58 protein-coding genes and 2 pseudogenes (2 of these 60 cut by a window edge) are annotated in these 54,853 nt (G+C 60.6%); 23 read left to right on the plus strand and 37 right to left on the minus strand.

Going from position 1 to position 54,853, the window contains the following annotated elements:
* The 7 genes in view from flgA to K3555_RS20845 are tightly spaced (at most 22 nt apart) and all read right to left on the minus strand, a layout consistent with a single transcriptional unit that may run on beyond the window.
* A protein-coding gene (gene flgA / locus K3555_RS20815) for a flagellar basal body P-ring formation chaperone FlgA (protein WP_129372534.1) crosses the window boundary here: on the minus strand, window positions 1-257 show its 5' portion. 166 nt of this gene lie to the left of the window's left edge; the window shows 257 of its 423 coding nt (coding positions 1-257); it begins with the start codon at window positions 255-257; its stop codon lies beyond the left edge, outside the window.
* The gene (flgG, locus tag K3555_RS20820; RefSeq protein WP_259988827.1) at window positions 257-1,042 is read right to left on the minus strand and encodes a flagellar basal-body rod protein FlgG; all 786 of its coding nucleotides are present in this window, start codon (window positions 1,040-1,042) and stop codon (window positions 257-259) included. Before flgG ends, flgA begins: the two co-directional genes overlap by 1 nt.
* Before the next feature lie 10 nt (window positions 1,043-1,052).
* Complete coding sequence (locus K3555_RS20825) at window positions 1,053-1,769, minus strand: flagellar hook-basal body complex protein (RefSeq protein ID WP_129372533.1); 717 nt, start codon at window positions 1,767-1,769, stop codon at window positions 1,053-1,055.
* The gene (locus tag K3555_RS20830; RefSeq protein ID WP_027257092.1) at window positions 1,769-2,041 is read right to left on the minus strand and encodes a flagellar biosynthetic protein FliQ; all 273 of its coding nucleotides are present in this window, start codon (window positions 2,039-2,041) and stop codon (window positions 1,769-1,771) included. The genes K3555_RS20825 and K3555_RS20830 overlap by 1 nt, the downstream gene beginning before the upstream one ends.
* Before the next feature lie 3 nt (window positions 2,042-2,044).
* On the minus strand, window positions 2,045-2,341 hold the full coding sequence (gene fliE, locus K3555_RS20835; protein ID WP_259995575.1) for a flagellar hook-basal body complex protein FliE: 297 nt from the start codon (window positions 2,339-2,341) through the stop codon (window positions 2,045-2,047).
* A 22-nt stretch (window positions 2,342-2,363) separates the two neighbouring features.
* Window positions 2,364-2,756, minus strand: coding sequence for a flagellar basal body rod protein FlgC (flgC, locus tag K3555_RS20840; protein ID WP_024092263.1), 393 nt, complete (start codon window positions 2,754-2,756; stop codon window positions 2,364-2,366).
* 13 nt (window positions 2,757-2,769) lie between these two features.
* Entirely contained in the window at window positions 2,770-3,159 is a 390-nt protein-coding gene (locus K3555_RS20845; protein WP_259992714.1) for a FlgB family protein, read from the minus strand.
* An 88-nt stretch (window positions 3,160-3,247) separates the two neighbouring features.
* Between K3555_RS20845 and K3555_RS20850 the strand changes: the two genes are divergently transcribed.
* Both K3555_RS20850 and K3555_RS20855 read left to right on the plus strand, forming a co-directional pair.
* Entirely contained in the window at window positions 3,248-4,576 is a 1,329-nt protein-coding gene (locus K3555_RS20850) for a FliI/YscN family ATPase (protein WP_260006892.1), read from the plus strand.
* A 265-nt stretch (window positions 4,577-4,841) separates the two neighbouring features.
* Window positions 4,842-5,441, plus strand: a pseudogene (locus K3555_RS20855) (TRAP transporter large permease subunit); the annotation flags it as partial.
* Window positions 5,442-6,161: 720 nt separating this feature from the next.
* On the opposite strand, the gene flbT reads toward K3555_RS20855, so the two are convergent.
* From flbT to K3555_RS20880, 5 genes are all read right to left on the minus strand, one after another.
* The gene (gene flbT / locus K3555_RS20860) at window positions 6,162-6,566 is read right to left on the minus strand and encodes a flagellar biosynthesis repressor FlbT (RefSeq protein WP_260006893.1); all 405 of its coding nucleotides are present in this window, start codon (window positions 6,564-6,566) and stop codon (window positions 6,162-6,164) included.
* A 2-nt stretch (window positions 6,567-6,568) separates the two neighbouring features.
* Entirely contained in the window at window positions 6,569-6,940 is a 372-nt protein-coding gene (gene flaF, locus K3555_RS20865) for a flagellar biosynthesis regulator FlaF (RefSeq protein ID WP_260006895.1), read from the minus strand.
* A 77-nt stretch (window positions 6,941-7,017) separates the two neighbouring features.
* Window positions 7,018-7,854: a flagellin gene (locus tag K3555_RS20870; protein WP_260006897.1), complete on the minus strand. Its 837-nt coding sequence runs from the start codon at window positions 7,852-7,854 to the stop codon at window positions 7,018-7,020.
* 203 nt (window positions 7,855-8,057) lie between these two features.
* Window positions 8,058-8,417: a flagellar protein FlgN gene (locus tag K3555_RS20875; protein WP_260006899.1), complete on the minus strand. Its 360-nt coding sequence runs from the start codon at window positions 8,415-8,417 to the stop codon at window positions 8,058-8,060.
* Window positions 8,410-8,682, minus strand: coding sequence for a rod-binding protein (locus K3555_RS20880; protein ID WP_260008574.1), 273 nt, complete (start codon window positions 8,680-8,682; stop codon window positions 8,410-8,412). The genes K3555_RS20875 and K3555_RS20880 overlap by 8 nt, the downstream gene beginning before the upstream one ends.
* A gap of 149 nt (window positions 8,683-8,831) precedes the next feature.
* Between K3555_RS20880 and K3555_RS20885 the strand changes: the two genes are divergently transcribed.
* From K3555_RS20885 to K3555_RS20895, 3 genes are all read left to right on the plus strand, one after another.
* Complete coding sequence (locus K3555_RS20885) at window positions 8,832-10,955, plus strand: flagellar hook-length control protein FliK (protein WP_260006900.1); 2,124 nt, start codon at window positions 8,832-8,834, stop codon at window positions 10,953-10,955.
* A 4-nt stretch (window positions 10,956-10,959) separates the two neighbouring features.
* Entirely contained in the window at window positions 10,960-11,637 is a 678-nt protein-coding gene (locus K3555_RS20890) for a flagellar hook capping FlgD N-terminal domain-containing protein (RefSeq protein WP_260006901.1), read from the plus strand.
* A 193-nt stretch (window positions 11,638-11,830) separates the two neighbouring features.
* Window positions 11,831-12,562: a phosphotransferase gene (locus K3555_RS20895; RefSeq protein WP_409201222.1), complete on the plus strand. Its 732-nt coding sequence runs from the start codon at window positions 11,831-11,833 to the stop codon at window positions 12,560-12,562.
* Here K3555_RS20895 and K3555_RS20900 read toward each other — a convergent pair.
* The 5 genes from K3555_RS20900 to K3555_RS20920 all read right to left on the minus strand — a co-directional run bounded on the left by K3555_RS20900 (window position 12,535) and on the right by K3555_RS20920 (window position 17,880).
* On the minus strand, window positions 12,535-13,854 hold the full coding sequence (locus K3555_RS20900) for an FAD-binding oxidoreductase (protein WP_260006902.1): 1,320 nt from the start codon (window positions 13,852-13,854) through the stop codon (window positions 12,535-12,537). The two genes, K3555_RS20895 and K3555_RS20900, sit on opposite strands and share 28 nt — an antisense overlap.
* Window positions 13,854-14,669 carry an ABC transporter permease gene (locus tag K3555_RS20905; RefSeq protein ID WP_260006903.1) on the minus strand — a complete coding sequence of 272 codons (816 nt, stop codon included), beginning with the start codon at window positions 14,667-14,669 and terminating at the stop codon, window positions 13,854-13,856. Before K3555_RS20905 ends, K3555_RS20900 begins: the two co-directional genes overlap by 1 nt.
* Entirely contained in the window at window positions 14,666-15,547 is an 882-nt protein-coding gene (locus K3555_RS20910; RefSeq protein WP_259995531.1) for an ABC transporter permease subunit, read from the minus strand. The genes K3555_RS20905 and K3555_RS20910 overlap by 4 nt, the downstream gene beginning before the upstream one ends.
* Window positions 15,547-16,674 (minus strand): ABC transporter ATP-binding protein, encoded by a 1,128-nt coding sequence (locus tag K3555_RS20915; protein ID WP_259988856.1) that lies wholly within the window; start codon window positions 16,672-16,674, stop codon window positions 15,547-15,549. The genes K3555_RS20910 and K3555_RS20915 overlap by 1 nt, the downstream gene beginning before the upstream one ends.
* A gap of 117 nt (window positions 16,675-16,791) precedes the next feature.
* Entirely contained in the window at window positions 16,792-17,880 is a 1,089-nt protein-coding gene (locus tag K3555_RS20920) for a polyamine ABC transporter substrate-binding protein (RefSeq protein ID WP_259988858.1), read from the minus strand.
* Between the two features lie 142 nt (window positions 17,881-18,022).
* Here K3555_RS20920 and K3555_RS20925 point away from each other — a divergent pair, with 142 nt between their 5' ends.
* The 6 genes and pseudogenes from K3555_RS20925 to K3555_RS20950 all read left to right on the plus strand — a co-directional run.
* Window positions 18,023-18,709: a GntR family transcriptional regulator gene (locus K3555_RS20925; RefSeq protein WP_260006904.1), complete on the plus strand. Its 687-nt coding sequence runs from the start codon at window positions 18,023-18,025 to the stop codon at window positions 18,707-18,709.
* A gap of 66 nt (window positions 18,710-18,775) precedes the next feature.
* Window positions 18,776-20,170 carry an aspartate aminotransferase family protein gene (locus tag K3555_RS20930; RefSeq protein WP_260006905.1) on the plus strand — a complete coding sequence of 465 codons (1,395 nt, stop codon included), beginning with the start codon at window positions 18,776-18,778 and terminating at the stop codon, window positions 20,168-20,170.
* A 367-nt stretch (window positions 20,171-20,537) separates the two neighbouring features.
* Window positions 20,538-21,638: an ABC transporter ATP-binding protein gene (locus tag K3555_RS20935; RefSeq protein ID WP_259988863.1), complete on the plus strand. Its 1,101-nt coding sequence runs from the start codon at window positions 20,538-20,540 to the stop codon at window positions 21,636-21,638.
* A gap of 79 nt (window positions 21,639-21,717) precedes the next feature.
* Window positions 21,718-22,818 carry an extracellular solute-binding protein gene (locus tag K3555_RS20940; protein WP_259988865.1) on the plus strand — a complete coding sequence of 367 codons (1,101 nt, stop codon included), beginning with the start codon at window positions 21,718-21,720 and terminating at the stop codon, window positions 22,816-22,818.
* 84 nt (window positions 22,819-22,902) lie between these two features.
* A complete protein-coding gene (locus tag K3555_RS20945) occupies window positions 22,903-24,174 on the plus strand; it encodes an ABC transporter permease (protein ID WP_259995524.1) in 1,272 nt (423 codons plus the stop codon).
* Window positions 24,175-24,188: 14 nt separating this feature from the next.
* Window positions 24,189-25,034, plus strand: a pseudogene (locus K3555_RS20950) (ABC transporter permease); the annotation flags it as partial.
* A gap of 125 nt (window positions 25,035-25,159) precedes the next feature.
* Here the strand turns inward: K3555_RS20950 and K3555_RS20955 are convergent.
* Complete coding sequence (locus K3555_RS20955; protein WP_260006906.1) at window positions 25,160-26,485, minus strand: lytic murein transglycosylase; 1,326 nt, start codon at window positions 26,483-26,485, stop codon at window positions 25,160-25,162.
* A gap of 61 nt (window positions 26,486-26,546) precedes the next feature.
* Entirely contained in the window at window positions 26,547-27,263 is a 717-nt protein-coding gene (locus tag K3555_RS20960; RefSeq protein ID WP_259988871.1) for a YafY family protein, read from the minus strand.
* Window positions 27,264-27,347: 84 nt separating this feature from the next.
* Here K3555_RS20960 and K3555_RS20965 point away from each other — a divergent pair, with 84 nt between their 5' ends.
* Together K3555_RS20965 and K3555_RS20970 are read left to right on the plus strand one after the other, a co-directional pair.
* Entirely contained in the window at window positions 27,348-28,046 is a 699-nt protein-coding gene (locus tag K3555_RS20965; protein WP_260006907.1) for a glutathione S-transferase family protein, read from the plus strand.
* Window positions 28,043-28,465 (plus strand): DUF1801 domain-containing protein, encoded by a 423-nt coding sequence (locus K3555_RS20970; protein ID WP_260006909.1) that lies wholly within the window; start codon window positions 28,043-28,045, stop codon window positions 28,463-28,465. The genes K3555_RS20965 and K3555_RS20970 overlap by 4 nt, the downstream gene beginning before the upstream one ends.
* A gap of 34 nt (window positions 28,466-28,499) precedes the next feature.
* On the opposite strand, the gene rnr is transcribed toward K3555_RS20970, so the two are convergent.
* Genes rnr through dapE form a run of 4 tightly spaced genes read right to left on the minus strand, consistent with a single transcriptional unit; the run spans window position 28,500 to window position 32,966 of the window.
* On the minus strand, window positions 28,500-30,779 hold the full coding sequence (rnr, locus tag K3555_RS20975) for a ribonuclease R (protein ID WP_260006911.1): 2,280 nt from the start codon (window positions 30,777-30,779) through the stop codon (window positions 28,500-28,502).
* 50 nt (window positions 30,780-30,829) lie between these two features.
* On the minus strand, window positions 30,830-31,402 hold the full coding sequence (locus K3555_RS20980; protein ID WP_260006912.1) for a TIGR04282 family arsenosugar biosynthesis glycosyltransferase: 573 nt from the start codon (window positions 31,400-31,402) through the stop codon (window positions 30,830-30,832).
* Window positions 31,399-31,824: a GNAT family N-acetyltransferase gene (locus K3555_RS20985; protein ID WP_259988881.1), complete on the minus strand. Its 426-nt coding sequence runs from the start codon at window positions 31,822-31,824 to the stop codon at window positions 31,399-31,401. Before K3555_RS20985 ends, K3555_RS20980 begins: the two co-directional genes overlap by 4 nt.
* Window positions 31,821-32,966, minus strand: coding sequence for a succinyl-diaminopimelate desuccinylase (gene dapE / locus K3555_RS20990; RefSeq protein ID WP_260006913.1), 1,146 nt, complete (start codon window positions 32,964-32,966; stop codon window positions 31,821-31,823). Before dapE ends, K3555_RS20985 begins: the two co-directional genes overlap by 4 nt.
* Window positions 32,967-33,282: 316 nt before the next feature.
* On the opposite strand from dapE, the gene K3555_RS20995 reads away from it, so the two are divergent.
* The 3 genes from K3555_RS20995 to K3555_RS21005 all read left to right on the plus strand — a co-directional run bounded on the left by K3555_RS20995 (window position 33,283) and on the right by K3555_RS21005 (window position 37,100).
* Window positions 33,283-34,854 (plus strand): Hint domain-containing protein, encoded by a 1,572-nt coding sequence (locus tag K3555_RS20995; RefSeq protein WP_260006914.1) that lies wholly within the window; start codon window positions 33,283-33,285, stop codon window positions 34,852-34,854.
* 5 nt (window positions 34,855-34,859) lie between these two features.
* Window positions 34,860-35,936, plus strand: coding sequence for a Hint domain-containing protein (locus tag K3555_RS21000; protein ID WP_260006915.1), 1,077 nt, complete (start codon window positions 34,860-34,862; stop codon window positions 35,934-35,936).
* 108 nt (window positions 35,937-36,044) lie between these two features.
* A complete protein-coding gene (locus tag K3555_RS21005; protein WP_260006916.1) occupies window positions 36,045-37,100 on the plus strand; it encodes a transporter substrate-binding domain-containing protein in 1,056 nt (351 codons plus the stop codon).
* Window positions 37,101-37,109: 9 nt separating this feature from the next.
* Here the strand turns inward: K3555_RS21005 and K3555_RS21010 are convergent, their stop codons facing one another.
* Window positions 37,110-37,457 (minus strand): hypothetical protein, encoded by a 348-nt coding sequence (locus tag K3555_RS21010; protein ID WP_024092300.1) that lies wholly within the window; start codon window positions 37,455-37,457, stop codon window positions 37,110-37,112.
* Between the two features lie 141 nt (window positions 37,458-37,598).
* Here K3555_RS21010 and K3555_RS21015 point away from each other — a divergent pair, with 141 nt between their 5' ends.
* Window positions 37,599-38,132: a HutD family protein gene (locus tag K3555_RS21015; RefSeq protein WP_260006917.1), complete on the plus strand. Its 534-nt coding sequence runs from the start codon at window positions 37,599-37,601 to the stop codon at window positions 38,130-38,132.
* Here the strand turns inward: K3555_RS21015 and K3555_RS21020 are convergent.
* The 4 genes from K3555_RS21020 to K3555_RS21035 all read right to left on the minus strand — a co-directional run bounded on the left by K3555_RS21020 (window position 38,129) and on the right by K3555_RS21035 (window position 42,235).
* Window positions 38,129-39,496, minus strand: coding sequence for a formimidoylglutamate deiminase (locus K3555_RS21020; RefSeq protein WP_260006918.1), 1,368 nt, complete (start codon window positions 39,494-39,496; stop codon window positions 38,129-38,131). The genes K3555_RS21015 and K3555_RS21020 overlap by 4 nt on opposite strands.
* Window positions 39,497-39,738: 242 nt before the next feature.
* The gene (gene dapD / locus K3555_RS21025; RefSeq protein ID WP_260006919.1) at window positions 39,739-40,566 is read right to left on the minus strand and encodes a 2,3,4,5-tetrahydropyridine-2,6-dicarboxylate N-succinyltransferase; all 828 of its coding nucleotides are present in this window, start codon (window positions 40,564-40,566) and stop codon (window positions 39,739-39,741) included.
* Between the two features lie 110 nt (window positions 40,567-40,676).
* Entirely contained in the window at window positions 40,677-41,276 is a 600-nt protein-coding gene (locus tag K3555_RS21030; RefSeq protein WP_260006920.1) for a GntR family transcriptional regulator, read from the minus strand.
* A gap of 38 nt (window positions 41,277-41,314) precedes the next feature.
* Entirely contained in the window at window positions 41,315-42,235 is a 921-nt protein-coding gene (locus tag K3555_RS21035; RefSeq protein WP_260006921.1) for a threonine/serine dehydratase, read from the minus strand.
* Between the two features lie 147 nt (window positions 42,236-42,382).
* Between K3555_RS21035 and K3555_RS21040 the strand changes: the two genes are divergently transcribed.
* A complete protein-coding gene (locus tag K3555_RS21040) occupies window positions 42,383-43,231 on the plus strand; it encodes a TIGR00730 family Rossman fold protein (RefSeq protein ID WP_259995473.1) in 849 nt (282 codons plus the stop codon).
* 31 nt (window positions 43,232-43,262) lie between these two features.
* On the opposite strand, the gene K3555_RS21045 is transcribed toward K3555_RS21040, so the two are convergent.
* Complete coding sequence (locus K3555_RS21045) at window positions 43,263-43,463, minus strand: hypothetical protein (RefSeq protein ID WP_409201190.1); 201 nt, start codon at window positions 43,461-43,463, stop codon at window positions 43,263-43,265.
* A 340-nt stretch (window positions 43,464-43,803) separates the two neighbouring features.
* Between K3555_RS21045 and K3555_RS21050 the strand changes: the two genes are divergently transcribed.
* Window positions 43,804-45,045 carry a reprolysin-like metallopeptidase gene (locus K3555_RS21050; RefSeq protein ID WP_260006922.1) on the plus strand — a complete coding sequence of 414 codons (1,242 nt, stop codon included), beginning with the start codon at window positions 43,804-43,806 and terminating at the stop codon, window positions 45,043-45,045.
* A 42-nt stretch (window positions 45,046-45,087) separates the two neighbouring features.
* Here K3555_RS21050 and rlmN read toward each other — a convergent pair whose 3' ends face one another.
* The 3 genes from rlmN to K3555_RS21065 form a co-directional block, all read right to left on the minus strand.
* The gene (gene rlmN, locus K3555_RS21055; protein ID WP_260006923.1) at window positions 45,088-46,275 is read right to left on the minus strand and encodes a 23S rRNA (adenine(2503)-C(2))-methyltransferase RlmN; all 1,188 of its coding nucleotides are present in this window, start codon (window positions 46,273-46,275) and stop codon (window positions 45,088-45,090) included.
* 109 nt (window positions 46,276-46,384) lie between these two features.
* Window positions 46,385-46,660, minus strand: coding sequence for a lysozyme inhibitor LprI family protein (locus K3555_RS21060; protein ID WP_260006924.1), 276 nt, complete (start codon window positions 46,658-46,660; stop codon window positions 46,385-46,387).
* A 222-nt stretch (window positions 46,661-46,882) separates the two neighbouring features.
* On the minus strand, window positions 46,883-47,413 hold the full coding sequence (locus K3555_RS21065; RefSeq protein WP_259988911.1) for an invasion associated locus B family protein: 531 nt from the start codon (window positions 47,411-47,413) through the stop codon (window positions 46,883-46,885).
* 193 nt (window positions 47,414-47,606) lie between these two features.
* Between K3555_RS21065 and K3555_RS21070 the strand changes: the two genes are divergently transcribed.
* Entirely contained in the window at window positions 47,607-48,605 is a 999-nt protein-coding gene (locus K3555_RS21070; protein ID WP_260006925.1) for an asparaginase, read from the plus strand.
* A gap of 36 nt (window positions 48,606-48,641) precedes the next feature.
* Here K3555_RS21070 and K3555_RS21075 read toward each other — a convergent pair whose 3' ends face one another.
* The 5 genes from K3555_RS21075 to serB form a co-directional block, all read right to left on the minus strand.
* Window positions 48,642-48,962 (minus strand): YciI family protein, encoded by a 321-nt coding sequence (locus K3555_RS21075; protein ID WP_259988916.1) that lies wholly within the window; start codon window positions 48,960-48,962, stop codon window positions 48,642-48,644.
* A gap of 32 nt (window positions 48,963-48,994) precedes the next feature.
* A complete protein-coding gene (locus K3555_RS21080) occupies window positions 48,995-49,432 on the minus strand; it encodes an SRPBCC domain-containing protein (protein ID WP_260006926.1) in 438 nt (145 codons plus the stop codon).
* Between the two features lie 13 nt (window positions 49,433-49,445).
* Entirely contained in the window at window positions 49,446-49,766 is a 321-nt protein-coding gene (locus tag K3555_RS21085; RefSeq protein ID WP_260006928.1) for a helix-turn-helix transcriptional regulator, read from the minus strand.
* A gap of 136 nt (window positions 49,767-49,902) precedes the next feature.
* Window positions 49,903-50,661 carry a TSUP family transporter gene (locus K3555_RS21090; protein ID WP_259995456.1) on the minus strand — a complete coding sequence of 253 codons (759 nt, stop codon included), beginning with the start codon at window positions 50,659-50,661 and terminating at the stop codon, window positions 49,903-49,905.
* Between the two features lie 8 nt (window positions 50,662-50,669).
* The gene (serB, locus tag K3555_RS21095) at window positions 50,670-51,545 is read right to left on the minus strand and encodes a phosphoserine phosphatase SerB (protein ID WP_260008575.1); all 876 of its coding nucleotides are present in this window, start codon (window positions 51,543-51,545) and stop codon (window positions 50,670-50,672) included.
* A 279-nt stretch (window positions 51,546-51,824) separates the two neighbouring features.
* On the opposite strand from serB, the gene K3555_RS21100 reads away from it, so the two are divergent.
* The 3 genes from K3555_RS21100 to K3555_RS21110 all read left to right on the plus strand — a co-directional run.
* Window positions 51,825-52,979 carry a phosphoserine transaminase gene (locus tag K3555_RS21100; RefSeq protein ID WP_260006930.1) on the plus strand — a complete coding sequence of 385 codons (1,155 nt, stop codon included), beginning with the start codon at window positions 51,825-51,827 and terminating at the stop codon, window positions 52,977-52,979.
* A 98-nt stretch (window positions 52,980-53,077) separates the two neighbouring features.
* On the plus strand, window positions 53,078-54,673 hold the full coding sequence (serA, locus tag K3555_RS21105; protein ID WP_260006932.1) for a phosphoglycerate dehydrogenase: 1,596 nt from the start codon (window positions 53,078-53,080) through the stop codon (window positions 54,671-54,673).
* A 93-nt stretch (window positions 54,674-54,766) separates the two neighbouring features.
* Window positions 54,767-54,853, plus strand: the 5' portion of a protein-coding gene (locus K3555_RS21110) for a metallophosphoesterase family protein (protein ID WP_260006933.1). Its footprint extends 642 nt past the window's final position; the window shows 87 of its 729 coding nt (coding positions 1-87); its start codon is at window positions 54,767-54,769; its stop codon lies off the right edge, out of view.

Genomic DNA, 54,853 nt, shown 5'->3' on the forward strand with positions numbered 1-54,853 from the left:
TTGCGTTCAATGATGGCCGGCGGGCCGATATCGCCAGCCCGCAACGGCCGACCTGCGTACAAGGCGACGCGCGCCTCCTGACCGACAACCGCAGCCGGGTCCGACAGTGCACCAAGGATCTCGCCTTTTTTCAGGGCCAGGTCCTCGGCATTGACGATCGCCTTTGCGCGTATCGTGCGCAGCGGGATCAGATATTCCGCCCAGGCGGGCGGCGCGCAAAGCGCCGCGGCGGTCAGACAGGCAAGAGCAAGTTTCATCAGCGCACCTGTGTTGTTGCACCCATCATCTGGTCGACAGCCGAGATGACCTTGGCATTCATTTCATAGCCCCGCTGGGCTTCGATCAGCTCGGTGACTTCGCGCACCGCATCCACGGAACTGGCCTCCAGATATCCCTGGCGCAGGGTGCCAAGCCCGTCTTCGCCGGCCGTAGACACAGTGGCAGCACCAGAGGCTTCTGTTTCGGTGAACAGGTTGCTGCCGATCGCCTCAAGCCCTTTGGGGTTGGTGAAACCCGCCAGAGTAAACTGGCCCAACAGCTGGCCTGCAGAGGTTTCATCAAAGTACCCGTAGACTTCGCCCTCAGCGTTTATCGAGATACTGACAGCATCATCAGGAATGGTGACTTCGGGAGAAACTGCAAAACCGTCCGACGTCACGATCAGCCCCTCGGCTGAGCGTTTCAAAGCGCCGTCGCGGGTATAGGCGGACTGGCCGGAGGGCAGTGTGACCTCAAGGTAGCCCTTGCCGTCGATGGCGAGATCCAGATCATTGTTGGTCTGCTGCAGCGCGCCTTGCGATAAATGCACCGAGACGGCGGCCGGGCGCACACCCAGGCCAACCTGCACACCGGTCGGCAGCACCGTGCCATCCGATGCGTTGACACTGCCGGCCCGCGAGATCTGCTGATAGTGCAGATCGGCAAACTCGGCGCGCCGGGCGTTGTAGGCTGTGGTGTTCATATTGGCGAGGTTGTTGGAGATAGTCTCCACCCGCAATTGCTGAGCGCTCATGCCGGTCGCTGCGATTTTCAAGGCACGCATCTGGATTCTCCTAGGTCTTGATCAGGTTTTTGATGGCATTGCGGATGCGTTCGTCTTCCGCCTGCAGAAAGCTTTGGCCCATTTCATAGGCGCGCTGGACTTCGATCATCCGGGTCACTTCGGAAATCGCATTCACGTTGGAACCTTCGAGAAAGCCTTGCAGTACCTTCGCATCAAAACTGTCCTCAATCTCGCCGTCGACGCGGAACATCACTCCGTCCTCGCGCACCAGCGTGTGCTGCTCCATCGGCTTGAACAGGCCAAGCTGCCCCAGCAGCCGCCCGTTTGCACTGAGCGAACCATCCGCCCCGACTTCGATCTTGCCGGCATCCGGCGGAACAAAGACCGGCGCGCGGCCGGCATCCAGCACCCGGTATCCATCCATGGTCACCAGATCGCCATCGGCATTGGGGGAGAATGCACCCGAACGGGTCAGCCTTTCGCCTTGCGGCGTTTCCACCATAAAGAAGGCGTCGCCCTCGATTGCAAAGTCAAAGGAGCCGCCGGTTTTGGTCAGCTGACCCTGCTCCATCGAGGTATTGAAGATATTCGCGCGCGACATTGACAGCGACTGCTGACCGGGCGAGGACTGCACAAATTCCGAGAAGATCAGGCCCTCCTGGCGGTAGCCAGTTGTGGCCGAGTTCGCGATATTGTTGGCAATAACGCGCATTTCCCGCATCAGGCCCGTTTGGCGTGAAAGGGTTGCGTAGCCTGCATTTTCCATTACGAACCTCCGGCAATCATCGGGACAACGTGGCCATGGAAGAAGGCCACCAGCGTTTGTGTCATGAAGCCCATTGTCATCCAGAACACGACCAGGATCGCTGTCAGTTTGGGCACGAAGGTCAGGGTCATTTCCTGCACCGACGTCAGAGCCTGAAACAGGCCGATGGCCAGACCGACAACCAGTGCAACAACCAGGATCGGCGTCGACATGGTGACGGCGGCCCACAGCGCTTGGCGCAGCGTGTCATAGAAGAGGCTTTCGCTCATCATGGCTTAAACCGGCATCCTCAGGATTTCCTGGTAAGCTTCGACGACTTTGTTGCGCACGGTAACCGCAGTTTCGACTGCCAGTTCGGTCTGCGCCAGGGCCTGCACCAGAGCGTGGGGGTCTGCGCCTGAGGTCATCGCCTGCATTGAGACCTGTTCACTTTGCTGCAGAGTCGCCGCGAAGTTCTCAAAGCTCTCTTTCAGGCGGGGGCCTGCGCCAGTGCCCGCATATTCGGGATCGGCTTTGGTGGCGGGACGGGCAGCGGCATAGCCGGTTGCGGCGGAAAGACTGCGAATATCCATTCTGGATCTCCAAATGTGTTGATTAACGTCTCAATAGGTCCATGAGTGATGCCGACATCGTGCGTGTCTGCTCGAACATTTTCAGGTTGGCTTCATAGCTGCGCTGGGCTTCACGGGCGTCGGCGATCTCGATCATCAGATCGACATTAGAGCCGTCGTAATGCCCGCTTTCATCAGCCATTGGATGCGAAGGGTCGTACACTTCTTCCAGATCGCTGCGGTCCAGCGTGACCCGGCCGGTGCGCACATGCTCCACATCGGTTTGCAGTTCGCGCACCGCTTCAAACGGCACCGTTTTGCGCCGGTAGCCCGGAGTATCAGCGTTGGAGATGTTTTCCGACACGTGGCGCAAACGCGAGGCTTGCGCCTTGAGGCCGCTGGCAGTGACGGAAAGGGCTCTGGAAAATTCACTCATCTCTCATCCTCCCTTAGGTTTTGCCAAGGCTTGCGCGCAGGATATTCATCGAGGATTTGTAGATGGCCAAGGCCCGCTTGTGCTGCCGGGAAACTTCAACGCCTTTCAGAAGTTCGGTTTCGACAGACACTGAGTTGTCATTGGGATCGCTGCCGTCCTCGCTTGAAGTAACGGCCCAGTCCATGCCGTTGCCGGCGGTGCCGTTCAGATGGCTGCCGCGGGTTGCGATCATGCTGCTCGGGCGGGCTCCGGCTGCAAAGACTTCCTTGAATGGCTTGATGTCCTTGGCGTGGTAACCAGGCGTATCGGCGTTGGCGATATTCTGGGATACCAATGCCTGGCGCGTCCCGGCATGAACTGCCATGGCGTGAGAAATTTTGAATACGTTCAGTTCTGTGAACACCAGGGCTTCTCCCTTGATCGATTTCAATCAAGGCTTAACCCCGATTCCTTTAGAAATTGTTTTCAGGACATCAATGGAGGCCGCTGCAATGAAAGCAGAGCTGCAAGCACTGACCCGTCAAATAGCCGGAAAACGCCTGGCAACACAGATGGGCAGGGTTACCGCGATCTCTGGCGGGGAAATCGAAGTCAGCGGGTTGGCTGCTGCCGCGCGGATCGGTGACCGGCTGGTGCTGCGGCGCAGCCCGCAGGACGAGTTGCATGGCGAAGTTCTGAAAATTAATGGAAATAATATCAGTATGTTGCCTGATAGGGCGCCTGATGGCGCCGCTGTCGGTGACCCGGTGGTGCTGCACCCCTCGCCTGAGTTTTTGCCCAGCGATCACTGGATTGGCAGGGTGATTGATCCCTTTGGGGAGCCGCTGGATGGCCGCCCCTTGTTGCCGGGATCCGCGCCGCGGGATCTGATGGCGTCCCCGCCCAAAGCCGCCGGCAGGCGGCCGATGGGGGAGCGTTTGGCGACCGGGCAGGCGGTATTGAACACGATTCTCCCAATTGTGCGCGGCCAAAGGGTTGGTCTTTTTGCGGGCTCCGGCGTCGGAAAATCGTCGCTGTTGGCAAAACTGGCCAAATGCATGGAAGCGGATGTGGTGGTCATGGCGTTGATCGGGGAACGTGGCCGGGAAGTGAATCACTTTGTCGAACAGGTTCTGGGACCCGATGGCATGCGCCGGGCGGTTGTGGTGGCTGCCACGTCCGATCAGTCCGCGCTGGTCCGGCGCCGCTGCGCCTGGGCCGCCATGACAGTTGCCGAGCACTTTCGCGATCAGGGTAAGAATGTACTGTTCCTTGCCGACTCGGTTACCCGTTTCGCCGAGGCGCACCGGGAGATTTCAGCCGCTTCGGGCGAAGCACCTGCCTTGCGCGGATACCCGCCATCGGTAACACCGCTGATCACCGGCCTGTGCGAGCGGGCTGGACCTGGCGCAGACGGGCAGGGTGATATCACCGCCATATTCAGCGTCCTGGTGGCCGGTTCCGACATGGATGAGCCGATTGCAGATATTCTTCGCGGTGTTCTGGACGGTCATATTGTATTGAACCGGGAAATCGCCGAACGCGGCAGGTTCCCGGCGATTGACGTCTCACGCTCAGTCTCCCGCAGTCTGCCTGCTGCGGCCACTGCCGACGAAAACACGGCAATCCAGGATGTGCGCAAATTCTTGGGCGCTTATGAACAATCGGAAGTGATGATCAGGGCCGGTCTCTATGCTGAGGGGAATGATGCGGTGCTGGACAAGGCAGTGAAACTGTGGCCGGAACTGGACGGTTTTTTCGGCCGCGAAGATCCGGAAGGAATCACCAGCAGTTTCAATCGGTTGCTTCTGTTGCTGCGCCGGGCCAAGGCGGGACGGTAAGCGGCGCGTTGGCTTCACCTGCCGTCTGATCATTTGACCGGCGAGTAACTGCGGCGATGGAATTTCTCACAGGGATGCTCCAAGGATGCCCTTACTGAGGTATTTACATACTTCTGTGTTGTAACGGGTCCGCGCGGACATCTGCGTTGGCCTGATAATCTGAAGGCGCTGGTTGTTTCTGAGACACTGGAACCTGAAGCGACCGTAAGTAGCGTGCCTTGGTAAAAAAACATGCGTCCAATCATTTGCCGGCCTAGCGTCGGATGGCGCACTGGGGGCCTTTGCGGTGTTCTGCATGGACGTCCTGAAGGGCATGAAATGGGCCGAGCTGAAATCGGCACTCCTGGAGACAGCCAAGCTGACGGTGATGATCTTCACCATCATCTGGGGCGTGCTGATCTATGTGCGCTTCCTGGGGTTTGCCGATCTGCCAGGGGCGTTCTCCGACTGGATCACCGCGCTGGAAATGCCGCCGATAGTGATCCTGATCTGCATCCTGCTAGCCTATGCGGTTCTGGGCATGTTCATGGATGCAATCGGGATGCTGCTGCTGACGCTGCCGGTGGTCTACCCGGCGGTGATGGCGCTGAACGGTGGCGAGAGCGTGGCGGCCGCAGACAGCGCCTTTGGCATGAGCGGCACCATGTGCGCGATCTGGTTCGGCATCCTGGTGGTAAAGATGGCCGAATTCTGCCTGATCACCCCGCCGATTGGCCTCAATTGCTTTGTGGTGGCCGGCGTACGCGATGATCTGAGCGTGCAGGATGTGTTCAAGGGCGCGAACCCGTTTTTCATCGCCGACGCCGTGACAATTGCGCTGCTGGTCGCCTTCCTAGGAATTGTGCCCTACCTGCCGACCGAGGCGGTGGAGGCCAGCTCCATTGTCAGAAAATTCTCGGATAACCTGCCGCATTATCGGCAGGTGCCTATTCTATGCACGACTGGGCGTCGAACTGGGCTGCACCATGTTGGCGGCATGGGTGGGCAGGGGCACAGTTACGGGCGGCACCGCGTGCGGCGGCTGATGCGGATCATGTGTCTTGTGCCGATCTGCAAGGCGCCAAAGACCAGCCGGAAACACCCGGAACACAAGATTCACCCATGTTTGCTCAAAGGCTTGGCGATCACCCGCCCCAATCAGGCCTGGTGCACTGATGCAACCTGCATTCCCATGCGCCGGGGGCCTTTTTTCGGCCGCAGCCATGGGCTGGCACAGCCGGAAAGTGCTGATCTGGGGGCTATCCGGCACGAGGAACACCGGGTTCTGCATCGAGGCCTTGAAGAAAGCGCTGGCCCGGCGCTGCCCGACCGGGATATTCAACTCTGATCAGGGTCCACGTCTTGAACCTTCGTGATCTGAATTGTTGGCGGCGGCCAGCGCGCCAGTCCTCGTGTGCAGGGACTGCACTGCCTGCTCGTCAACATTCTCTGCGTCGCCTGCAAGTATCAGATGCACGCTATTTCCGACGGCCAATTTTAAGACTGTGCACCGATCCTGTACATTGCTGAAAGCTGCTTTCCAGGTTCAGCCGAATGGGAGTTCCAGCCCGCAATTCTTGTAGCAGGCTGGAGGAGCTGGAAGCTATCAGGATGGTCTGACAGCAAACAGCCGGTCTTCGCGCGGCAGAAGGGTGCGCAGCGCCTTGAGGCAGCGGTAGTGGTTGTTGCCGATCACTGCTTCTGTTGCCTCGGCAATGGATGCGCGGCTGTCAGGATCGGTGAAGACTTGGCTCAGCTCTTCGATCCGGCGGAGCATTGGCAGGCGCTCTTCCTCGGGGTCGGCATCACCGGACAGGATCAACTGCGCCGCATAGCATACCCGGCGCACCGGCGTATTGGCTTCTTCCGGATGAATCGCATCGCGCAGGCGCAGGATGTGGGCATCAGGGGTGACAATGGACAGGCGGCTTCGGCGGTCGCCGTTTTCGATAACGGCACCATTTACAAGAACGCGCTCTTTTGGCGCAAGTTTAAGAACCAATCCGCTCATATTCAGGATGCTCCGCTGCGAAGGCCACGCAAAATGGCCGTGTTGATTTCCACCAGTGGGCGAACGGTCTCTTTTCGGGACATCACTTTGCTGGTGTGTTCCTTTGTGAATGCGGCTAGGTAGACCAAATTCTCTTTCAAGCCCGCAGGCAGCTGATTTTCATCGCGCAGAACATCAGCTTCAAAAAGTGACCACATTCTGCGATTGTCATGTAAAACTTCTGCAAGTTCAGCAAAGCCCCCGCGTCCCTTGTTTGCCGCTGCAATCATCCGGCGCGTGATCCGGGCGATCACGTCATATTCCAGATTCTTGGACGTCCGCGTAGGGGTTGATGCGGAGGAATAGGCACTTTTTGCCTTCAGAAGGGCATTCACGTGTTTTCCTAACGTATTATTTCTTCAGATTCTCCGAGAGAATGTCCGGGGCGCCCAAGGCGCCCCGGATTAGGCTGTTAGCGGAACAGCTGCTGCAGGGTCTGCGGTGCTGAGTTCGCGATGGAGAGTGCCTGAACACCCAGCTGCTGCTGAGTTTGCAGTGCCTTCAGCCGTGCAGATGCAGCTTCCATGTCGGTGTCGACCATTGCGCCGATGCCGGACTTCAAACTGTCGCTTAGCTTGCCAACGAACTCTTTCTGGTCCGAAATACGCGCGGAACCAGCACCTAGAGCTGCTGCGCCGTTGATAGCGGTTTCAATGTGGGCTTCGATGAGTGCGAGGGAAGTGTCAGCTTGGGCTGAATCACTCACATCAATGTCCGATAGGTCCAAATTTGTTACAAAGTCAACAGAAGCGACAGTGATGTTGGAGGCAGTAACAGTGGTTCCCGAACGGTCCAAGGAGGAAAGCACAGTAATGTCAGTTGCACCGTTACCGTCCACGTCATCCGACAGAAGGTTTGCCCCGTTGAATTGCGACGCACCGATGATCTGGTTCACCTGTGCGGTCAGCTGGGTGATTTCAGCACCGATTTTGGTGTGGTCAACGTTCTCGCCGGTTGCTGCAACCACCCTTTCCTTGATGTCTTTCAGGATTTCGGTGATCTGCTCAGCGCCGGCCATCGCCACTTGAACAGTGGATTCACCGAGAGCCAGACCGTCCTCAATCGCGTTGAAACCGGCAACGTCCGATTCCATCACTTTGGAGATTGCCCAAATAGCAGAGTTGTCCTTGGCGGAGGCAATCTCTTTACCAGTCGAAATCTGGTTCTGAGTATCGGTCAGGTTGTTATTGATCGACTGCAGAGTCTGCAGAGCAACCATTGCGCCATTGTTGGTCAGAATGCTGGTCATAGCCTTTTCCTTTATTTGTGGGGCGCTTTAGCCCCAATTTTACTTGCCCCGAGGGGCGCTGTGTGACGTCTTTCTGACTGTGCGTTCCGCCGTCCGGCTTCCGCGCCACCCTTCATAAGGTGCAAGGCGACATTGGCGCAGGAGTTGCTAAGGGAGTGCTAATGCCGGGATTTGGTATCTCTAGAATTTTCTCAAAATTGTGTTCAGGCCCGTTTCTCAAGCTTGCCGCCGCCTCGGGTGCCATAACGGGCCCGCTTGCCGGCCTGGTCATAGACATCCAATCCCTTGCGGATTCGGCGCGTCTCGGCCATTCGTTCGGCGACGGCGCGTATTCCGTCCTTGGCGCTGTTCAGAAGCTGCTGGTTTCGCGAGACTTTGGTTTGGACTTGCGCCAGAGACTCGCGTTCAAGCTCTGACACGGAATTCAGCTTGCCGATGACTTTCTCTTTCTTGGTCACAAGATCTTCCAGCTTGCCAAGATCGCCGGCCATCAGCGCCTTGCGCTCGCGGTCCAGGATCTGATCAAGTTCATCAATGAGCTGCTGAGGTTTCGGGTCACTCATCTTGGGTCTCCTTTAGTGCGTGATAAAGTGATTCAGCCAAACCGATCCCGCCAGAGCGGGCGATCTGAGTGGCCTGTTCGCGAATAAGAAAGCTGGAGAACTGCTCTTCTCCAGCGCCGCCGCCGAAGCCTTCGCTGGCTTCACCGAGCCCTGCGGATTTCAGCATTTCTGCAAGGAAGGAGGCTTCGAGTTCAATTGCGGCCTCGCGAAGTGGATCGCTGACCGCTGGACGCACCGGGGTGGTTGAAGGTGCGGCCTGAAGCATGTTTGGCAATAGATCTGACATGTCCGGTTCTCCGGTTGAAAGTCGAATTTCATCGATTTTTCTAAGACTGCGCAGGAACCGGTTAAAATTGCCGTAACCGCTTTGGGGTATGTCTGTCCGGGTCGAGATAGAATGTCTGGAAAACGATCATGAATATGAATTCGATCCTTGGCTTGGAAGCCGGTCCTGCTGGTAAGTCACCGTCCGGTTCTCCGGATGGTTCAAAAAAATCAAACACTTCCAGAGACTTTTCAGATGTTTTGTCTGCTCAGTCCGGCCCTGGCGAGGCGGCGGCCGAACAACAATCAGCTACGGGCGAATCGGTCGAGGCCGAATCTGAACACAGGATGCAGGAGAGTACGGACAAGGGCAGCAAGGAAGGCCAAGGCACACGCATTGCGACAGGGCAGGACGTACCCGAGGGCGGACCGGTTCAGGCAAGCCAAGGCACGCGCGTTGCGACAGGGCAGGACGTACCTGAGGGCGTACCGGTTCAGGCAAGCCAAGGCACGCGCGTTGCGACAGGGCAGGACGTACCTGAGGGCGTACCGGTTCAGGCAAGCCGAGGAACACGCATTGCGACAGGGCAGGACGTACCCGAGGACGTACCGGTTCAGGCAAGCCGAAGCACACTTTTTGAGGTGGAGCGGCAAACACCGGCAAGGAAACCCTTTGGGGTAGAACCAGTACTTTCCGATGCGGAAATGGCTTCAGGGTTGCAAAGTAGTGGAACTTCCTCCGCTGAAGAGGCCGCTGCCGCAGAGACTAAGGTTAAATCCCCGCACGGCGTCATTACAGCAACTGGAGAAAGAGTTGAGTCACGGGCCGCTGAGCAGCGAAGCGGACTGCCTATTGTGAAGGACCCAGGGGCCGGCACCGGTATTAAGCCCGAAGAAGGTGCACCTGTCGGTGAAAATGATCAGCCAGGCGCCATGCCCAAAGCAGCCTCCAGCGCAAGTCCCACTGATCAGGGTGCGGGCGTTAAAGCAAGGGCAGTGATTCATCACGGTTCGTCCGTTGAGGGCAATGTGCAACCTGCTGAGAAGGCAGGGGAAGTTGGAAACACAGAGAAAACGCAGCCTTCAGTGCGCTCAGCAACACAGGCAGCAGCAAAAACGCCCGCAGCTGCGCCAGAGAACTCAGCCACAAAGCTACAAGGGGATAGTACTGAACCCGCTGCCCGCAAGGTTGATGCCAGAGAAACTGGAAATCGCCCGGAAAACACTGCCCGCGTTTCGCCTGAGACTGCTGCTCAAACAGCTGTCCCAGCCAATGAACGGGCTCTGGCGGAAAGGGCACAAGTTACCGATGGCACGGGGCAAAGCAAAAACGGAAATGCAATCAGTGCGGCACAGTCGAAATCCCTCGAGACTGGTTCAAGTTCAAGTACCCATACGGTGCCTCAGTCGATGGGTGAAAAGTCTGATAGCATAGCGAAGGCGGGCAATCCGGCTGCGCAAGGAGAAAATCCGGGCATTGCGGTCAACCAGGTTGCTGTGAAGGGGCCGGGTCAGAGGCGTGATCTAACTTCCAAACCTGTTTCGAACGGAAATGGAGCGCAGATTAAAGCGGAACCAGCCGGAATTGAGAGTCCGTTAGCCGATCCGGTTAAAGGCAGTGATGTCCGGACGGCTACAGTGCCTGCAGCGCCGCAAATCATTCAGTCGGCAGCTTCTCAGCTGCAGCCTTTGCTTGCTGGCGGGATGACTGCTGGAAAAACATCGGCAGAGCTGTTGTCCAGAACTGATGAGGCGCTGGCCGGATCACTGGCCGGAACACTGGGGTTATCCAGCGAAGCGCCCGGATTGACGCAGCTGCTGACGGAAGCCTCAATTGGCTCACATGGGGCGCATCGCCCGGAAGCGCCGCGCATGATTGCGGCTCAGATGGCTGAAGCATTTGCTGCCAAAGGCGAGCAAAAGGTTGAGGTGAGTTTGAACCCTCAGGAGTTGGGCCATGTGAAAATGCGCGTGATGGCCAGCGAAACAGGAATCACCATGATCATTCAGACGGAACGTCCGGAAACCGGCGATTTGATGCGCCGGCACATCCATGAACTGGCCGAGGAATTCCGCCGCATGGGATATGAAGATATCTCATTTGAATTCAGCGGCGGACAGGCCGGCACCGGTCACCCGGGCGATGACGCGGACGGCGGTTCCGGCCTGCCCGGCGGCACAGCAGAGACACGCGGCGCCGATGCAAAGGACGCCGGCGAAGCAGCAACACAAAACCTCCGGCTCGGAACAGCCGGTGTGGACATGAGGGTTTGAACACATGACAACACCAGTTACTTCTACGGGATTCAACTCAGGGCAAGCCAATTCGTCGAAGCCGTCGTCGCAGCAGGCTTCCGGTCTGACCTCGGATTTTGATACTTTTGTGAAAATGCTGACCGCGCAGGCGAAAAACCAGGATCCTTTGGAACCGATGGATTCGACTGAATATGCCGCGCAGCTGGCGCAGTTCTCGATGGTCGAGCAACAGACCAAGAGCAACAACCTGCTGGAAGGGCTGCAATCACAGCTTGGCCTGGCTAATATGGCGGCACTTTCAGGCTGGGTCGGGATGGAAGCACGGGCCGTGGCTCCGGGCTACTTTGATGGCAGCAATGAAATCACTATTGCGCCTAACCCGGCGGCTGCCGCGGATTCGGTGACACTGGTCGTACAGGACAAAAACGGCACCGAAGTGCAGCGCGTCGCCCTGCCGGTCTCGGCTGAGCCTTTCCAGTGGAACGGTCTGGATGATGACGGCAACCCGCTAGAGGCGGGGGAATACGCCTTTGTGATCGAAAGCAGCAAAGGCGACGAGTTGCTGCTGCAGGAATATGCCGAGATTTATTTCAAGGTGAACGAAACCCGGATGCAGGGCGGCGAAGTGGGGTTGATCACCGAAGGGGGGTCCGTGGTCCTGGCCTCGTCGGTGAACGCGCTGCGTGATCCTGAGGCTTGATCCAACTGTATGCGACGACGGGAAAACTGTCTAAGAACAGGGCGGCATAACATCGGAGACCGCCCTGCAACCGCTTCCTGACCAGTTCGAACCCCGCTTTTTTGCGCATTTGTCTGCATTGGGTCTTCATGTGCCCGCTCCTAGACGGCTGGCAGGAGGGCGGTCCAATCATGTCTGGCGGGCCGGTGCGCTGGTGATCAAGCTTTATGCAGCCGAAGGCGCCAACCCGCTGTTTGCCAATGATCCGGCCCGCGAGGTTGCTGTGCTGACGGCACTGTCAGGCACCGGCATGGTGCCGCCGCTGGTCCAGACCGGTGAATTTGAAAGCAGGAAGTGGCTGGGCTATGCGCATGTCAACGGCAGTCCCTGGCAGCAGGACACTGGCCATGTGGCACAGCTATTGGGGCGTTTGCACGACCTGGCGCCGCCGCCGGGCTTGCCTTGCGGCGTGAATGGCAGCGCGGCGCTGGAACAGCAAACCGTTGAAATTCTGAGCAGCTGCCGCAATCGCGATCAGCTGGCGGCGCTTCGCCCGTTGGGCCGGGTTCCGCCGTTGTCCCAGCTGGTGCTGATTCATGGCGACCCGGTGCCTGGCAACCTGCTGGCACATGATGGCACGCTGACGCTGATTGACTGGCAATGCCCGCAAATCGGCGACCCGGCAGAGGACCTGGCGTTGTTCCTGTCGCCTGCGATGCAGCTGATGTACCGGGGGGCGCCGCTGTCCAAGGATGAAGAAGACGCCTTTTTGCGCGCCTATCCTGATCCGCGGATTGCCGGGCGGGCCTTGGCGCTGAAGCCTTGGTTCCACTGGCGCATGGCAGCCTATTGCCAGTGGCGGGCCGAACGCGGGGGCGCGCAGGACTTGCAGGCCTCGGGACTGGAGCGCGCGGCGCTTCAGTCCATCAGGCCCAGAACCGCATAGGCCGGAGGCATCAGCATCCGGCGGGCGCGGCCAAACGGAAAGCGTGCCATTTTCTGCACTATGGGTGAGTAGGGCAGTTTGGGCGCGTGCCCCTGTACCAGATCACTCAGCAGCCGTCCGGCATAGCTGCCCATCGCCACGCCATTGCCATGATAGCACAGCCCGGCAAACATGCCGGGGCGCTCCGGCACAGGGCCAATGAAGGGAACTAGGTTGCGCGACAGGCAAACCATGCCTGACCAGAAATGCGTGGATTCCACTTCACGCCATGCCGGGAACATCGCCTCAAAATCCTGCCGCAGGTTCCGGCGTATCCCCGCTTCAGCCCGGGGGGAAGCCAGCAGCCCGCCGCGCATTCCAAACAGGAACCGGTTGTCCGGCATCAGCCGGAAGTAATGCAGCAGATTGCGGGTGTCGTAGGCCATTTGATGCGAGAACCAGCCCTGCGCGTCCAGTTCCGCCCGGGTCAGCGGCCGGGTCACCATGACGGTGGATTGTGCAGGCATGTAACGCCCGGCGAGCCAGCCGGGCAGGTCCTCCGAAGAATACCCATTGGTTGCGATGATGACCTTGGATGCCCTCAGGCCCCCTTGTGCAGTCTCTATAAAATAGCCCCTGCCTGCCTGTTGTACCGACTGCGCTGCGCTGCGTTGGTACAATTGGGCACCGGCATCCTGCGCGGCCTTGGATAGGCCGAACAGGTATTTACGCGGATTGAGCGCAAAACCCACCGGTGTTGTCAGCGCCGCATGGAAGCTGCCATTCAGTCCTTTGTCCGCGAGCTGGCCGCGGGTCAGAAATTCCGGTTCCTCTCCCGCCTGACGCAGTGCATCCGCTTCTGCTTGCAGGCGGCGCACTGCCTTTTCGTTGTGCGCCAGCTGGGTTTCGCCATGTGAATGAGTGTCGGCATCGATGCCATGGGTCTGCAGCAGGCCGCGAACCAGATGCACCGCGGCTTCCTCGCCGGCGTAATACGTATCAGCCGCAGATGTGCCAAAAACCCGCCTCATCGTGCTGCCTGAAAGCTTTGATCCGCCCAAACAGCAGAAACCGCCATTGCGCCCTGATGCGCCCCAACCCGGCGTCTCGGCCTCTAGTACCGCAACGGACACGCCGCTTTCTGCCAGATGCAGAGCGGCTGACATGCCGGTGAACCCGCCGCCGATGACGGCCACATCGGCGGAGACTTCGCCCTGCAGCACCGGCCAGTCCGGTGCTGCAATGGTTTCATCCCACCAGCAGTTTGTGCGGGGGCCGGGACCGTAGGCGTAAGCGGAAAATATCCGGCGCATCAGACGCGCTCCGCGGCCTGTTCCTCCCGTTTCTGGCGGGTCATCTGATGTTTGGTCACCAGCGAGGCAGTGATGACTCCAACGGTCACAATGCTGATCATGATCGTCGACAGCGCGTTGATCTCGGGGCTGACGCCCAGGCGCACGGCGGAGAAGATCTTGATCGGCAAGGTGGTGGCCGAGGGGCCGGAGGTGAAGGAGGCGATCACCAGATCATCCAGCGACAGGGTAAAGGCCAAGAGCCAGCCGGATATCACCGCGGGTGCGATGATCGGCAGGGTCACCAGCCGGAACGCCTCTGCCGGGGAGCAGCCCAGATCCAGCGCGGCTTCTTCCAGCGACTGGTCGAAGGTCACCAGCCGCGAGGACACCACAACCGAGACATAGCACATGGAGAACGTGGTATGCGCCAGGACGATGGTCAGCACCCCGCGGTCCAGTCCGATGCCGATAAACAAAAGGAGCAGCGACAGGCCGGTGATTACTTCGGGCATCACCAGCGGCGCATAGATCATGCCGGAAAACAGCGTCCGCCCCATGAACCGCCCGCCGCGCACCATCACATAGGCGGCGATAGTGCCCAGCACGGTGGCGATAGTAGAGGAGAACACGGCGACCTTGATGGTCACCCAGGCGGCATTCAGGAACGCCTCGTTCTGCATCAGCTCGCCGTACCACTTGGTCGAAAACCCGGCCCAGACTGTTACCAGCTTGCTTTCGTTGAAACTGAAGATGATCAGAATCACCATTGGGATGTAAAGGAATGCAAAGCCAAGGGTCAGCGATACGGCATTAAACCAGCTCATACGGTTCATTGCTCTGCCTCCTGCTGTTTCTGCTGGTTGCGCTGGAACAGCACAATCGGGATGACGAGAAGGAGCAGCAGAACCACCGCCACCGCGGATGCCACCGGCCAGTCGCGATTGGAGAAAAACTCCTCCCACAGCACCTTGCCGATCATCAGCGTGTCTGATCCGCCCAGCAGTGAGGGAATGACAAATTCACCCAGCACCGGGATGAAGACCAGGAAACTGCCGGCAATGATGCCGGTTTTCGACAAGGGAATTGTCACCAGCCAGAACGCAGACAGACGCGAGCAGCCCAGATCTTCGGCGGCTTCTATCAACGATCCGTCCAGCCGTTCCAGTGCCGAATAGACCGGCAGGATCATGAACGGCAGATAGGTGTAGACGATGCCGATGTAGACCGCGGTATTTGTGTTGAGGATGGTAAGCGGCTCGGCAATTATCCCGGTCCACAGCAGGAATTGGTTGAGGAAGCCTTCGTTCGACAGGATCCCCATCCACGCATAAACGCGGATCAGGAACGATGTCCAGAACGGCAGAATCACCAGCATCATCAAGGTGGGCCGCCACTCTGCTGGCGCGCGTGCCATGGCGTAGGCGATCGGATAACCTGCCAGCAGGGTGAAGAAAGTTGAGATTACCGCGATCTTCAGCGAGCTGAGGTAAGCCTTCCAGTACAGGTCATCTTCGGTCAGCCAGATGAAGTTTTCAAAGTCCAGCGCGTCGATCAGTGCTTTGATACCGGTTTCCGGATCAAATTGCGGCACATAGGGCGGGATCGAAATCGCGTAATCCGACAGCGAAATTTTCAGGACGATGGCAAAGGGCACCAGGAACAGCGCCAACAGCCAGGCATAGGGGATGGCAATCAGGACAAAGCGGCGCATCAGTCTGCCAAAAGAACGCCTGCCGTGGCGGTCCATGACAGCCAGACAGTGTCTTCCCAAGTAAAGGCGCGGCGGGCGATGCGGCGGGTGTTTGCGGTCTGCGCCTTGATCACCGCGCCGGTTGGCAGTTCCACGTGGTAGGTAGAGATATTGCCCAGATAAGCGATATCCAGTATCCGGCCTTGAACAGTATTGTCCGCCTTTTCTGGTTTTTCGGCGCTGATCGATACCTTTTCCGGCCGAATTGCCAGCTGACAATTTTGCCCGTCGGAAAGCGGATTCGGGGACTGCACGGTCAGCGGCGCGTGGCCCTCGTGCCAGGACATTGCATAGGTGTCGCTGCCATTGGGTTTTGCAGTGCCTGCAATCAGGTTCACATCGCCAATGAAATCAGCCACATAGACTGAGTTCGGGCTTTCATAGATCCGGTCCGGCGTGGCCACTTGGATGATTTTGCCGTGATCCATCACTGCCACGCGGGAAGCCACAGTCATTGCCTCTTCCTGGTCGTGGGTCACGATCACAAATGTGGTGCCGGTCTTCTCCTGAATATCCATCAGTTCAAACTGGGTTTCCTGGCGCAGCTTCTTGTCGAGCGCGCCCAGCGGCTCATCCAGCAGCAGAAGTTTCGGATGTTTCGCCAGCGACCGTGCCAGGGCGACCCGCTGCCGCTGACCGCCGGAAATCTGATGCGGTTTGCGGCGGGCGAATTGCTCCAGCCGGGTCAGCCGCAGCATCTCGTCGACCCGGTCGTTGATGTCGTGCTTGGGCATCTTTTCGCGCTTCAGGCCAAAGGCGATGTTTTCCCAGACCGACAAATGCGGGAACAGCGCGTAGGACTGGAACATCATGTTCACGGCGCGTTTGTTCGGCGGCACCGGCGCAATATCCTGCCCGGCCAGCCGGATGGTGCCCTCAGACGGGGTTTCAAACCCGGCCAGCATCCGCATCAGCGTGGTCTTGCCGCAACCCGAAGGGCCCAGCAGCGCATAGAACTCTTTTTCGTAGATGCCGATGGTCAAATCGTCGATGGCGGTGAACTCGCCATAGCGTTTGGTGACGTTCTGAAAGTGGATCAAGGGCTTTGCCTCAGGATCATTCCAGGGTTCAAATACGGAAGCAGTCAAGCCGGGCCTCTTCTGCGAAGTGTCGCGCGAATGTCTCGGATGGCCGCGCGTGGGGCAACCCAGGCGCGTCAGGAAATGCGGGGCGGCGGATGCGCCCCGCGGGTCAGGTACGGCTGATCAGGTGCCGGATTTGACCTTGGTCCACATGCGGGTGGCCTTGCGCTGCACTTTCGGCGGATACCCTTCCTTGATGTACAGGTTTTTGACGGTCTCGGGGCCAGGATAGATCGCCGGATCGCCGATCACATCCTGTTCCAGGAACTCCTGGCTCGCCTTGTTGCCGTTGGCGTAATAGACATAGTTGGACGCCGCCGCCATGTTATGCGCGTCCATGATGAAATTCAGGAACTTATGGGCACCTTCGGGGTTCGGGGCGTCGACCGGAATTGCCATCTGGTCGAACCACATCAGCGCGCCTTCCTTGGGGGCGTTGAACGCGATCTCGACACCATTTTCCGCCTCGGCTGCGCGGTCGCGCGCCTGCAGAATGTCGCCGGACCAGCCGAAGGCCACGCAGATATCGCCGTTGGCCAGTGCGTTGATGTATTCAGAGCTATGGAACTTGGTGATGTAAGGGCGGATCGCCTGCAGCACCGGTTCCGCCTTGGCGACCACATCGGCGTCCATGCTGTTGGGGTCTTCACCAATGTATTTCAGCGCCGCCGGGATCATCTCATCCGGGGCGTCCAGGAAATGCACGCCGCAGCCGGCCAGCTTTTCCATGTTGGCCGGGTTGAACACCAGCTCCAGCGAGTCGATCGGGGCATCTTCGCCCAGGGCTTCCTTGACCTTGGCGATGTTCACGCCGATGCCGGTGGTGCCCCACATATAGTTGATGGAATACTCATTGCCGGGATCATAGAGGGCCGTGCGTTCTTCGATCGCGTCCCACATGTTGCCGGCATTGGCCAGTTTCGACGGGTCCAGCTTCTGAAAGGCGCCGGCCTGGATCTGGCGCGCCATGAACGATCCGGTCGGCACAACAACGTCATAGCCCGATCCGCCGGCCAGCATCTTGGTTTCCAGAACCTCGTTGCTGTCAAAGACATCATAGATCAGGTCAATGCCGGTATCGGCTTCGAATTTTTTCAGCAGGCTTTCGTCAATATAGTCCGACCAATTGTAGACGCGTACCTCTTCCGCAGTAGCAGCGGCGGCCGTGCCAAGGGCAACGACGGCGGTCATGGTCATCGTTTTCAGTGTCATGAATTTCTCCCTGTGCATGCCGGCTTCCGGGTCCGGCTGTGAAAGGATTTGATCAAGTTTTGTCGCGTTCGGCAATACTCTTTATGTTTTCACTTGGCTCCGGATGGTGCAAGCTGGCCAAAACCGAGGAGGAAAACCCCAGGTGACCGAGACCACTTCACCACCCGTTGCGGCACAGGAAAGCCCTGCAAAACCGCCCGCGCATGAGATCGTCTATCATACACTCAGGTCGCAGATTCTATTCGGCGAACTGGTGCCCGGCCAAGCGGTGACAATCCAGGGGCTGGTGGAGACGCTGGGAGCCGGCATGACACCGGTCCGAGAGGCGATCCGGCGGCTGATATCGGATGGGGCGCTGGTGTTCCAGGGCAACCGCCGCGTATCGGTGCCCTTGTTGGGGCCCGGTGACCTTGAGGAGCTTATTTTTGCCAGAAAAACAATAGAATGCGAACTTGCGCGCCGGGCAACGCTGCGCATTGCCGCAGCGAGTATAGCGCAGCTGGTGGCCATCGATACTGCGTTGGACAAGGCCATATCGACAGGCGATGTGGCGGGGTACCTGGTGCAAAACTACAGCTTTCATACGGCGCTTTATTCCCATGCGGATGCACCTATTCTCAGTGACATTGCCGACCGGCTGTGGCTGCGCTTCGGCCCCTCGCTGCGGGTGGTCAGCGGGCGGCTCGGCACGCAAAGCTTCCCGGACCGTCACAAGGACATACTGGAGGCGCTGCAGCGGCAGGACCCGGAAATGGCCGCATTGGCGATGGAGCGGGACGTCTACGAGGGTATGGAGCATGTGGTTCAGGGGCTGCAGGCTGCAAACTGATTCGATTGACACCTGGGAATTTGATCATATTCTGGTGCCAATCAGTCATTCTCAGGAGCGAGTCCCATGACCGTTATCACCAACCATATGCCGACGGCCGAGCTGCAGGCGCTGGACGCCGCCCATCACATGCACCCGTTCACCGCTAATGGCGAACTGTCGCAGAAGGGCGCCCGCATTATCACCCGCGCCGATGGCGTTCATCTGACCGACAGCGAGGGGAACCGGATCCTGGATGCGATGGCGGGCCTGTGGTGCGTCAACATCGGTTATGGCCGGGATGAGCTGGCCGAGGTCGCCGCCCGTCAGATGCGTGAACTGCCGTATTACAACACCTTCTTTCAAACCACTCATGTTCCGGCCATCGCGCTGGCCGCCAAGATTGCCGAACTGGCGCCTGGTGATCTGAACAATGTGTTCTTTGCCGGTTCCGGCTCCGAAGCCAATGACACCAACATCCGCATGGTGCGTCATTATTGGGCGCTAAAGGGCAAGCCTGCGAAATCGGTCATCATCAGCCGCAAGAATGGCTACCACGGCTCCTCGGTCGGCAGCGGTTCCTTGGGCGGGATGAGCGGTATGCATGCCCAGGGCGGTATGCCGATCCCGGATATCCACCATATCAACCAGCCGCATTGGTGGGCTGAGGGCGGCGACATGCCGGAGGAGGAATTCGGCCTGCAGCGCGCGCGCGCGCTGGAAGAGGCGATCCTGGAATTGGGTGAAGACCGCGTTGCCGCCTTTATTGCGGAGCCGGTGCAGGGGGCAGGCGGGGTGATCGTGCCGCCGGACAGCTACTGGCCGGAAATCCAGCGCATCTGCGACAAATACGAGATCCTGCTGATTGCAGATGAAGTCATCTGCGGTTTCGGGCGCACGGGAAATTGGTTCGGCAGCGAGACCCTGAACATCCGCCCTGACATCATGACCATCGCCAAGGGGCTTAGCTCCGGCTACGCGCCGATCGGCGGCTCGATTGTCAGCGACGAAGTTGCCTCGGTGATTGCCGGGGATGAGTTCAACCACGGCTACACCTATTCCGGCCATCCGGTGGCGGCAGCTGTTGCGCTGGAAAACCTGCGCATCATGGAGGAGGAGAACATCCTTGGCCATGTGCGCGATGTGGCCGCGCCGTATCTCAAACAAAAGTGGGAAGCGCTGGCGGATCATCCGCTGGTGGGAGAGGCCAGGATCGCCGGCATGATGGGTTCCATCGCGCTGACCCCGGACAAAGCGACCCGCGCGGGTTTTGCCGCGGAGGCGGGCACTGTCGGCTATATCTGCCGCGAGCGCTGCTTTGCCAACAACCTGGTGATGCGTCATGTCGGGGACCGGATGATCATTTCGCCGCCGCTTGTGATCACGCCCGCGGAAATCGACGTTCTGATCGAACGCGCCTCCAAATCCTTGGATGAATGCTATGCGGAACTGAAGGCGCAGGACTTGCTGCACAGCGCCTGATTCCCCTCCCGGGTACCGCAATGGTGCCGTTTCCATCCGCGACTCATCCCGGCCCGGCAGCAGTGTTGCCGGGCCGTTTTCTTCGGTAGGGGAATTGAAAAGGTCGTTTTCAGGCTGGTGTTTTGCAGAGTGTGGCGCAAAATGTCCGAGCTGCGTCGCAAAAAGTCCGATGTCGCATGCCGGAACAGGACTAGGGTTCCCTAAGGATGTTCATTTCTTCTTGGGGAGCGGCCGAAGTACGAATTTCGTACACTCGCCATGGAAAGAATATTTTTTTCATACCTAGCGCTTGATAGCTTCGGTGTGATTAACTTCGAATAAGTGCAGAGCAAATCTGCCAGAATGACAAAACTACGGGGAGCCTGCTTTGGCTGATGCGTCAAACGTCGATGCGTTCGTTGAATTCGAACGTGTCCAAAAGAGCTATGATGGCGAAAATCTCGTTGTCAAAGACCTCAACCTCACCATGCCCAAGGGCGAGTTTCTGACAATGCTTGGCCCGTCCGGTTCGGGCAAGACAACCTGCCTGATGATGCTGGCAGGATTTGAAACCGCTACCCATGGCGACATTCGCCTGGGCGGAACGTCAATCAACAACATCCCGCCGCATAAGCGGGGCATCGGCATGGTGTTCCAGAACTATGCGCTGTTCCCGCACATGACGATTGCAGAGAATCTTTCGTTTCCGCTGGAAGTCCGCAAGATCGGCAAGTCCGAGCGCGAAGCCAAGGTGAAGCGTGCGCTGGACATGGTGGAAATGGGCGCTTTTGGCGGCCGCCGCCCGTCGCAGCTTTCGGGCGGTCAGCAGCAGCGGGTCGCCTTGTCCCGCGCGCTGGTGTTTGAACCGGAACTGGTTCTGATGGACGAGCCGCTTGGCGCGCTTGATAAGCAGCTGCGCGAAAAAATGCAGTTCGAAATCACCCATCTGGCGCACAGCCTGGGGATCACCGTGGTCTACGTGACCCACGACCAGACCGAAGCGCTGACAATGTCCGACCGTGTCGCCGTGTTCGATGATGGCCGGATCCAGCAGATCGCGCCGCCGGACCAGCTGTATGAAAGCCCGGACAACAGCTTTGTTGCCCAGTTCATTGGTGAAAACAACACGCTGGAAGGCACCGTCAAGGAAATCAACAACGGTATTGCCCTGGTGCAGCTGGACGATGGTGAACTGATTGACTGCAAACCGGTCAACGTGTCCCGCCCTGGCGAGCGCACCCGCGTGTCGATCCGCCCCGAACGGGTGGAATACAACAAGGAACGCCTGCAGGAAGGTGTTCATACACTTAAGGCGGAAGTGCTGGAGTTCATTTATATGGGCGACATCTTCCGCACCCGTCTGCGGGTGGCCGGCAATGATGAGTTCATCATCAAGACCCGGAACGCCCCGGACCAAGTCCGTCTTCAGCCCGGTCAGCAGATCGAAATCGGCTGGCTGCCGGAAGACTGCCGCGCGCTGGACGCCTGATCCGCACGCGCAAACCCCCGGCAGACGAATGACCGGGGGGATTCTCACATCTGTGAATTTCAACAAGGAGAGACTCTCTATGAAACTCAGCAAAATGTCTGCACTGGCGGTGACCACCGCCCTTTGCGCCCCTTCGGCCTTTGCCGAAGAAATGGCCAATGAGCTGACACTGGTATCCTGGGGCGGCGCCTACCAGGCCAGCCAGCAGAAAGCCTATGTGGAACCCTATCTGGCCGCTAACCCCGGCGTTAAGGTGATCTGGGACGAAAGCTCGGCTGAGGCCGTGGCAAAGATCCGCGCCATGAACGAAGCCGGCAATGTGACCTGGGACCTGGTGGACGCTGTGGCCTCCGACTCCATGCGCCTGTGCGACGAAGGCCTGGCCGAAGAAATCAACCATGACGAAGATCTGGCAGCAGCGCCCGACGGCTCCTTGGCCTCCGAAGATTTCGGCGACCTGATTGTCAGTGACTGCTTTGTGCCGCAGATCGTTTATTCGACGACATTCGGCTATCGCACCGACCTGATCGACAAGCCGGAAACCGTCTGCGCGATCTTTGATACCGAAAAGTACCCGGGCAAGCGCTCGCTGCAGAAGCGCCCGATCGACAACATGGAATGGTCGCTTTACTGCGACGGCGTCGCCAAGGATGAGATCTACGACGTTCTGGGCACCGACGAAGGTGTGGAGCGTGCGTTGGCCAAGCTCGACACCATCAAGGACCAGGTTGTCTGGTGGACTGCTGGTGCGGAAACTCCGCAGCTGCTGGCCGACGGCGAAGTTGTCATGGGCTCGACCTTTAACGGCCGCCTGTTCTCGGCAATCGCAGAACAGAACCAGCCGATTGGCATGCTTTGGGACATGCAGTCCTTTGACCTGGACGGCTGGGTTGTTCCGGCTGGACTGCCTGCAGACCGCAAGGCGCGCGTGATGGACTTCCTGAAGTTCGCCACCGACACACAGCGTCTGGCCGATCAGGCCGCTTACATCTCCTACGGTCCGGCCCGTGCCTCCTCGGCGCCGCTGGTTGGCAAGCACGCTGAACTGGGTATCGACATGGCCCCGCATATGCCGACTGATCCGGCCAATGCAGGCAACGTGCATGTCTATGACTACGAATGGTGGGCAGATAACCGCGATGACCTGAACGGCAAGTTCCAGGCGTGGCTGGCCAAGTAATCTGACCGTATCCGAGATACTGCAGGGGGCCTGAAAGAAACAGGCCCCCTGCCCAAAAAAAATAAAGACCCGACGGGGAACCCAATGAGTGATATTACCCAATCCGGCCCGGTGCTGGCGGCCGACGGCAGGCCGCTGAAGCGCAGCCTGGCGCGCGCACTGCGCATGCAGAAGCTGCGCGCACTGCTGCTGATCGCGCCGCTCTTGCTGTTCATCCTTATAACATTCATCCTCCCGGTTGCGGACATGCTGTTCCGGTCGGTAGAGAACCGGATTGTCGAGGATACACTGCCCCGCACGGTTGAAGTTCTGGCAGACTGGGACCCTGCATCGGGTCAACTGCCGGAGGAGGCTGCTTTTGCCGCTCTGGCCGCCGACCTTAAAGAGGCGGCAAACGTGAAGACCCACACCAAAGTTGCCAAGCGTCTGAACTATGAAAACCCGGGCCTCTCGTCTGTGTTCCGCAAGTCCGGCCGCAAGGTCAAGAATTGGGATATCGCAAACGACGGCCCCTTCCGCGAAAAACTTATAGAACTGAACGACGGCTGGGGCGATCTTGAGCTTTGGCGGACGATTAAGACCTATTCCGGCACTTTCACTTCAGGCTATTTTCTGAACGCAGTCGATATGCGTCTGGGGGCTGAAGGCGCTGAGATCCGCCCGGAGAACGAACGGATCTACAACACCATGCTGATCCGCACCATGCGGATGTCCCTGATCATCACCTTCAGCTGCATCATGCTGGGGTACCCGGTTGCCTGGATCCTGGCGAACCTGCCCACACGCCAGGCAAACCTGCTGATGATCCTGGTGTTGCTGCCGTTCTGGACATCGCTTCTGGTGCGGACCTCCGCCTGGAAAATCCTGCTGCAGCAGCAGGGGGTGATCAACGACACGCTGGTCTGGATCGGACTGGTGGATGATGCCAACCGATTGGTTCTTATCAACAACGAGCTGGGCACCATCATTGCGATGACCCATATCCTGCTGCCGTTTATGATCCTGCCGATGTATTCGGTGATGCAAACAATCAACCCGTCTTACTTGCGTGCCGCCAAATCCCTCGGGGCAACCGACTGGACCGCGTTCTGGCGCGTCTACTTCCCGCAGACCGTGCCGGGCATCGGCGCCGGGTCGATCCTCGTCTTCATCCTGGCTGTTGGCTACTACATCACTCCGGCTCTGGTCGGCGGCACCAAAGGCACCTTTATTTCGAACCTGATCGCCTACCACATCTCGACGTCGGGCAACTGGGGATTGGGCGCGGCACTGGGCGCAATCCTTCTGGCGGTCGTTCTGGCCCTCTACTGGGTCTACGACAAGATCGTCGGCATCGATAACGTGAAGCTGGGATAACGGACATGAGCGCACTTCCTCCTTATGCAACCACCGGCCAGCGTGCCTGGTACTATTCCTTCCGGGTCATCTGCGGATTGGTGTTCTTTTTCCTGATCGCGCCGATCGTGGTGATCATCCCGCTCAGCTTCAACGCGCAGGACTTCTTCACGTTCACGCCGGAAATGCTGCGGCTGGATCCCGAAGGATACTCGCTGAAACACTACCGCGACTTCTTCAGCAATGACTCCTGGCAGTCCGCGATGTGGAACTCGCTGAAGATCGCGCCGATGGCGACCATTGTCTCGGTCACTTTCGGCACGCTCGCCGCCATCGGTCTCAGCCAGCCGCATGTGCCCTTCCGCCGGGCAATCATGGCGATCCTCATCTCGCCGATGATCGTGCCGCTGATCATCTCCGCGGCAGGCATGTATTTCTTCTACAGCCGTATTGGCCTGCAGGGGACCTACATTGGTGTGGTGCTGGCGCACGCGGCATTGGGCATTCCGTTTGTGATCATCACGGTGACCGCAACCCTGGTTGGCTTTGACCGTTCCCTGACCCGCGCCGCGGCCAATATGGGTGCGGATCCGGTCACCACCTTCTTCCGGGTGCAAATGCCGCTGATCCTGCCCGGGGTTATTTCGGGCGGCCTGTTTGCCTTCATCACCTCTTTTGACGAAGTTGTCGTGGTGCTCTTTGTTGGTTCAGCCGGGCAGAAGACATTGCCTTGGCAGATGTTCATCGGCCTGCGTGAGCAGATTTCGCCAACCATTCTGGCTGTGGCAACCCTGCTGGTTGCAATCTCCATCATGCTGCTGGCTGCGGTAGAGATGCTGCGCCGCCGCTCCGAGCGCCTGCGCGGCATGTCCCCCGGCTGATCTGATTGCCTGACCTTCAAACCAGCAAAGGCCCCGCCAAGCGGGGCCTTTCCCTTGTTCATCTGGCGAAAAATATCCCGGGGGTGAATTGGCCGTAAGGCCAAGAGGGGGCTGGCCCCCTCCTGCTACCGCAGATTTTCCAGCAGCCTTGGTGAGGCATATCCGTCCGGCGTCAGGCCTTTGGCGACCTGATAGGCACGCACCGCGCCAATGGTCTTTGGCCCGATCTTGCCATCAATGCCCTCGGTGTCAAAACCTGCCCGGGTCAGCCGCTGCTGCATCTCTTCCCGTTCGGACAGGGTCAGCGCCCGGTCGCTGCGCGGCCAGCTGCCCTGGATCGGCGCGCCGCCCTTGATCCGGTCGGCCAGATGACCGACACCGATAACATAGGCGTCGGCAGTGTTGTAGCGCTCCAGTACCGCAAAGTTTCCAAAGATCATGAAGGCTGCACCGGTACTGCCCGCAGGCAACAGGATCGCGGCGGGGCCGTGATCAGCGACCGGGTGCCCATCCAATCCTTCGACGCCAAGTGCTGCCCAGTCGGCGGGCAGCTTCTCGATCTCCCGGTCTGCCAGAGTGTAGTCAAACCCATTAGGCAACGCCACTTCCACGCCCCAGGGCTGGCCTTTCACCCAGCCGAATTTCTTGAGGTAAGCCGCGGTTGAGGCCAGCGCATCAGCCGGATTGTCCGACCAGATGTCGCGCTTGCCGTCGCCGGTGAAATCCACTGCATAATCCAGATACGATGTCGGGATGAACTGGGTGTGTCCCATCGCACCGGCCCAGCTGCCGGTCATTTTGCGGGCGGCGACATCTCCGGCCTGCAAGATCTTCAGTGCGGCCACCAGCTGACCCTCGAAAAACGCCCCGCGCCGCCCGTCAAAGGCCAGTGTTGCCAAGGAACGGATCACATCCATCTTGCCGCGGAACGTGCCATAGCTGCTTTCCAATCCCCAGACAGCCACCACGATCTCTTTTTCGACGCCATAGGTTGCTTCGATTTGATCCAGCCGGGCGCGCTGTGCCTGCAGTGCCGCCTTGCCGTTCTTCACCCGCAACTCCGAGGCGGCGCTGTCCAGATAGTCCCAGATAGTCTTGGTGAATTCCGATTGGTTGCGGTCACGGCGGATCACCTCAGTATCATAACTGACCCCGGCAAAGGCGCTGTCCAGCACCGGTGCGCTGACGCCCTGCGCTTTGGCACGGCTACGGAACGCTTTGATCCAACCTTGGAAATTCAGGTCAGCAGCGGCAAGCTCAGGCTCTTGGATGGCGGCAGCTGGCCTTGCCGCAGGTCGCATGGCTGTGGCTGCAGCCAATTGAATGGCTTCGCCCTGTACCTCTTGTTCAAGAAGCCCTGGCCGCTGGGCGGGCCTCAGGGAATTGTCCGGTGCGGCCTCTGCCGCCATGGCGCCGCCTGCTACCAGGGACGCTGCAACCCATTTGCGCATGTTGCACCTCATTATCACTGCTCCCCTCCAGTCTAGCGGCGGTGCCGTCCGGGTAAAGAGGTCAGTCATTGCATGTGCGGCGGGCCGCCTGCCGGTGCTCTTGGCGGAACTGCTCCAGCGCGTCCCGCAGCATCGGCACCCGGTGCGGGCGGAAGCTTTGCCCTGTGACTTCCAACGTCTGCATCCGGTCCAGCCGGAACACGCGTATTGCCTCGCGCAGGCAGCACCAGGCAATCAGCACCGTTGAGCGGTCGAAATAAACCACGCTCAGCGGCTTCACCTGCCGCTCGGTCACTGCGCCATGCCCGTCAGTATAGCCAAAGCGCACCTCCACCTCGTCCCAGGTGGCCTGACGCAATTCCTGCGCCGAAATCGCGGGCGGAATGGGCCGGTCGAAACGGTAGGGCGCCAGCACGGCGTGGCGCAGCCGGTGCGCCTGCCGCGGCGGCAGCCGCGCCTGCAGCTTGCGCAGCGCTTCCGAGGCCGCGGTGGCCAGCTCGGGATCGCCGATCTGTTCAACTTCGCGCAGGCCGAGGACCAGCGCCTCCAACTCGGTGTCGCGAAACCCCATCGGCGGCAGCGCGTTGTCCTCGATCAGGGTAAACCCATAACCCGCCTCGCCGTCGATCACGGCACCCATCTCACGCAGGGTGGCGATGTCACGGTGAATGCTGCGGGCGGATACCCCAAGTTCCTCGCCCAGCCGTGCCGCAGTATGCGGTCCAGGTCCAAGGCGCAGGGCCTGCATCAGCTGGAAAAGGCGGTGGGTTCGGGACATGGCCCATTCTCTCTACGACTGATGACAGTTTTTGTCACCAGGCCGATTTAGGCTGTCAGCAACCCGAGATGACAGGAGCCCGGAATGCTGACCCTTCTTACCTATCCCCGAAATGGCACCGTTTTCAGCCTCAGCCCGTTTTGCGTCAAGGCAGCCTTGCTGCTGGCCTATGCTGGCCAAACCTGGACCCGTGAAGACCTGAACGACCCCCGGAAGATGCCGCACCGCAAGCTGCCGGTGCTGCGTACGCCAGGCGGGCTGGTGCCGGACAGCAGCGCAATCCGCGTTTGGCTGGAACAGCAGGGCACGGATTTTGATGCTGCACTCGGAACACGGGACCGGGCCCAGGCGCAAGTGCTGATCCGCATGTCCGAGGATACGCTTTACTTCCACGTGGTGCGCGACCGCTGGGACAATGATACGGTCTGGCCGACGATCCGCGACAGCTACTTTCACGAGATCCCGGCCCTGATCCGCCGCCCGGTGACCAGCTCAATCCGCAAGTCGGTCCATAACGGGCTGATGTTCCAGGGCACTGCCCGGTTCAGTGAGACCGAACGCAGTCAGCGTCTGGACCAGGATCTGCGGGCGCTCGCCGATTTGCTGAAAGGGCAGGATTTCCTGTTTGGCGCCCAGATCTCCAGTGCCGATTTCAGCGTCGCTTCCATGCTGCAGGGGATGGGGACAACACCTGTCCGCACCCCGCTGGTCAGCCGTATCCTCGACGATGCGGTCCTGCAGCCCTATGTTGATCGTGTGTTTGAAACGGTGCCGTTGCCATGACCCCGCCCTTTGCCAATCCCGGAATTGAGGCCGCCTTTGATGTGCTGGACCCGCAGGCCCGCGCCGGCCTGCTGGTGCTGCGCAGATTGATCTTTGACACCGCGGCGCAAACGCCAGAGGCCGGGCGGATCGAGGAAGCCCTGCGCTGGGGCCAGCCCGCCTATCTCACCGCCGAGCGCAAAACCGGCACCACCCTCAGGCTGGGGGTGCCCAAGGGCGCGCGTTTTGCGCTGTTTGTGCATTGCCAAAGCCGGCTGATTCCGGAGTTTGCCAGTGCTTTCCCGGCCTGGGACCGGTTCGAGGGCACCCGTGCAGTTCTGTTCAACGATCCCGCCGAGGTCGAACCCCTTCGCCATGGCTGGCTGATCAAGCGCGCGCTGACCTACCGTATCCGGCCGCCGTTAGAGATCTCAGCCTGATCAAAAACCAGTCTGTCCCCGCGGGGACAGCTGCTTATTCCCGCCGTTTGCGCTCAACTTTGCGTTTTACTTTGGCGCCTTTGTGCTTGGACTTTGCTGCCTTGCGCTTGACAGTCCGGCCTGCCGGGCTGCGCCGTCCGCCTTTGCGGGATCCGCCGCCCTTGGGCAGTTCCAGGTTTTCAATTGCCAGCAACTCCAGCTCCAGCCCGCCGGTCACCGGTGCCGCCTGCACCAGCCGCACGGTGACCCGTTGGCCGATGGCCAGGGTCATGCCCGTATCGGCCCCCATCAGCGTGCCGGCCTGGGCGTCGAAATGGAAAAACTCCCGCCCGATTGAGCGCACCGGCACCAATCCGTCGGCGCCGGTCTGATCCAGTTTCACGAAGGCCCCGAACCGGGCAATACCGCTGATCCGCCCTTCGAATTCATTGCCCACCCGTTCGCTGAGGTAGGACGCCAGATAACGGTCGGTGGTGTCCCGTTCAGCAATCATCGACCGCCGTTCGGTGTCAGAGATATGGGTGGCGGTGTCCTCCAGCCGTTCGATCTGGGCTTCGTCCAGCCCATCGTCGCCCCAGCCATGCGAGGAGACCAGCGAGCGGTGCACGATCAAGTCCGCATAGCGGCGGATCGGCGAGGTGAAATGCGCGTAGTTCTTGAGTGCCAGGCCGAAATGGCCGAAGTTCTCCGGATTGTAATAAGCCTGCTGCATCGACCGCAGGGTGGAGATGTTGATCAGCTCCGCCTCATCGGTTCCCGCCGCGTGGTTCAGAAGCGCATTCAGATGCCGGGTTTGCAGCACCTGGCCCTTGGCCAGATTCAACCCCGCCGCGCGGGCGGTTTCGCGCAATGCTTCCAGCTTTTCCTGCGCCGGTTCCTCATGCACCCGGAACAGCAGCGGCGAGCGTTTCTTGATCAGCGTCTCTGCCGCGGCGACATTGGCCAGGATCATGAACTCCTCGATCAGCTTGTGCGCATCCAGCCGGTCCCGGAAGGCAACCGAGGTGACCTGACCAGCGTCATCCAGGATGATTTTGCGCTCCGGCAGGTCCAAGTCCAGGGGTTCCCGCACCGCACGCGCTCTTTTTAGAGCCTGATATGCGGCAAAAAGCGGCTTGATCACATCTTCCACAAAAGGCGTGGTTTTTTCATTCGGAGTGCCATCAATGGCCTCCTGCACCTCGGCGTAATGCAGCGAGGCGGCAGAGCGCATCAGCCCGCGTACAAACCGGTGTCCGATCTTGTTGCCATCGGCGTCCACCTGCATCCGCACGGCAATACAGGCGCGCGGCACCCCTTCATGCAAGGAACACAGATCGCCCGACAGCCGGTCCGGCAGCATGGGCACAACGCGGTCCGGGAAATAGCTGGAGTTGCCGCGTTTGCGCGCCTCGCGGTCCAGCGCAGAGCCGGGGCGCACATAAGCGGCCACATCGGCAATCGCCACCCAGATCACATGGCCACCGGGGTTTTTCGGGTCATCATCGGCTTGGGCATAGCAGGCGTCGTCATGGTCGCGTGCATCCGCCGGATCAATGGTGACCAGCGGCAGCTCGCGCAGGTCTTCGCGGCCCTTGAGTCCCATCGGTTTGGCGGCATCAGCCTCGGCCATGACCGGATCGGGGAAGTGATCGGGGATACCATGCTGATGAATGGCAATCAGCGACACCGCCTTGGGCGCTGCCGGGTCGCCCAGCCGTTCCACGATCCGCGCGCGCGGCAGGCCCATGCGGCCCTTGGGGCCTGCCTGTTCGGCCTCAATCAGCTCGCCGTCTTTGGCGCCGTTGATGGCGTCCGGGGCCACCATCCATTCGCTGGAGGCGGCCTTGTCGATCGGCACAATCCGCCCGCCTTCGGAACCGGCGCGGAAGATACCCAGCACCCGTTTCGGGTTGCTGCCGATGCGGCGGATCAGCCGGGCCTCATAGTTGTGGTCCTGATCCGGCACCAGCTGCAGCTTGGCCAGGATCTTGTCGCCTTCGCCCAGGGCCGGATCTGAGGCGCGGGGGAGGACCAGAATAACCGGCTCCACCCCTTCGCCATGCCACTCCAGCGGCCGACCATACAGGTCGCCATCCGCATCCGGCGCCTTTACCTGCAGCACGGTCACCGGCGGCAGCTGGTCCGGGTCGCGGTAGGTCTTCTTGCGCTTTTGCAAATGGCCCTCACCCTCCAGCTCCTTGAGGATGCGCTTGAGGTCGATGCGGTCGGCGCCCTTGATGCCAAAGGCCTTGGCGATGTCGCGCTTGGAGGTATGGGTCGGGTTGGCGGAGATCCAGTCGAGGATTTCGGCCTTGGAGGGAATACGGCTCATACTTCCCGCGTAGCATGGCGCGGGGGCGGCGTCATGGTGAAAAGCGCAGCTTAGCGGCGGGGCAGATCGGCAGCGGTGTCGACGTCGCGCAGTGTATCGGTCAAGGCGATGCGGTATCCGGGCAGGGTCTGCAGGGTATCAGCCAGCGCGTGTTCCGTTGACCAGCGGGTGTTTTGAAACAGACCGTGGGGCAGGCGGGCCGGGTGCTTGGCGCCCACCAGCCAGTAACCGCCATCCTCCGCGGGGCCGAAGACGGCGTCGTGTTCACCAAGGACTGCAAAGGCGCGGGCGATATGGGGGCGGGTGATGCCGGGGATGTCAGCGCCGATCAGGCAGGCAGGACCAGGCACAGATTGCAGCATCCGCTTCATCCGCTGACCCAGGTCGCCGCTGCCTTGCGGCAGGCGGGGCAGATCAGCGGGCCAGACCTTTGAATTCACCGCGATGTCGGGAGCTGCCGCCAGTACAATCTGCCAGCGCGGATCGCGCAATCGCCGTATCAGCCGGGCGGATTGGTGGCGGAACCACCAGGTTGCCGGAATCACGCCGATATCCCGGCCCAGACGGGTCTTGACCCGGCCCGGGCGCGGCTCCTTGACCATGATGATCAGGGTGCGTTTCACGTGAAATCGCGCAGCATGTCCCGGTGATCGATACCGGCATCGTCATAGACCGGGCCAAAGGCAGTGAACCCGAGCTTTTCATAGAACCCGATGGCATGGAGCTGCGCGCCCAGCTTGGCTTTGGATATGCCCGGTTTGGTCCGCGCGGTTTCCACCGCCGCTTCAATCAGCTTGGCGCCCAGCCCGGTGCCGCGGGTAGACTGCAGCACGCAGACCCGGCCGATCTTGGCGGTGTCGCCTTTGAAGACAATCCGCGCGGTTCCCACCGGATCACCGTCCTGAACGGCCAGCAGGTGGGTGGCAGAGGCATCCAGCGTGTCCTGTTCCTCTTCCACCGGCACGCCTTGCTCTACCACAAACACCTGGTGGCGCAGAGCAAAGCAGGTCTCAAGGTCGTCGGTGACAGCCATGCTCAGGCTCATGCAAAGAAATCCTGCAGAATGCGGGTGTAGATGGATTTCAGCTGGTGGATCTGGGCGACCTCCACCCGTTCATCCACCTGATGCATGGTTTTGCCGACCAGCCCGAATTCTACCACTGGGCAGTGGTTTTTCACAAACCGCGCGTCCGACGTGCCGCCAGTGGTCGAGAGGTCAGGTTTGCGGCCCGTTTCCGCCTCCACCGCCGCTGAAACCAGATCTGACAGCTCACCCGGCGGGGTGATGAAGCTTTCGCCGGAGACTTTCACCTTAATCCCGATTTCAACACCGAATTCGGCGGCCACTTTGCCGGCCTCGCCTTGCAGCCACGCGCTCAGGCTGGCGCCGCTATGAGAATCGTTGAAGCGGATGTTGACGGTTGAGGCCGCCTGTGCCGGGATCACATTGGTGGCCGGGTTGCCGGTGTCGATGGTAACGACCGCCAGCGTCGAGGCATCAAAATGATCGGTGCCCTGGTCCAGCTCATGGCTGGCCAGGCGGTCCATCAGCCGCGCCATCGCGTTCAGCGGGTTGTTGGCGCGGTGCGGATAGGCCGAATGCCCCTGCACGCCGGTGACTGTGAACCATGCTGTGAGAGAGCCGCGGCGGCCGATCTTGATCATCTCGCCCATCTCATTGGGGCAGGTGGGTTCCCCCACCAGGCAGACCGACATCTGCTCGCCTTCGCGGTCCATATAGTCCAGCAGCGCGGTGGTGCCGTCCACCGCGTCGCCTTCCTCGTCGCCGGTGATGGTCAGGATGATGGCACCGTCCGGCGGTGTATCCCGCACAAAATCAATTGCGGCAGCGGCAAAGGCGGCAACCCCCGACTTCATGTCGGTGGAGCCGCGTCCGTACATGAAACCGTCTTTCTCTTCGGCGCCAAAGGGCGGCATGGTCCAGGCGGCCTCATCCCCCAGCGGCACCACATCGGTGTGGCCGTTGAAGCCAAATGTTTTGTCATGGCCCTTGGCGCCCCAGCGGGCAAACAGGTTGGAAACGTCACCGCGGTCCGTTCGGGTGCACTCAAAACCTGCGCCGCTCAGCAATTTCTCCAGCAGCACCAGCGCGCCGCCTTCCTCGGGCGTTATCGACGGGCAGCGGATCAGGTCGGCAGTCAGGCGGGCGGGATCGGTTTGCGGCATCGGCGGGCTCCTGAATTACGAGTGCGCACAGGCCTAGCGCGGATCGGGGCGCGGTGCAATTCGCCGCTGCAGCAGAGAATGTGGCGCAAAAGCTGCGGTTTTGCAGATGCGCCCAGGCCAATCTGACTCACGTAAAATTTTATGTTAAGGCTTTGTTAATAATGACCCGAGGCAGGGCAACCAAACGAGCAACAAGGGCCGCAAAGGCCAAGCAGGAGCAAGCTGTGCGCAGCCGCGGCGCGCCTGTAATTGACAGCAGGTGCAGGCCTGTGTCTCTCGTTTGTCCGGCCTCTGACAGGCAAGAGGTGGGCAAATCATGGCAACAGGCGCTGAACTCAATTATCAGACAAATGCCTCTGCAACGCAGATGGCGCAAACAATTTTTGGCGATGGAGCCACTGTTGTCGGCGCTTCCTATTCTGGGTGGAGCCAGTCCTCGGCGATCTATTCAAATGGCGATGCCCTGGCGCCGGGCGCAACACCCAGCGATTCAGGTGTCATTCTGTCGACCGGGCGGGCCAGCCATTTCACCCGCTCCGGCGGCGACCCTAACCGGTCCACCCAAACCTCGACCAACACACCTGGCGAAAGCAACAACGCGGATTTCAATGCCGCAGCGGGCACCAATACTTATGATGCTTCCTATCTGGATGTGAGCTTCATTCCCGATTCGGATGTGATGACGATGCAATTCGTCTTTTCCTCCGAAGAATTTCCGGAATTCCAAAACTCGGTCTATCAGGACGTGGTGGCGGTCTGGGTCAATGGCGAACAGGTGTTGATGGAAATCGGCAACGGCCAGGCCAATCCCAGCAACATCAGTTCCTCTATCAACGAGAATCTGTATCTCGATAACGCCGGCGACGATTTCAACACCGAGATGGACGGGCTTACCCTGACCATGACGCTGACGATGCGTGTCAACCCCGGTGAGGTGAACGACATCCGCATCGGCATCGCCGATGTGAGCGACAGCCGCTACGACAGTAACCTGCTGATCGCCGCAGATTCGGTGCAGACCGATCTGGTGGCAATGACCGACAAGGTTTTTGTTGCACCGGACAGCAGCAAGACCATCGACGTTCTGGCCAATGATGTGAACAATTCCGGCGGCAGCCTGACCATCACCCATATCAACGGCACCGCCGTGACAGCCGGGTCCGTGGTGACGCTTAATACCGGGCAAGAGGTGCAGCTGAACGCGGATGGCACGCTGACCCTGATCGGTGATGGCGATGTTGAGGACTTCAACTTTACCTATGGCGTGACCAATGGCGTCAATTCCGATACCGGCTTTGTCAATGCCAGCTCGATCCCCTGTTTCGTGGCGGGCACCCGGATCCGGACCCCCTATGGCGAGGTGCCGGTGGAGGATCTGAAGCCCGGTGATCTGGTGGAGACCCGCGACGATGGTGCGCAGGTGCTGTGCTGGACCGGCGGGCGATCGGTGGCGGCAGAAGATGATTTTGCGCCGATCCGAATTGCCGCGGATACGTTTGGCCGTCATGGCGAACTGATGGTTTCTCCGCAGCACCGGGTGCTGGTGCGCGGCGCCCATGCTGAATTGTTTTTTGGCGAGGAAGAGGTGCTGGTGGCCGCCAAGGATCTGGTCAATGGGCGCAGTGTGGCACGTTGTCCGGGCGGCGAAGTCACCTATGTGCATCTGATGTTCGACCGTCATCAAGTGATTTACTCCGAAGGTCTTGCTACTGAGAGCTTTTTGCCCGGCCCGCAGATCGTCAACCTGTTCGATCGGCCGGTGGCAGAGGAGATCTGCGCGCTGTTCCCGGAACTGGATCCGGAAACCGGCGCGGGTTACAGCGTCGCAGCGCGGCCTGCGCTTAAAGCCTATGAAGGACGGCTGCTGGCCGCGATCCAGGCGGCCTGACGCCGGTGGGCTGGTTTGCGGTCTTTGGCAGCGGCCACAGCTGGAGCGATCCGCAGGTGCTGCTGACAGCGGGGGTATCTGACAGCGACGGCCTGTTGGTGCGCGGCACAATCATGCTGGAATTCCAGCTGCCGGAAAGCGCACGGCCAGAGCCGCTTCTTCTCTACTCTCAAGGCGGCGATTGGCCGTTGCAACTGGCATTGCAGGCGGTGCCGGGCGGCGGCTTAAGTTTTGTGCTGGAGCAAAGCGGTTCCGTGCTGCACCAGACGCTTAATCCAACCAGCCTGGGGCGTACCGGCCGGCTGCGGCTGCTTTATGCCTGGGATGCACCTGCCCGCACAGGGCGGCTGACGCTGGAGCAGCCGGACGGCAGCCAGATGCAGATTGCTGCACTGGCTGGACCCAAACCCTGGCGGCTGCGGGATCTGCAGGCGCTGACCGGACCGTTGGGTTATGTGGCGCCGGCAGTAGAATACGTGGCGTTCTCCAGCTGCATGGAGCCGGCCGGTCCGGCCCCGGCGCTGCTGCCGTCCACCCCGATTGCCACACCTGAAGGCTACAGTGCGCTGAATGGTTTGCAGCGGGGTGATCTGGTTCTGACCAGCAGCGGTGAGGCGGTGCCGGTCTTGCATGTGATCGAACGGCAGGTGCCGGCGCTAGGCTCCTTTGCGCCGGTGCGGCTCAGGGCGCCCTATTTCGGGCTGCAGCGGGATATTCACGTGGCACCGTTTCAGCGGCTGGTGCTGTCAGGATCCGAGGTGGAGTATTTGTTCGGCCAGCCTGCGGTTCTGGTGCCGGCGGGCAATCTGCTGGGGACCGGCACCGCGTTGCCGGGCGCGCCAGGCAGCAGCCCGCTGATCACCTACTGCCAGGCGGTGCTGCCGGATCATGAACCGCTGCTGGCGGCAGGCGCCATGACCGAAAGCCTGTTTCTGGGCCGTCTGCGCCGCGATCCCCAGCGGCTGGCTGCCAGCCTTTTGGCACCGCTGGGCGCCGCAGCCCTGCCCCAGCACCGGCAGCCGAAATTCCCGGTGCTGCGGGCCTTTGACGCCGCAGTGCTGGCCGAACGGCGGACCGCCTGACACATCCGCAGCTTCGATGCAGGTCTCAGCTGCCAAGGTGCTTGCGTGAAAAAGGGGAACCGCCTAAGGACGTTAAAACCATCCCAGAGGCCTGACCCGAGCGTTTCCGTGCTGTATCTTCGCCTGACCACCGCCGCCCTGTTCCTGCTTTGGGGGCAATTGCTGTCTGCGCAGGTGCTGACGGTAAACACGGTTACCCGGCCGCCCTTTTCCATGCTGGAGGAGGGGCGCGACACCGGCTTTTCCCTGGAACTCCTGAAAATTCTGGCGGCGCGGCTGGACTGGGACTACCAGGTTAACCGCACGAACAGCTTTGCGGAGATGCTGGAGGGGGTGCGCAGCGGCGAGGCGGATCTGGCCGCAGCCAATATCTCCATCACCGCATCGCGCGAAATTGCGATGGATTTCAGCCATCCGATTTTTGAAAGCGGGCTGCAGATCTTGGTGCAGGCCGATGAAATCCGCCAGCCGTCCCTGATGCGGGCATTATTGTCCTGGGATCTGGCTGCCGCCATCGGCATTGCCTTCCTGCTGCTGTTCGGCGGCGGCATGCTGATGTGGGTTTTCGAGCGCCGCGCCCAGCCCTATTTCGACCGCCCCCTGAAAGAGGCCTGGTTTCCGTCCTTCTGGTGGGCGCTGAATCTGGTGGTGAACGGCGGATTTGAGGAACGGGTGCCGCGCACGCCGGTAGGGCGGATGTTCGGCGTGGTGCTGGTTGTGTCGTCGCTGTTCGTCGTCTCGGTCTTTGTCGCCAAGATCACTGCTGTGATGACGGTGGAGGCGATCAGTGGCTCGGTGAACTCGGTCAACGATCTTTATGGAAGATCGGTTGCAACCATTGGCGGATCGACCGCAGCCGGGTTCCTTGACCGGCGCGAGATCGACTATTCCGCCTTTAGCGGTCTGGAAGAGATGCTGGCCGCCTTTGAATCCGGTGAGGTGAAGTCATTGGTTTTTGATGCGCCGGTGCTGAATTTCTATGTACAGCAAGGCGGGCATCAATACGGCCAAACCATCGGCCAGCCCTTCCTGCGCGAGAATTACGGGCTGGTGTTCCCGGCCGGCTCGCCGCTGGTGGAAGATGCCAACCGGGTGTTGCTGGCGATGCAGGAAGACGGCAGTTATGACGCCCTTTACCGTAAATGGTTCGGCAGCCAGAACTGACCTGCGGAGTTAGTGGAAAACCGGCTCCTCGCCGTCAAAGAACGGGGTCATTTGGGCAACGATCACGGCGTTTTCCTCCAGTGCCCGCTGCATCAGCGCGCGTTCTTCATCACCGATCTCATGGCCTTCGGCCTCACGTTCTTCCAGGGTGCCGTATCCGGTCACATCCAGCGGAGCGGTGTCGGCCTGTTTCAGAATCGCCACGGTTTCGCGCACCGCCTCGGCCTCGTCCACGCCGGAGGCATAGATCATCAGCGCCGCGCCAGTGGCGCCATCAGGCAGGCCGTCGCCGTCCTTGCGTCCGATCTGGACAAGCAGGGTATAGACTTGCTGGCGGGAGGGTTTCTTCTTTTCCATGCCGCCGCCATAGCGCCGGGGCGGGGGGGTGGTCAATCAAATAGCGGCAGCGGGGAAACTGTCCGGGCTGGTGAAAGGCTTGCAAGCAGGCGTGATCAGGATTTATGTCTACGCTTATTCAGTTTCCCACAGGACCCGCCGATGCGCATCTCCGCTTTGACTGCCCAGCCGGTGCCTTGGAAGAACGGCGGCGGTGTGACCCGCGAATTGGCCTTGCATCAGGAAGATGGCCAGTTGATCTGGCGTCTCAGCCTGGCGGAAATTTCGCGCAGCGGCCCGTTTTCCGCCTTTCCGGGCCTTGCCCGCATCCATTGCATCGTGGAGGGCGCGGGCCACACACTGTCAAATAACGATACACAGCTGCAAGCGTGGCCGCTGAAACCGCTGTGTTTCGATGGCGGCTTGGATTTGGACAGCCGTCTGCGCGAAGGGCCCTGCAAGGCTTTCAACGTGATCTACGATCCGGTGCGGGTCACGGCAGACGTCGCAATTTTGCGAGACGGCGCGCTGCCCGATGCTGCAGGCAGCCAAGTGTTCTTTGTTGTAACCGGCAGCCTGAATCTTGCAGGCCAGGGGCACTTTGCCCCAGGCGAAGGGATCGTCCTGGAAAGCACCGCCAGCGGAAGGATCTCCGATGGCGGCGTGGTTATCCAGCTGCGGATTTTGCCTGTTTAGAGACTGTTCAGCAGGTCCCTGATCGCGGTCCGGTATCCCGCAACCACACTGTCGCGTGCGATATGGCGGCCCTGTTGCACAACATGGCGGCCGGCACTCCAGACATCCGTCACAGTGTCGTCGCCTGCCGCAAAACACAGCCCGTCCAGCATCTGCTCCGGCTTCAGCGCGCAGAGCGCCGGGACGCTGCTGTCGATGGCCACTAGATCCGCCAGCGCGCCTTCCTCGATCCGGCCGGCATCCCGGCCCAAGGCTTGCGCGCCGCCTTTGGCTGCGCCCAAATACAGCGTTTCCCCTACCGAGCCTGCTCCCGGTACCAGCACATTGCGGGCCAGGTCGCGCAAACGTTGGGAATACTCTAGCGTGCGCAACTCCTCGGACAGCGAAATCCGCACGTTAGAGTCTGAACCAACCCCGAACGCGCCATCATTCGCCAGATACTCTCCCCCGTTGAACGGGCCGTCGCCCAAGTTTGCCTCTGTAATCGGGCACAGCCCTGCGACCGCTCCCGAACGCGCCATGCCGGCGGTCTCAGCGCTTGTCATGTGGGTGGCATGGATCAAGCACCATTTACCATCGACGGATGCGTTGTCCAGCAGCCATTCGACAGGACGTGCAGCCAGCCAATCACTGATGTCGGCGACTTCTTTTGGCTGCTCGGAGATATGGATATGCACCGGCAGCCCGTCCTGGATCTGCAGCACTGCTGCCAGGTCCTCGGGGCAGGTGGCGCGCAGCGAGTGCGGTGCGATGCCGACGCAGGCGTCCTGCGCCAGATCCCGCGCAGCAATTTTGCGGGCCCGGGCGACCAATTCAGAGAATTCCGCAACCGAATTGCCAAACCGCTGCTGGCCCCCATTCAGAGCCTGTTTTCCCGCCCCGCCGTAGGTATAGAGCACAGGCAGATGGGTGAGACCGATACCGGTCTGGCTGGCGGCGGCAAACACCCGCTCGCTAAGCTCGGTCAGTGATGCAAAATGCGCACCGCCCGGCTGGTGATGGACATAGTGGAACTCGCCCGCGGAGGCATAGCCGGCTTCCAGCATCTCCATGAAAACCAGCGCAGCGATAGCCTCGTATTGCTCCGGGGTGATGCGGTCCACGAACCGGTACATCAACTCGCGCCAGGTCCAGAAGCTGTCCTTGCCCGCAGCGCGGTATTCGGTCATTCCCGCCATCGCCCGCTGAAAGCTGTGGGAATGCAGATTGCCCAGCGACGGCAGCAGCACATCTGCCCGCGCGTCGCCCGGCTGCGGCTGGGCACCGGATTCCAATGAGCAAATCCGGCCGCTCTCTATCGTCAGCCGGAGGTTCTCTGCCCATCCTTGGGGCAGGCGGGCGTGCTGGGCGAATATGGTCTGCATCTAACTCTCTTATGTGTAGATGTAATACTATTAGCGGCATGTTTTTTGTGCTGCAAGAGTATTGCGCTGGAGGGGCGCTGCCCCTTGGCCTCGCGGCTTCACCCCGGGATATTTCCGGCAAAAGGAATAGCGGACCCCTGTTTCTTCCTCTTGCTCGAAATATCCTGGGGTTTGGGGCAAAGCCCCAATAAAAAACGCGCCCGGATGGGGCGCGCTCTATTGTTTCAGCAATGCAGCGCGGATCAGTCGCGCAGCAGTTCGTTGATGCCGGTTTTGGAGCGGGTCTTTTCGTCCACCCGCTTCACGATGACCGCGCAATAGAGGCTGATGTTGTTCTTCGACGGCATCGAGCCTGCGACCACAACCGAGTAAGGCGGCACTTCGCCATAGGTCACTTCGCCGGTTTCGCGGTCGACGATCTTGGTCGATTTGCCGATGAACACGCCCATGCCCAGAACCGAGCCTTCGCGCACGATGCAGCCTTCGACCACCTCGGAACGGGCGCCGATGAAACAGTTGTCCTCGATGATGGTGGGCCCCGCCTGCATCGGTTCCAGCACGCCGCCGATGCCGACGCCGCCCGACAGGTGCACGTTCTTGCCGATCTGGGCGCAGGAGCCGACGGTGGCCCAGGTGTCGACCATGGTGCCTTCGCCGACATAGGCGCCGAGGTTCACGAAAGACGGCATCAGCACCGCGCCCGGCGCGATGTAGGCGGATTTGCGGACCACGCAATTGGGCACCGCGCGGAAGCCAGCAGATTTCCACTGCTCTTCACCCCAGCCGGCAAATTTGCTGTCGACCTTGTCCCACCAGCCGCCGGCCTGCGGGCCGCCTTCGTGGATTTCCATGTTCTTGATCCGGAAGCCCAGAAGAACCGCCTTCTTCGCCCATTGGTTCACGTGCCAATCACCGCTGTCCAGCTTTTCGGCCACACGCAGGGAACCGGAGTCCAGCGCGTTCAGGGTGTCTTCAATGGCTTCACGCTGCTCGCCGGTGGTGGCGGGGGTGATGGTGTCGCGCGCCTCCCAGGCGGCTTCGATCGCTGCTTCCAGCTGGGCGTTGGACATGGGGGTTCCTCCGGCATTCGTTAGATTCGGGGTTACATAACGGCAATCTGCCCGCAGGTCATGTCCGGATTGCGTCCAAATTGCCGCCCCCGACGGCGTTTTGCCGGCAGTCAGCGCACCCGGCGCAGGTGCCGGCGCAGAATTTCGCAAGCCGCAGCGGGATCGCGGCGCTCCATCGCCTGCACGATCGCGGCATGATCACTGTCTGTCCGGCGGGTCCATTGATGCTGCCAGTTGGCAAACAGATGCCGGGCAGCGGCGATATGCAGATCGTCAATCGAGGCCAAGAGCCGGGGCATCGCGCAAGGAGCAAGGATCGTCTTGTGAAAGGCACGGTTAAGCCGTTCCCAACCGGCCATGTCCTGTGCCGCATCACAGGCGAGACGGGCGGCCTCGGCGGCTTTGATATCCTTTGGTGTCAGGCGGGCGAAGGCGTGGGTCAGGGCCAGAACCTCCAGCGCCACCCGCATCTCGATCACCTCACGGATTTCGGAAGGGTCCAGGGCGCTGACCCGGGTGCCGCGGCGGGGTTCGGACACCGCCAGCCCATGTGCCTCAAGCCGCAGGAGCGCCTCCCGCACGGGCACATGGCTGGCGTCAAATTCGCGCGCGATATGATCCTGGCGCAGCTTTTCCCCCGCAGGCAGGCTGCCGGTAATGATGCGCTCGCTCAGGCTGCGGTAGATGGTATCTGCGATGGTTGCCGACATATCTTGGCGATACCGGGGCTGATGGAGGGCCGCAAGGATTATCCCAGCGGGTCCGGGGCTATGTTGCCGCCGCAGATCAGCACCGCCACACGCTCGCCGGGCGCAGGGCGGTAGGCTCCGCACAACAGTGCAGCCAGGGCGGTGGCGCCTGCGGGTTCGACCAGGATCCGCCGTTCGCGCCACAGCGCGGTCTGGGCCCTGGTGATGGCGCTGTCCGGTACGGTCACCGATGTCAGGCCCGGTGCCGAGGCGAGTTCGAAACAGATAGCGCCGATGCGTTTGGCGCCAAGAGCGTTGGCCGCGACGCCGGAGACGTCTACATCCACCGGCTGGCGGGCCAGTAATGCCGCATTCAGCGCGCAAGAAGTTTCGGGCTCCACCGCCACGATCTTCTTTGCCCCCTGGAACCAGGCCAGCGCGCCGGCAATCAGCCCGCCGCCGCCCACCGCGATCAGAAGGGTATCCGCCTCAAGGCCTTGGGCCTGCCATTCGGCAAAGCAGGTGCCCTGGCCCGCAACAGTGGCGGGGGCATCGTAGGCGTGGACCTGCATGGCGCCGGTCTCTGCCTCGTAGGCCTGGGCCTGCTCCAGCGCGTTGGCATAGGCGCCGGGCACCACCTGCAGATCAGCCCCGGTGCGTTCGATCAGAGAAATCTTGGCCGGGCCTGCCATCTCGGGCACATAAATCCGGGCCTTGTGGCCCAGCTGGTGCGCGGCATAGGCCGCGGCGGCGCCGTGGTTGCCGCCAGAAGCTGCCACCAGTCCCGCCGGCGGCACTGGCTGGCTCAGCAATGTGTTAAAGGCACCGCGGGCCTTAAAGCTGCCGGTGTGCTGCATGTGCTCCAGCTTCAGCTCCAGCGGGAAATCCAGGCCGAAGCCCTGCGTTTGCATCACCGGGGTCTGCTGCACATGGGGGCCAACGCGTTCTGCTGCATTCCTGATTTCATTCTGCCAGTTCATGCGCCGATCTCCCTGCCTGCTGCGCCGGAACCTTAGCCGCGCTACCGCCGGGCGCAAGCGGGCAGTGGCATTTCCTGCATTCTTGATTGGCGCTAACGGCCAAGGGCGGCTACAAAGGGAGTCCTGTTGATTAATCTGGGATTTTCTATGACCGAAGACCGCCACAGCCGTTTCCGCGATGCCCATTCCGACCGGGACCGGGCCGAACATGTGCCCGCCACGCCGCAGACCCAGGCGCCTGCTTACCGGCTTGCCTTCGCCGATGAAGAGTTTCTGTGCCGCGAGGAACTGCGCCCGGTGCGGCTGCAGCTGGAGCTGCTGAAGCCGGAGCTGATGCTGAACGAGCATGGCATCGAAAGCACCATCGTGATGTTCGGCGGCGCCCGGATCCCGGATCCAAAGCATAAGGATCAGGCGCGGACACAGACGCTGGCGGATCTGTCGCATTTCTATGATGAGGCGCGCGAATTTGCCCGGCTGATGACCATAAAATCGAAGGAGAGCGGCGGCCGTCAGAACGTGATCGTAACCGGCGGCGGCCCCGGTGTGATGGAGGCGGGCAACCGCGGCGCGCTGGACGCGGGCGGCCAGTCCATTGGCCTGTCAATCGTGCTGCCGCATGAGCAAGCGCCCAACGGATACGTGACGCCGGACCTCAGCTTCAATTTCCACTACTTCGCGATCCGTAAGATGCATTTCCTGATGCGGGCGCGGGCGATCACCGTATTCCCCGGCGGTTTTGGCACCCTGGACGAGCTGTTCGAGAGCCTGACGCTGATCCAGACCGGCCGGATGGAGCGGGTGCCGTTCCTGCTGTTTGGCAAGGCGTTCTGGGACAAGATCATCAATTGGGAGGCGCTGGGTGACGCCGGCACCATATCGGATCAGGATCTGGACCTGTTCCGCGTGGTCGACACCGCCCAGGAGGCGGTGGAAATCATCGACAACTGGGAGCCTGCGCCGCCGCGCGACAGCCTGCCGGGGCGCGAGCGCTAAGCGCCGTTAACAAATACAGCTGCTGCCGGGATCAGGCGAATTCCGGTGGCAGCCTGCCGATCTCGTCACCGGTGGTCAGCCGGGTGAGGATCTGGGCACCTTCCACAGTTTTTACTGAATAGCCGTAACCACGCAGGCGGAACTGCCATTCCCGCGGACTAAGGGCCTTTTCCCGTTCGCTGCGGATCAGGTCCAGCACGCTGGGGTCAATCGGGGCAGTCTTGCGTTCCATTGGAGCCATCTGTGAGTCCTTCTGAAAATGAATTGTCTGCGTTTTGGAAATTGTTCCCGGCAAAGGGCGGAATTTTAGCTGTATTGTGAAAAGAGTACGGCAGGCTGGCCTGTGTCCCTGAGTGCGGCTCTTGCGCAACAGTTCTCGGGCGTGGTGATGCCGCGGTAATGCGGGCGGTAGAACCGGCGGGAAACCGGACTTCATCAGACGGTTTTCGCGCAGGAATTTGCCAATTGCAGAAAATTGTCATTTCTTCGTTCGGCTTGAGGCCGGAAACGGGCCAAACTTGGCCACATTTACAAACAAAAACTTACCGTTGACAGGATAGTGGAGACCGTTGATGCCCGAAGTTTCAGATTACACGGCGCTATTAGCCTATACATCGAACAGCAGCCTCCGCTGGAACAGCTTGGCTGATCCCGGCACTCAAACTGTGGTGACCTACAGCTTTGTCGATAGCGGCGACTTGGGGGATGCGGCTGACGACCCTTATGGCGCCAGCAGCTATTGGTCCTTCAACAGCACGCAGCGCGACTATTTCCGCCTGGCTCTTGCGGAGTTTGAAGAGGCGTCCGGCGTGCTGTTTGTCGAAACGGACGGCCCGGCGATGATCAATGCCTTTGGCTACAACGGCGGCTCAGCTGCGGGCTGGGCGGATCTTGCCTGGTCCACCTCATATTCCACCAATGAGGGGGAGCTGGCGATTAAAAGCAGCAATATGGCGCCGGGATCCTATGGCTATGAAACGGTGCTGCACGAGATCGGCCATGCGCTGGGCCTTGAACATCCGCATGACGGTGACACTACGCTGGCGGACCACCTGGACGACCAGGAACACACCGTGATGACCTATAACTATGCCGGGTACAACGTTACGGAACTGGGCACATTTGATGTGCAAGCCCTGACCCATCTTTATGGCGATACCGGCAGCACCGCAGGATGGAGAGCTTACGCCAATACGGCGGGCGACGTGGTGATCAAGGCCAGCAGCCGTGCAGAAACTGTATTGGCGACCGGGCAGGATACCAAGATTTATGCCAGGGGAGGCGAAGATACCGTCATTGGGCGCGAAGCGGATGACCGCCTGTTCGGCGGCGGCGGCGCTGACACTCTGACCGGTGGCTATGGCGAAGACAGGCTGGCGGGCGGTAAGGGGTCGGACGTTCTGATCGGCGGATTGGATGAGACCGACTATTCAGGGGCCTACGGTGAAGACGATTTTCTGAAAGGTAATGGCGGCAGGGACACGCTGTTTGGCGGCCAGGGGGATGACAGGCTGATCGGCGGCAACGGTAAAGACCGCCTAGTCGGCGGTGAAGGGTCTGACGTCTTGACAGGAGGCAAACACGCGGATGTTTTTGTGTTCGTGTCTGCCGATTATTGGGAAGACGAAGTTATTACGGATTTCGGCAGAGGCGATGACCGGATCGAATTCTCTGACACCTCAGTGGAAGAATTCGGCGATCTGACAATCACACAGGTAAATGGCAACACCCTGATCGGATTTTTCGGCAGTCACGAGATCGAGTTGACCGGCTACACCGGCACGCTCACCGAGGACCACTTCCTGTTTACCTGATACGGCAGCCGGGGACCCTGCCGCGCCGGGGCCGGAGCCGGGTTACTTCAACCCGGTTTCGGCCTCAATCTGCTTACGGCTTTTGCGGGCGCGCTCGGTCGCCGATTTCAGCTGGCCGCAGGCAGCCATGATGTCATCGCCGCGGGTCTTGCGGATCGGCGAGGCATAGCCGGCCTGATAGACGATATTGGCAAAGGCATGAATTCGGTTGTTAGAGGACCGCTTGTACGGGCTGCCCGGCCATTCATTGAATGGGATCAGGTTTATCTTGGCCGGGATTTTGTAGCGCTTGATGTGCTCAATCAAACGGTGCGCGTCCGCGTCGGTGTCGTTCACCCCGTCCAGCATCACATATTCAAATGTGATCCGCTCGGAATTCGACACTTTGGGGTAATCCGCCAGCGCCTGCAGCAGCGTGTCGATGTTCCAGCGCTTGTTGATCGGCACCAGCTTGTCGCGGATCTCGTTTGTCGTAGCATGGAACGAAATCGCCAGCAGGCAGCCGATTTCCTCGGCGGTGCGGGCAATCTCCGGCACCACGCCTGAGGTCGACAGCGTGATCCGGCGGCGGGACAGCGAGATGCCCTCGGGGTCCATTGCAATCTTCATCGCGTCGCGGACGTTGTCGAAATTATACAGCGGCTCGCCCATACCCATCAGCACGATGTTCGACAGCAGGCGGGTTTCGTCCTTGGGCGCGCCCGGCACCGGCCATTCCTCCAGATCGTCGCGCGCCATCATCACCTGGCCGACAATCTCGGCCGGGGTCAGGTTGCGCACCAGCTTCTGGGTGCCGGTATGGCAGAAAGAGCAGGTCAGGGTGCAGCCCACCTGAGATGAGATGCACAGCGTGCCGCGGCCGTCTTCGGGGATATAGACCACTTCGACCTCATGGCCGCCATTGATGCGCACCAGATACTTGCGGGTGCCGTCGGTGGAGACCTGTTTGCTGACCACTTCCGGGATGCGGACTTCGAAGGTATCCGCCAGTTCCGCACGATAAGCTTTGGCCAGGTTAGTCATTTCCGCGAAATCGCGCTTGCCCCACTGGTAGATCCACTGCCAGATCTGCCCGACCCGCATCTTGGCCTGTTTTTCCGGGGTGCCATGTTCGATCAGCACCTCGCGCATGCGTTCACGGGTGAGGCCGACAAGATTGACCTTGCCGCCCTCGGGATCCTTGCGGGGCAGGGTCAATACGTCCTGGGTGATCGGCGCGCTGGCGGTCATGGGCTTTAGCCTCGGTGCTGGTGGGCGGATGCGGCTCTATATAGGATTCCCGCGGAAGATCAAAAGGAATCCTTGGACACAAGTTTCAGGCCGCGGATTTGACCAGCGCCTATTTGGCAAACCGCACCAGTTCCTCGACCCGGGCACGTCCCAGGGTCGTCCAGCACGCCCGCGTTGCAATTCCGGCGTCTTCACGCACCGCATGGGCTTCGCCGGCAAAGGCGCAATGCGCGCTCCGGAACCCTTCCCAGGCTGTCTGGCTCTGCATCAGTGCAGCTTCAACCGCAGTCCCGCCATTGGTGTTGTCGCGCTCTGCAGCGGCGACCATTGCGGCTTCCAGCGCGTTGAGCAATGCGGCTTCCACTCCTTCTTCATCGTCCGCCACACAGGATCCGATTTCCTCACGGCTTCCCGCGCCGCATTCCAGCGCCGGATTGGCAAACGCGGGCGGGAAAAGCAGCGCAACTGCAAGGCAAGTGCACGGAAGACTGGCTGAGTTCGGCATGGCAAGCACCTCCTGCGTCCCATGCTACGCCGCTTGCGGGCCTCAAACAAGAAAACCCCGGCACGGGCCGGGGTTTGGTGTGTTTCCGCTAGGCAGCCGAAATTACTTGCTGCAGCGTTTTTCCGCGTCATCCAAGGCGGCCGTAAAGCCCAGCAGCGAGAAGCTGTCCTTGGTTTGGGTGCCCCGGGCGGACCGCGCGGTCAGCACCGCATTTGCGCCGCGTTTCATGGCGGTAACGATCTTGGCATCATCCGCAGGTGTCGCCGGCCAGGCCCATTCGCCCTCGGTGAACAGTTCAAATTCGGACTCGCCGATGGCCATGTTCACGGTGGATCCCGGCGCAAAGGGGTAGCCGCCGGTAAAGCTGACTTCTCCTTTGGGGGCATCGCTGCTGCGGAAGGTGACAAACAGCTGGATCTCGCTGCGGCGCACCGCCACGACGCGGCCGTCGCGGGTGTTCACGGTTTCCTTTGGTGCGGAAACCCCCCAGCACTCGTTGGGATTGTCGCCTTCAAAGACGCTCCAGTCCACTTTGGCTGCAACGCGGTTGTTCGACGTTGCTTGCGCAGATGCGGTGGTTGCCAATGCTGCCAGACACAGGCCCGCAGCCACGCGGGCAAGTTTCAATGCCATTTGTCCCGACTCCAAGACTGTTCTCTAAACCTCAAATACCAAACAAAGGGTCCGCAGCGTTTCAACCGCCGTCTGGTCCCGATCCCCTCGCTTGCGCTACACAAGCACACTAACGTAACTAGCACCACGGGCGAAAGTGCGTTTTGGCAGGTTTTCGCCCAGAAAACCGCACGGAAACACAAGGGGAGATATCATGCCGAAACCTGTGCCCATGGCCGAAGTCTGGCGCGGCCCGCTGCTGGAGAGCCTGCATCTGGGTCATGCCGTCATTTGTGATGACACGGGCAAGGTGGTGCGCAGCTGGGGAGATCCGGATGCGGTGATTTACCCGCGCAGCTCGGCCAAGATGATCCAGGCGCTGCCGTTGATCACCTCCGGCGCTGCCGCGCGCTATGGTTTGACGTCCGAACAGCTGGCGCTTGCCTGTGCGTCCCACAACGGTGCGCATATCCACACCGAGCGGGTGAATACTTGGCTGGATCAGCTGGGCCTTGGCGATGACGATTTCCGCTGCGGCACGCAATTGCCAGACGACATCCCGGCCCGCAATGAGCTGATCAAGTCCGACAACAGCCCCTGCCAGGTTCACAACAACTGCTCTGGTAAGCACGCGGGCTTTCTGACCCTGACCCAATATCTGGGGGCAGGGGCTGAATACATCGAAGTTGATCACCCGGTGCAGCAGGCCTGTCTGGCGGCGTTTGAGGAAACCACCGGGCAGGATAGTCCCGGCTATGGCATCGACGGCTGCTCAGCGCCGAATTTTGCCACCACCGTATCTGGCCTCGCACGGTCCATGGCTTGGTTTGCCAGTGCTGCAGACCGCTCTGACCGCGCATCGCAAGCGGCGCAGCAGCTGGTGGCGGCAATGACGGCGCATCCCGAATTGATCGCAGGCGAAAGCCGCTGCTGCACCAACCTGATGCGGGCCATGGGCGGCAAGGTAGCGATCAAGACCGGCGCCGAGGCGGTGTTCATCGCGATCTTGCCTGAACAGAAACTGGGCGTAGCCGTGAAGATCACCGACGGCGCCACCCGCGCCAGTGAATGCGTGATTGCCGCGCTGATGGTCAGCCTTGGTGTGCTGGAGGCCGAGCACCCGGAAACCCGCAAATACATGAACAAGACACTTTACAGCCGCCGCGGGCTGGAGTGCGGATCCATCCGCCCTGCAGCCGAGCTGCTGTTCTGAAAATAGCTGCCCCGGGCCGGCCCCGGGGCATGCAACCTACATTTCCATGTCGATGATCTCGGCCACTTCGACTGAACCGTTGCCGCTCACCACCATCGGGCAGCCTTTGGCCATTTCGCAGGCAGCATCCTGGTCGGCCGCTTCGACCACCGTGTAGCCCGAAAGCGGATTGGCGCCGCCATTGTCCACGACCCCTCCGGCGCTGACGGTTTTGGACATGCCAACCGGCGCGCCGGGTATCTTCAGTGCGTCGCCCATCGACCCCATCCAGTTCTTCCAGGCCTCCATTTCCTTGGCGCCTTCTGCTTCGCTCTCGGGCTTCTTGCCGCCGTGATAGGCAAAAATGAACTGTGGCATTGGTCTTCTCCCTTGGTTGCGGTGGACGTGATTCAGATTTGTTCGGCCAGTTGCGCCTCCAGCTTGCGCAGGGTCGAAGTCCAGCCCTGTTCGTGGCGCGATGCGATCTCGGTGCCGTCCAGATCACGGTGGTCAATCAGCAGCATGGCGCCGTTCTCGGTGGCAGCGATGGTGAAGGTCACATGGCTTTCAGCGCCGCGGCTGCCGTCCTCGTCGTGCCAGGCCCAGGTGAAGCCGACGGATTTCGGCCCATCCACATGGGTCACTTGGCCCGAGACATGAAACCGCTGGCCGTCACTGTTCTGCATGACAGAATACCAAGGGCCGGTGCGGCTCAGGTCCAGATTATGTTCCGGGATATGCACCCCCTCCGGGCCCCACCACTTCAGCAGCTTGACCGGGGTGGTCACCCAGGCGAACAGTTTTTCCGGACCGACGGGAAAAACCCTTTGCAGCTGCAGATCACTCATGCGGCTTCCTCCATCAGGTGTCATCTGCCATTAAAGCCGCCTCCAGCCGGTCCAGGCCGCCCTCCCAGAAGGCGCGCCGGGACTGGGTCCACTCGGCAATCATCCGCAGGCCTTCGGGCCGGGCCGAATACAGCCGCCTGGTGCCATCGGCGCGCTGGGTGACCAGCCCGGCCTCGCGCAGCACCTTCAGATGGCGCGAGATCGCAGGCGCCGAAATGCCCGCACCCGGTGCCAGATCGCCTGCAGGCAGCTCGCCTTTTGCAATCAGCTGGTCGACGATCGACATACGGGTTTCATCCGACAGCGCGGCAAATGATTTCAGAATCGATATCATATCTATTATTATCACTTTTGTTAATTAAGTGTCATGTTAAAAAATGGCAGTAAACATATGGGTGCAATTGACCGGTATTCAGCAAGGCAAAACCGCGCGGTCCAAAGTCCGGCACCGGCAGGTGCGGGTCAGCAGATCACCGCATGTCCCAAAGAAGCTTCGCCGCCAGCGTTATTGAAGTCAGCACCAGCAGCGGCTTGATCAGCTTCGCGCCCTGCTTGTTTGCAAGCCCGGCTCCTGCACGCGCGCCGGCAATCTGGGCCAATCCCATCAGCAGGCCGGTGATCCACCAGGGGGTGGCAAAAAAGGAAAAGGCAACAAGCCCGCCCGCATTGGAGGCAAAGTTCAGCAGTTTGGTATGGGCCGTGGCTTTGAGGATGCCATAACCGGCAAGGGAGACAAAGGCGAGCATGTAGAAACTGCCTGCCCCCGGCCCCAGCAGCCCGTCATAAGCACCGCACAAGGGAACCATTGTTGCGGCAAACAGGGCAGGCGATAGGCGGCTCTGCCGGTCCAGATCATCCAGCCCTTTCTTGACCGCAAAGAATATGGCGATGGCAATCAGCAGTACTGGCAGGAACAGGCGGATCCACTCGGTGGGCAAGAAGGTCACCAGAAAGGCGCCTGCAACCGATGCGGTAAAGGCGATCAGCGCAGGTTTACGCTGCGAATTCAGATCAACATGGCCGGCCCGGGCATAGGTGGCCGCCGCGGTGGCGGCTCCGAACAGCCCCTGGATCTTGTTCGTTGCCAAGGCTGTGACCGGGCTGGCCCCCGCCAGCAGCAGAACAGGCAAGGTGACCAGGCCGCCGCCGCCGGCAAGCGCGTCGATGAAGCCCGCAACAAACCCGGCTGCCAGCAGCAGCATCAGGGTCTCGATCCCCACTTCCAGCATGTGATTGATCAGCCTTTGAAATCGTCGCGACCGTAGCCCTGGATGTACAGCAGCGCAGTCAGGTCGCCGTGGTTGATGCGGATGTCGCATTCTGCCGCAACCAAAGGTTTGGCATGCAGCGCCACCCCGGCGCCTGCACGTTTCAGCATCCCCAGATCATTGGCGCCGTCACCTACCGCAATGACATCCGACGCGCCAATCCCCAACCGGGCGGTGATCTGCTCCAGCGCCTCCACCTTGGCTTCCCGGCCCAGGATCGGCCTGCCGGCCTCTCCGGTCAGCTTGCCGTCTTCCACGGTAAGGGTGTTGGCGCGGTTTTCGTCAAACCCCAGCTCTGCCGCCACCTGTGCGGTGAACGCCGTGAACCCGCCCGACACCAGCGCCGCATAAGCGCCCTCTGCCTTCATCGTGGCCAGCAGATGCCTGCCGCCGGGCATGTAAGTGATGCGCTCGGCCAGCACCTTGCCGATCACCGTTTCCGGCAGCCCTTTCAGCAGTCCCACCCGCGCGGTCAGCGCGCCTTCAAAATCCAGCTCGCCGTTCATTGCCCGTGCGGTAATGTCCTTGACCCGTGCGCCAACGCCCGCTTCTTCTGCCAGCTCGTCAATGCACTCCTGCTGGATCATGGTGGAGTCCATATCGGCCAGCAGCATCTTCTTCTTGCGCCCGGCATAGGGCTGAATGACCAGATCCACGCCCAGCTTCTGCAGATCCTCCCAGACGTTCCACCGGTTGTCCGGCATTTGCTTCAGCGAAAACTCAGCTGCGGCACCTGGCGCCAGCCAGACAGCCTCGCCACCGCCCCAGGCATTGCGCAGCGATTCGATCAGCGGAGGCTCCAGAACCGGGCTGGCAGGGTTGCAAAGCAGGGTGGCAGCAAACATCGGCAGGCTCCGTTTCATCGGGGTTCGCCTTGTCATAACGGTCCGCCGCTGGATCGGCCAGCCTGCTCGAAGCTGCGGAAAACAGGGGGCGTTATAAGGCAGGCCGCCAGCAGCGAAATCAGGTCGCTTGTTTCCGATGGTGGAAAAACGTGTCGCAAAAAGAGTGTGTATGGCCGTATTTTTCCGACTTTCCTGTTGCATGCCGCGCTGCAGCGGCCTAGCTCTGGTGGCGGGACACCCCTCCCCAACGAGGGGCGCTTATCTGGAAGGGTAGCATTCATGGCTATTGCACAACCGGCATCGCGGCCGGCAAATCCGCGTTTTTCTTCTGGCCCCTGCGCCAAACCTCCTGTTTTTGACGTCGCCAAACTGGCCAACGCGCCGCTGGGCCGTTCGCACCGCGCCGCGGTTGGCAAGGAGCGTCTGAAGGCGGCGATCGAAGGCACCCGCGAAATTCTGAACATCCCTGCTGATTACAAGATCGGCATTGTCCCTGCGTCGGATACCGGCGCGGTGGAAATGGCAATGTGGAACCTGCTGGGGGCCCGCGGCGTCGAGATGCTGGCCTGGGAAAGCTTCGGCTCTGGCTGGGTGACCGACGCGGTGAAGCAGCTGAAGCTGGACGCCACCGTCAAGACCGCCGATTACGGCCAGATCGTGGACCTTACCTCTGTCGATTTCTCCAATGACGTCGTGTTCACCTGGAACGGCACGACCTCCGGCGTGCGGGTTCCCAACGGCAACTGGATCCCGGCGGACCGCGAAGGGCTGACCATCTGCGATGCCACTTCGGCAGCCTTTGCGCAACGGTTGCCTTGGGACAAGCTGGATGTGACCACCTTCTCCTGGCAGAAGGTGCTGGGCGGCGAAGCGGCGCACGGCATGATCATCCTTTCCCCCCGTGCGGTCGAACGGCTGGAAAGCTACACCCCCGCCTGGCCGCTGCCGAAAATTTTCCGCCTGACCAAGGGCGGCAAGCTGATCGACGGCATTTTCCAGGGTGCAACTATCAACACGCCCTCGATGCTGGCGGTTGAGGATTACCTGCTGGCGCTGGACTGGGCGCGCTCGGTTGGCGGCATGGAAGGCCTGCGCGAACGCGCCTACGCCAACCTCGCCGCAGTGCAAAGCTTTGTGCAGGACAATCCCTGGATCGCGTTCCTGGCTGAACAGCCGGAGTACCGTTCCAACACATCTGTCTGCCTCAAATTTACGGATGAGCGCATTCAGGACGGCGCAGCGTTTGCCAAGGCCGTGGCCAAACGGCTGGAAACTGAAGGCGTAGCCTATGACATCGGCGCCTACCGCGACGCGCCTGCGGGTCTGCGGATCTGGTGCGGCGGCACGGTTGAAACCACTGATGTGGCCGCCCTGATGCCTTGGATCAAATGGGCCTTCGAGGCTGAGATCGCCCTCCAGACTGAAGCCGCCTGAATTCGGCTCTGCTCCGGGGCGCCGCCCCGGAACTCCCTTCCAGGGGACCCTTCACAATATCAGGCCGCACAGGCCCCCGTATGAAAAGGACCACCAACATGGCTCCCAAAGTTCTCATCTCCGACAAGCTGTCCGAAGCTGCCGTCCAGATCTTCCGCGACCGGGGAATCGACGTCGATTTCCTGCCCGATGTGGGCAAGGACAAGGAAAAACTGGCGGAAATCATCGGGCAGTATGACGGTCTTGCGATCCGCTCCGCCACCAAGGTGACGGAAAAGATTCTGGAAAACGCCGATAACCTCAAGGTGATCGCCCGCGCCGGCATCGGCACCGACAACATCGACAAAGAAGCCGCCTCCAAGCGCGGCGTCATTGTGATGAACACCCCCTTCGGCAACATGATCACCACCGCCGAACACGCCATCGCCATGATGTTTGCAACCGCCCGTCAGCTGCCCGAGGCCTCGGCGTCCACCCATGCGGGCAAATGGGAGAAGTCCAAGTTCATGGGCACCGAACTGACGGCCAAGACCCTGGGTGTGATCGGCGCCGGCAACATCGGCGGCATCGTCTGCGACCGCGCCCGCGGTCTCAAGATGAAGGTGGTGGCCTATGACCCGTACCTGAGCACTGAGAAGGCCGACAAGATGGGCGTCGAAAAGGTTGAGCTGGACGAGCTGCTGGCCCGTGCCGACTTCATCACTTTGCATGTGCCGCTGACCGACCAGACCCGCAACATCCTGTCCAAGGAAAACCTGGAGAAGACCAAGAAGGGCGTGCGCATCATCAACTGCGCCCGCGGCGGCCTGGTGGATGAGGGCGCGCTGGCGGAATTGCTGACCTCTGGCCATGTGGCAGGTGCGGCCTTTGACGTGTTTTCGGTCGAGCCGGCCAAGGAAAACGCCCTCTTCGGCCTGCCCAATGTGGTCTGCACCCCGCATTTGGGTGCCGCCACCACCGAGGCGCAGGAAAACGTCGCTCTGCAGGTGGCTGAGCAGATGTCCAACTACCTGCTGACCGGCGCGGTGGAAAACGCGCTCAACATGCCCTCGGTGACGGCGGAAGAAGCCAAGGTCATGGGCCCCTGGATCAAATTGGCCGACCACTTGGGCAGCTTCGTGGGGCAGATGACGGATGAACCGATCAAGGCGATCAACATCCTTTATGATGGTGCCGCTTCGGAGATGAACCTGGACGCGCTGAACTGTGCGGTGATTGCCGGAATCATGAAGCGCGCCAACCCCGAGGTGAACATGGTTTCCGCCCCGGTGGTCGCCAAGGAGCGCGGCATCCAGATATCGACCACAAACCAGGACAAATCCGGCACCTTCGACGGCTATGTCAAGGTGACCGCAGTGACCTCCAAGCGCGAACGCTCGGTGGCTGGCACCGTGTTCTCCGACGGCAAGCCGCGGTTCATCCAGATCAAGGGCATCAATATCGAGGCCGAGGTCGGTGCGCATATGCTGTACACCACCAACGAGGACGTGCCTGGTATCATCGGTACCCTGGGCCATACCCTGGGCGAAAGCGATGTGAACATTGCCAATTTCACCCTGGGCCGCTCCGAAGCCGGCGGCGAAGCCATCGCGCTCCTGTATGTGGATGACGAGGTGCCAGCAGAGGTCCGCGCCAAGCTGGCCGAAACCGGGTTGTTCAACCAGATTAAACCGTTGGCATTCGACGTCGTCTGAAAGTTGATTGCGTAACTGGTTCAATCAGGAACGCCGCCCGGTTATAAGGGCGGCGTTTTCATATCCGGCCCTCTCCAGACAAAGGATCTTGCAATGACCGCGCCCCTCTATGCGATCGGCGACATTCACGGCCAGCTTGCCATGCTGGAGGAGGCTTTGACCCGGATCGAGGCCGACGGC

Origin of the sequence: Leisingera sp. M527 (assembly GCF_025141525.1) — a bacterium.
Classification (GTDB): Bacteria; Pseudomonadota; Alphaproteobacteria; order Rhodobacterales; family Rhodobacteraceae; genus Leisingera.

What these genes read in the sequence shown, in the direction of transcription:
- K3555_RS21090 (WP_259995456.1), bottom strand. Translation starts at nt 50,661, where the DNA reads ATGCTGGAAGTGGGGATCGAGACCCTGATGCTGCTGCTGGCAGCCGGG.
- K3555_RS21085 (WP_260006928.1), bottom strand. Translation starts at nt 49,766, where the DNA reads ATGATATCGATTCTGAAATCATTTGCCGCGCTGTCGGATGAAACCCGT.
- K3555_RS21065 (WP_259988911.1), bottom strand. Translation starts at nt 47,413, where the DNA reads ATGGCATTGAAACTTGCCCGCGTGGCTGCGGGCCTGTGTCTGGCAGCA.
- K3555_RS21045 (WP_409201190.1), bottom strand. Translation starts at nt 43,463, where the DNA reads ATGGAACGCAAGACTGCCCCGATTGACCCCAGCGTGCTGGACCTGATC.
- flgC (WP_024092263.1), bottom strand. Translation starts at nt 2,756, where the DNA reads ATGAGTGAATTTTCCAGAGCCCTTTCCGTCACTGCCAGCGGCCTCAAG.
- serA (WP_260006932.1), top strand. Translation starts at nt 53,078, where the DNA reads ATGGCTCCCAAAGTTCTCATCTCCGACAAGCTGTCCGAAGCTGCCGTC.
- K3555_RS20890 (WP_260006901.1), top strand. Translation starts at nt 10,960, where the DNA reads ATGACAACACCAGTTACTTCTACGGGATTCAACTCAGGGCAAGCCAAT.
- K3555_RS21040 (WP_259995473.1), top strand. Translation starts at nt 42,383, where the DNA reads ATGACCGAAGACCGCCACAGCCGTTTCCGCGATGCCCATTCCGACCGG.
- K3555_RS20940 (WP_259988865.1), top strand. Translation starts at nt 21,718, where the DNA reads ATGAAACTCAGCAAAATGTCTGCACTGGCGGTGACCACCGCCCTTTGC.
- K3555_RS20930 (WP_260006905.1), top strand. Translation starts at nt 18,776, where the DNA reads ATGACCGTTATCACCAACCATATGCCGACGGCCGAGCTGCAGGCGCTG.
- K3555_RS20875 (WP_260006899.1), bottom strand. Translation starts at nt 8,417, where the DNA reads ATGAGTGACCCGAAACCTCAGCAGCTCATTGATGAACTTGATCAGATC.
- rnr (WP_260006911.1), bottom strand. Translation starts at nt 30,779, where the DNA reads ATGAGCCGTATTCCCTCCAAGGCCGAAATCCTCGACTGGATCTCCGCC.
- K3555_RS21015 (WP_260006917.1), top strand. Translation starts at nt 37,599, where the DNA reads ATGCGCATCTCCGCTTTGACTGCCCAGCCGGTGCCTTGGAAGAACGGC.
- K3555_RS20850 (WP_260006892.1), top strand. Translation starts at nt 3,248, where the DNA reads ATGAAAGCAGAGCTGCAAGCACTGACCCGTCAAATAGCCGGAAAACGC.
- K3555_RS21030 (WP_260006920.1), bottom strand. Translation starts at nt 41,276, where the DNA reads ATGTCGGCAACCATCGCAGATACCATCTACCGCAGCCTGAGCGAGCGC.
- K3555_RS21075 (WP_259988916.1), bottom strand. Translation starts at nt 48,962, where the DNA reads ATGCCACAGTTCATTTTTGCCTATCACGGCGGCAAGAAGCCCGAGAGC.
- K3555_RS20945 (WP_259995524.1), top strand. Translation starts at nt 22,903, where the DNA reads ATGAGTGATATTACCCAATCCGGCCCGGTGCTGGCGGCCGACGGCAGG.
- K3555_RS20955 (WP_260006906.1), bottom strand. Translation starts at nt 26,485, where the DNA reads ATGCGCAAATGGGTTGCAGCGTCCCTGGTAGCAGGCGGCGCCATGGCG.
- K3555_RS20920 (WP_259988858.1), bottom strand. Translation starts at nt 17,880, where the DNA reads ATGACACTGAAAACGATGACCATGACCGCCGTCGTTGCCCTTGGCACG.
- K3555_RS20985 (WP_259988881.1), bottom strand. Translation starts at nt 31,824, where the DNA reads ATGAGCCTGAGCATGGCTGTCACCGACGACCTTGAGACCTGCTTTGCT.
- K3555_RS21050 (WP_260006922.1), top strand. Translation starts at nt 43,804, where the DNA reads ATGCCCGAAGTTTCAGATTACACGGCGCTATTAGCCTATACATCGAAC.
- flgG (WP_259988827.1), bottom strand. Translation starts at nt 1,042, where the DNA reads ATGCGTGCCTTGAAAATCGCAGCGACCGGCATGAGCGCTCAGCAATTG.
- K3555_RS20870 (WP_260006897.1), bottom strand. Translation starts at nt 7,854, where the DNA reads ATGACCAGCATTCTGACCAACAATGGCGCAATGGTTGCTCTGCAGACT.
- K3555_RS20970 (WP_260006909.1), top strand. Translation starts at nt 28,043, where the DNA reads ATGACCCCGCCCTTTGCCAATCCCGGAATTGAGGCCGCCTTTGATGTG.
- K3555_RS20900 (WP_260006902.1), bottom strand. Translation starts at nt 13,854, where the DNA reads ATGCGCCGGATATTTTCCGCTTACGCCTACGGTCCCGGCCCCCGCACA.
- K3555_RS20905 (WP_260006903.1), bottom strand. Translation starts at nt 14,669, where the DNA reads ATGAACCGTATGAGCTGGTTTAATGCCGTATCGCTGACCCTTGGCTTT.
- K3555_RS20910 (WP_259995531.1), bottom strand. Translation starts at nt 15,547, where the DNA reads ATGCGCCGCTTTGTCCTGATTGCCATCCCCTATGCCTGGCTGTTGGCG.
- K3555_RS21020 (WP_260006918.1), bottom strand. Translation starts at nt 39,496, where the DNA reads ATGCAGACCATATTCGCCCAGCACGCCCGCCTGCCCCAAGGATGGGCA.
- K3555_RS21070 (WP_260006925.1), top strand. Translation starts at nt 47,607, where the DNA reads ATGCCGAAACCTGTGCCCATGGCCGAAGTCTGGCGCGGCCCGCTGCTG.
- K3555_RS20880 (WP_260008574.1), bottom strand. Translation starts at nt 8,682, where the DNA reads ATGCTTCAGGCCGCACCTTCAACCACCCCGGTGCGTCCAGCGGTCAGC.
- K3555_RS21010 (WP_024092300.1), bottom strand. Translation starts at nt 37,457, where the DNA reads ATGGAAAAGAAGAAACCCTCCCGCCAGCAAGTCTATACCCTGCTTGTC.
- flbT (WP_260006893.1), bottom strand. Translation starts at nt 6,566, where the DNA reads ATGAGCGGATTGGTTCTTAAACTTGCGCCAAAAGAGCGCGTTCTTGTA.
- dapE (WP_260006913.1), bottom strand. Translation starts at nt 32,966, where the DNA reads ATGCCGCAAACCGATCCCGCCCGCCTGACTGCCGACCTGATCCGCTGC.
- dapD (WP_260006919.1), bottom strand. Translation starts at nt 40,566, where the DNA reads ATGTCCAACGCCCAGCTGGAAGCAGCGATCGAAGCCGCCTGGGAGGCG.
- K3555_RS21080 (WP_260006926.1), bottom strand. Translation starts at nt 49,432, where the DNA reads ATGAGTGATCTGCAGCTGCAAAGGGTTTTTCCCGTCGGTCCGGAAAAA.
- K3555_RS20960 (WP_259988871.1), bottom strand. Translation starts at nt 27,263, where the DNA reads ATGTCCCGAACCCACCGCCTTTTCCAGCTGATGCAGGCCCTGCGCCTT.
- K3555_RS20885 (WP_260006900.1), top strand. Translation starts at nt 8,832, where the DNA reads ATGAATATGAATTCGATCCTTGGCTTGGAAGCCGGTCCTGCTGGTAAG.
- serB (WP_260008575.1), bottom strand. Translation starts at nt 51,545, where the DNA reads ATGTTTGCTGCCACCCTGCTTTGCAACCCTGCCAGCCCGGTTCTGGAG.
- K3555_RS20965 (WP_260006907.1), top strand. Translation starts at nt 27,348, where the DNA reads ATGCTGACCCTTCTTACCTATCCCCGAAATGGCACCGTTTTCAGCCTC.
- K3555_RS20825 (WP_129372533.1), bottom strand. Translation starts at nt 1,769, where the DNA reads ATGGAAAATGCAGGCTACGCAACCCTTTCACGCCAAACGGGCCTGATG.
- K3555_RS21035 (WP_260006921.1), bottom strand. Translation starts at nt 42,235, where the DNA reads ATGAACTGGCAGAATGAAATCAGGAATGCAGCAGAACGCGTTGGCCCC.
- fliE (WP_259995575.1), bottom strand. Translation starts at nt 2,341, where the DNA reads ATGGATATTCGCAGTCTTTCCGCCGCAACCGGCTATGCCGCTGCCCGT.
- K3555_RS20995 (WP_260006914.1), top strand. Translation starts at nt 33,283, where the DNA reads ATGGCAACAGGCGCTGAACTCAATTATCAGACAAATGCCTCTGCAACG.
- K3555_RS21100 (WP_260006930.1), top strand. Translation starts at nt 51,825, where the DNA reads ATGGCTATTGCACAACCGGCATCGCGGCCGGCAAATCCGCGTTTTTCT.
- K3555_RS20830 (WP_027257092.1), bottom strand. Translation starts at nt 2,041, where the DNA reads ATGATGAGCGAAAGCCTCTTCTATGACACGCTGCGCCAAGCGCTGTGG.
- rlmN (WP_260006923.1), bottom strand. Translation starts at nt 46,275, where the DNA reads ATGACCGCCAGCGCGCCGATCACCCAGGACGTATTGACCCTGCCCCGC.